Source organism: Pseudomonas sp. TE3910, assembly GCF_056279025.1.
Genome location: NZ_JBWBQN010000001.1, coordinates 4848453 through 4906123, shown reverse-complemented (window position 1 = coordinate 4906123; position 57671 = coordinate 4848453). Strand labels below are relative to the sequence as shown.

The following is a 57671-nucleotide window of genomic DNA, read 5'->3' as shown; positions in this document are numbered from 1 at the left end:
CGACCCTTCGTGAGCGCCCCACACCGCGCTGAACTTGAAGTACCAAGGCAGGGCGCTGTTGGAGTTGCTGGCGACATAGGCAACCGAGAAGTTATCGGTCATGAAGGCGTGGGTCAGGCAGGCAAAGGCGAAGGCCAGGAATGCGAACTGGCCCCAGGCCGCAGGCCGTGCCAGGCTCATCCACAGGCTGTCACCGCGCCAGGCACCCAGCAATGGCACACTGGCCTGGACGCAGGCAAAGCACAGCGCCAGGATCATGGCCAATTGGCCCAGTTCGGGGATTACCAAAGCGGCGTTCATGGTTTGCCTCCGGCCTGGCCAGCGTCAGTCGCAGCCTGACCGCTTTCCTTCAGGGCTTTGGTCACTTCTGGCGGCATGTACTTTTCATCGTGCTTGGCCAGCACTTCGTCCGCCACTACCACACCTTCGGCATTCAGTTTGCCGAGTGCGACAATGCCCTGCCCTTCGCGAAACAGATCCGGAAGAATGCCGCGGTAGGTAATGGGCACAGACTTGTTGAAGTCGGTGACCACGAAACGCACGTCCAGCGAATCACCGGAACGTTGCAGGGAACCTTTTTCAACCATGCCACCCGCACGGATACGGGTATCCAGGGGCGCCTCGCCATTGGCGATCTGGGTTGGGGTGTAGAACAGGTTGATGTTCTGCTGCAAGGCACTCAATGCCAGTGCCACGGCAACGCCGAGGCCGGCGAGCAGGCCGAGAATGATGAACAGGCGCTTCTTGCGTTGCGGATTCACTGATTGCTCTCCCGGCGCAGACGGCGCGCCTCTTCTTGCAGGTAACGGCGACGGGCCAGGATCGGCGCCGCGACGTTGATCGCCAGCACTAACAGGCTAATGCCGTAGGCCGACCAGACATACAGGCCGTGGTGGCCCATGGCGAGAAAATCGCTGAAGGAGGTGAAACTCATCGTGCCAGCTCCCGACCCAGGGTATTCATGACTTCACTTTTCACCCAACTGCTGCGGGCTTCGCGCTTGAGTACTTCAAGGCGCATGCGCATCAGCAGTACCGCGCCGAAGAAGCAGTAGAAACCCAGTGCCGTGAGCAGCAACGGCAACCACATTTCCGCCGGCATCGCCGGTTTCTCGGTCAAGGTAAAGGTTGCGCCCTGGTGCAGGGTGTTCCACCACTCCACCGAATACTTGATGATCGGGATATTGATCACCCCGACAATCGCCAGCACTGCACAGGCCTTGGCCGCGCTCTCACGATTGCTGATCGCTTGCCCCAGGGCAATCAGACCGAAGTACAGAAACAGGAGGATAAGCATCGACGTCAGTCGGGCATCCCAGACCCACCAACTGCCCCAGGTCGGCTTACCCCAGATGGCGCCGGTAACCAGCGCCACGGCGGTCATCCAGGCGCCAATGGGCGCAGCGCACTGCAATGCAATGTCGGCGATCTTCATTTTCCAGACCAGGCCGACCACGCCGGCCACTGCCAGCATCACATAGCAGGACTGTGCCAGCATGGCGGCGGGCACATGGATGTAGATGATGCGAAAACTGTTGCCCTGTTGGTAATCCTGAGGGGCAAAGGCCAAGCCCCAGACCACACCGACCGTCAACAGCAGCACGGCGGCGATCGCCAGCCACGGCAGCATCCGCCCACTGATGGAATAGAACCACTTGGGCGAACCCAGTTTATGAAACCACGTCCAGCTGATTGCGCTGCTTTTCATCACGGTACATCCAGGGTCTTTGCTGGGCAGCGAGCCCAGACCTCATTATTCGCCGACGCTGATCTTCAGGCCAGCCGCTATTGCAAAGGGTGCCAACGTTACTGCCAGGGCGGTCAGGCTACCAAGCCAGAGCAGATAACCGGTCGCCGGCATCGCTTGCAGCGACGCCTGCAACGCGCCACTGCCCAAAATCAACACCGGGATATACAACGGCAGAATCAGCAGCGCCAGTAGCAGGCCACCACGTTTCAAGCCGACTGTCAGGGCTGCACCCACAGCGCCCAACAGGCTCAACACCGGGGTGCCGAGCAAAAGTGATGCCAGCAGCACGGGCAGGCTGGCACTTGGCAAGCCGAGCATCAAGGCCAGCAGCGGTGCCAACAATACCAGTGCCAGGCCGGAAAAGGCCCAGTGTGCCAGCACCTTGGCCAAAACCAGAAGAGGCAGGGGGTGCGACGAAAGGACCCACTGTTCCAGTGATCCATCCTCGAAATCACTGCGAAAAAGCCCGTCCAGCGAGAGCAGGACGGACAAAAGTGCAGCCACCCACACCAACCCAGGTGACAAGGTTTGCAACAATTGTGTCTCAGGACCGACCGCCAAAGGAAACAGTGCAATGACGATGGCGAAGAACACCAAGGGGTTGGCCAGCTCGGCCGGACGACGGCACAGCAGCCGCGCTTCGCGGCTCAGCAACAGGACAAATACACTCATGCGGCCCACTGCCCCAGGTTCAGTTCACGGTAACCGGAGGGTTTGCGCTCCAGCGTGTGGTGCGTGGTGAGGATCACCATGCCACCCGTTTCACAGTGGTGTGCCAGATGCGCTTCGAGCTGGGCCACCCCCTGCTTGTCGAGTGCGGTGAACGGTTCGTCGAGAATCCACAACGGCGGGCTGTCCAGGTACAACCGTGGCCAGGGCTACGCGACGCTGCTGACCGGCCGACAGGGTATGACAAGGCACGTCCTCGAAGCCACGCAGGCCAACCGCCGCCAGTGCCTGCCAGATCGCCTCGCGCCCGGCCGGGCGGTGCAAGGCACACAACCAGGCAAGGTTCTCCTCTGGCGTCAGCAGGTCCTTGATCCCCGCCGCATGGCCGATCCACAGCAGCAGCCGGGCCAGTTCGCCGCGTTGCTCAGCCAAGGGCTTGCCTTGAACCAGGATCTGGCCACTGGTCGGGCGCATCAAACCGGCCAGCAACCGCAACAGGCTGGTTTTACCGCTGCCGTTGGGGCCGCTGATCTGGAGCATGTCGCCGGCGGCCAACTGCAGATCGAGATGCTCGAAGAGCATTCGCCAGTCGCGCTCGCAGGCCAGATCCACCGCTTCGAGTTGAGGGGTCACAGGTTTGCCTTATTGGTTCGGATGACTGTCTCAAGTCGGTCCCGGCGCGGCCGTTATACTGGAACGGTGACGCGGCCGACTGGTCTGTTCAAAAGAGCACCAGACCGCGAGCTCAAGGCTCCCCGAAAGTTCGGGCCGCATTATACATGCCATGTCCTACTGCAAAGAGGGCTATTTCGACAGGTTGTAACTTGATGACAGGCGAAATCAACAGCGTCGGCACGCAGGCACTGGCCAATCCACAGGCGCGCGGTGCCGCCATGACCGGCGAACTGCTCAGGCTTTTGCAGCCTCAGCAGGGCCTGCTGGCCCCCGGCGAAACGGCAGACGCCGAAGTTCTCTCGCTGAAGCAGAATGGTCAAGACTTCCAACTATTGATCAAGTTGACCCAGGACAGCGGGCGACAAACCAATGTACAAGCCAACAGCAGCCAGCCGCTGGCCCAAGGCACCCAGCTTACCGTCAGCCAGCCCAGCGCCTCGGCCCTGGCTATTGGCGTGCAACAGGCCAAGGCCAGTACTGTCACCACGTTGACCCAGATCGACACCCGCCAGTTGCCGGTCGGCACCCTGCTGCAAGGCAAGGTACTGACCAGCCAGGCCCTGCCCCAGGCCAACGGCCAGGCCAGCGTGTTCCGCTCACTGGTGAGCCTGCTCAATACTGTCCAGGCAGGCGCCACGCTGGCCGTGGACAGCCCGCGCCCGCTGCCGCTGGGCAGCTTGCTCAGCGCCGTCGTACGCAGTGAACAACAGCTGTCGTTCATGCCGCTGAGTGGTCGCCAGGACCAGTTGGCAATAGCCCAACACCTGAGCAGCCAGCAAACCCGCCAGGCATCATTACCAGGTCTGCTGGCGGCCTTGCAGCGGATCGCCAGCGATGATCAACAACCTGCCCCATTGCGTGCCCGTATCGACACGCTGCTTGCCAGCCTGCCGGATGTACGCCAGCTCAGCGATGCGAAGGGCCTGGCCCACGCCATGAACAACAGCGGCCTGTTTCTGGAAGCCAAGTTGCTCAACGGCCTGCCAAGCGGCCTTGCACCGGACCTCAAGGCCCAGGTAGTACGCCTGATCGCACAGATATTGCCGGGGCTGCCCACCAGCACCCCATTCAACCCCGCCACCGCAGCGACCACCCTGTCCCAGGCCATGCCGGGCATGCTGCGCAACGCATTGGGTATGCTCGGCCAGGTGGGTGCACGGATCACCCCTTCCAGCTTCCCCCTGCCCTCACGGCTGCTGCAAAGCCTGGAGGGCGAAGGCGACCTTGAGCACGTGCTGCGCCTCGCGGCGGCGGCCGTCTCTCGGCTGCAAAGCCATCAACTGGCTAGCCTGGAGCAAACCGGCAGTACCGCCGACGGCACCCTGCAGACCACCTGGCAACTGGAAATTCCGCTGCGCACTGGCCAGGACTTCATGCCCTTGCAGGTCAAGCTGCAGCGCGAAGAAACGCCTGAGCAACAGGCCGACCCGGAACGTGAAAAGCGCGACCCTCTGGAAATGCTCTGGAAGATTGAGCTGTCGTTCGACCTCAGCCCGCTGGGGCCGTTGCAAGTGCAGGCGCAGCTTGCCCAGGGCTGCCTGTCGAGCCAGCTGTGGGCCGAGCTGCCCAGCACAGTGCGCCTGATCGAAAGCCAGCTGAGCGAGCTGCGCACTCGTTTACTCGCACGGGGGCTGAGCGTCGGCGAGCTGAACTGTCATCACGGCACGCCGCCGCAAGGGCCGCGTACACGCCTGGAACAACGTTGGGTAGATGAAAACGCATGACTGAGCAAACACCCCGCCAGGCCATTGCCCTGAGCTACGACGGCCAACAAGCGCCCACCCTCACGGCCAAAGGCGATGACGCACTGGCCGAGGCGATCCTGGCCCTGGCGCGCGAGCACGAAGTGCCCATCTATGAAAACGCCGACCTGGTGAAACTGCTCGCACGGATGGAACTGGGCGACCGTATACCCGAAGCGCTGTACTTGACCATCGCCGAAATCATCGCCTTCGCCTGGCAACTCAAAGGCAAGGTGCCGGTAGATTTTGTCGATGAGGGACCGCAGGAACGGGATGTAACGCCACAGGCACTGGGCCTGAAGGCACCGCTGTAACGGGGAACGGGGTATCAGGCCCGACATCGCGAATGGATATGCCTGCTTTCATTAGCGGCGATACAGGTTTGTGATGTGTGGCATTCACTTCGCAAACTTATCCATTCCCTGCAGTGGCACCACCGGCTGGTTTCGCCTTTTACGGCGACCCACTTTTTTGCCGGCAATGCTTTTTCGTACGCTGAACCTGCAGGCGCCGCCAAATTGTCCCTTCAGGAGGTCGAACGCAGGCAGTGCGTAGTCGGGTTCCAGGCAGGGATGCCTGGCAAGGGCTGAGGGCCAGGAAGGCCCTTCAGCACGGCCCCGGCGGGAGCACTGCCGGAGTGAGAGAACCCGCAGCGCAGCGTAGGGCCGGATGTTGGGACGAGGGGTTTTGGTCACTTTTGCCCCGACAAAAGTGACACGCCGTAAAGGCGGAACGGGGTATCAGGCTCAACATCGCAAATGGATATGCCTGCTTTCATTAGCGGCGATACAGGTTTGTGATGTGTGGCATTCACTTCGCGAACTTATCCATTCCCTGCAGTGGCACCACCGGCTGGTTTCGCCTTTTACGGCGACCCACTTTTGAACGGCACAAAAGTGGGCAAAACGCCCTGTCCCGACATCCGGCCCTACGCTGCGCTTCGGGTTCCTTCCTTACGCCATCGCTCCCGCGTGGACGCGCCGACGGGCCATCCATGGCCCATCAGCGCTTGCGAGGCATCCATGCCTCGCACCCCACTACGCGACGGCTTCACTCAGCCTCCTGAAGGGACACCCTGCAGCGCCTGCTACTTCGCGCACTGACAAACAAAGCCGACGCAGGAACTCGCCGCTTATCCGTGAAGGTAAACGGCGGTTTATCTTGGCCTTGATGCAGCTGATTGGGTGCTTAGCCGCGGTGCAGCTTACTCATCAGCTCTGCCTCGGCCTGGGTCAGGCCGCAGGACTGGGTCAGTTCGTCGACGCTGGCACCCATGCCGACCAAGCGCTCGGCCTGGGCAAACGACAGGCTGTTGGGGTCGCGCTGCTCCAACTGCATCAGCTTGTCAGGCAACGGTGCCACGACCGCACGCAACTCATGCAGGGCTTCGCCCATTCGCACGGTGCCATTCTGGTAATCGTCCAGGCGCTTGGCCAGGTCCTTGATGCGCTGATCGCGCAGCGCATCACCCTGGGCCTGTTGCGAGGCCAGCTCACGCTGGCGCTTGCTATACCCCAGAAACAGCCACAGGCTCACCGCCCAGAGCAGCGCCAGAAAAATGACTGCAACCTCGAAAATCAAATCAGATGTTCTCCAGCTCTGACCACTCTTCCTCGGTCATCATCTTGTCCAACTCAACCAGAATCAGCAGCTCGCCGTTCTTGTTGCATACGCCTTGAATGAACTTGGCCGATTCCTCGTTACCCACATTCGGCGCGGTTTCAACTTCCGATTGGCGCAGGTAAACCACTTCGGCAACGCTGTCGACCAGAATACCAACGACTTGCTTGTCCGCTTCAATGATGACGATACGGGTGTTGTCGCTGACATCGGTCGGTGCCAGGCCAAAGCGCTGACGCGTATCGATCACGGTGACGACGTTGCCGCGCAGGTTGATGATGCCCAGCACGTAGCTCGGCGCACCCGGCACAGGCGCAATCTCGGTGTAGCGAAGCACTTCCTGCACTTGCATCACATTGATGCCGTAGGACTCGTTGTCCAGGCGGAAGGTCACCCACTGCAGAATCGGATCTTCGGAACCTTGTGCAGATGTCTTTTTCATTCCCCTAACCCTCAAAATCCGCCGTTGGCGGTGTGCTCAGTGTGACCGCACGCGGTGCGGCCATCATTTATGGTTGTTTGTGCATCTGCTTGACCGCGCCGCTGGCAATCAGCTCAGCCAATTCGGCGACATCCAGCAGCGCGCACATATGCTCAATCACGGTACCGGCCAACCATGGCCGCTGGCCACGTTGGCTACGCCATTTGATTTCGCCGGGGTCCAGGCGCAGCGAGCGGCTGACCTGATGCACCGCCAGCCCCCACTCGTAGCCTTGCACCGAAATCACATACTGCAGCCCCTGACGGAAATCATCGCGGTAGCGGTCCGGCATGACCCAACGGGCAGTGTCCAGCACTTTCAGGTTGCCGGCCTGGCTCGGCAGAATGCCAAGAAACCAGTCAGGTTGGCCGAACAACGGTGTCAGTTCCTGACCCGCCAGCGAGTAGATCGAGCCCAGGCAGACCAGCGGAACGGCCAGCGTCAGCCCGGCGACATCGAACAACAGGCATTCAAACGGTTCGGCAGCCCAGGCTGGGCGACCGTCTGTGGTAGCCGGAGGCACTGGCGGATTGAGCGCAGGCGGCAGATGAACCTCAACCAAGGGTTCAACCGGCACTGGCGCCTCAACCACCGGAGCCGCTGGTGCTACCGCGACCTCCAGCGGTGGCGCGATAACAGGCATTACCAGCCGGCTCGGCTCGGCAAAGACCGTTGTGGTGACTTCTACCGATACAGACGGCTGGCGCTTGGCATCACGCACCTGCTCTTCAAGCACGGCAGCCTGAAATTCGTCCAGTTCCGCTGGCACTTCGACAGGCGGGCGAAGCGTTTCAACACGCGGCGCCTCCAACTCTTCGGTCGCTTCCTGCAACAAGCCATCCAGGTAGGATTGCAGGGCCAGTTGTGGCCGGGTGGCGATCAACGCGGGGCGAGTCATCAAGCCACCTGCGCTGCAGCGTTGTGGGTAAGCAACTGCTTGAGCAGCGCCCTGTAAGCGGTTACGCCACGGCTTTTGCCATCGAATTGCGAAGGCGTCAAACCGGCCCGGCTGGCATCACGCAGGCGCGTATCAACCGGGATGTAGCCCTGCCAGATATGTTCCGGGTAACTGTCACGCAGCACCCGCAGCGTGCCCATGGAAGCCTGGGTACGCCGATCGAACAACGTCGGCACGATATGGAACGGCAACGCCTGCTTGCGTGAGCGGTTCACCATCGCAAGCGTGCTGACCATGCGCTCCAGGCCTTTGACCGCCAGGTATTCGGTTTGCACTGGAATCACCAGTTGCTGGCTGGCAGCCAGGGCGTTGACCATCAACACGCCGAGTAACGGTGGGCTGTCGATGATGGCGTAGTCGAAATCCTGCCACAGCTGCGCCAGACTCTTGGCGATCACCAGGCCCAGGCCGCTTTGCCCGGGAGACTGACGCTCCAGGGTGGCGAGGGCGGTACTCGATGGCAACAACGAGATATTGTCGTGACTGGTCGGCAGCAGCAGTTGCCCCGGCAAGCCTTCGGGGACAGTCCCCTTGTGCAGGAACAAGTCGAAGCTGCTGTGCTCCAGGGTATCGGGATTGTGCCCGAAGTAGCTGGTCATGGACCCGTGAGGGTCGAGGTCAACCACGACCACGCGCTTGCCCGCATCAGCCAGCAAACCGGCCAAGGCGATGGACGTGGTGGTCTTGCCGACGCCACCTTTTTGATTGGCTACTGCCCAGACTCTCATTGCGCTGCTTCCTCCCGCTACGGCAACCTGCCCTACCGGGATCGGTTATAAGGTCGGTGACGGGGAATTGACGGGGCTGGCCCCGACCGTCGGTGATACCACTCGCGGTGCAGTTTGTGTGCCAGCTCGCTTCATTGCTGCATCTGGCGTGGCATTGGCACTGCCCGTACCGGTCAGGCTGCGGCGCACCTCCAGGTTACGCGAGATCACCAGCACCACCCGACGATTGCGCGCACGCCCTTCTGCCGTGGTATTGCTGGCAATCGGCTGGAACTCGCCATAGCCCACCGACGCCATGCGTGCGGGGTTAACGCCTTCCATCGCCAACAGGCGCACAATGCTGGCCGCACGCGCCGACGACAGCTCCCAGTTGGTCGGGTACTGCGCCGTGCGAATCGGCAAATCGTCGGTGAACCCTTCGACATGCACCGGGTTGGCGAAAGGCTTCAGGATCCGCGCCACTTTTTCGATGATATTGAAGGCCGCGTCGCTGGGCATGGCGTCGCCACTGCCAAACAGCAACGAAGAGTTCAACTCGATCTCCACCCACAACTCGTTGCCGCGCACCGTCATCTGATCGGATTTGATCAAATCACCGAAGGCGTCCCGAACATCGTTGGTGATGGTCTTGAGTGGATCGCTGTTGGTTTGAGCAAGCCCGGCATCGACCTGTTCGCTATCGCGGATCAGCGGTTCGGCTGGCTTGACGCTGAGCGGCTGCTCGTCGCCAATCGGAATCGGTCGCATGCTCCGTTCAGGGTCATTGAAAACCCCGAGCAGGGCCTGGGAAATTATCTTGTACTTGCCCTCGTTGATCGAGGAGATCGAGTACATGACCACGAAGAAGGCAAACAACAAGGTAATGAAGTCGGCGTACGACACCAGCCAGCGTTCGTGGTTCTCATGTTCCTCGGGGGCGCGACGACGAGCCATGTATTACTCCATGAAGCCCTGAAGCTTCAACTCGATCGAACGCGGGTTTTCACCTTCTGCAATCGACAACAGGCCTTCCAGGAGCATTTCCCGGTAACGCGACTGACGCAGGGCCAGCGCCTTGAGCTTGTTGGCGATCGGTAGCAGGATCAGGTTGGCACTGGCAACACCATAGATCGTCGCCACGAACGCAACGGCAATGCCATTGCCCAGCTGGGACGGGTCGGCCAGATTGCCCATCACATGGATCAAACCCATTACCGCACCGATGATGCCGATGGTTGGCGCATAGCCGCCCATGCTCTCGAACACTTTTGCAGCCTGGATATCACGGCTTTCCTGGGTGTAGAAATCCACCTCGAGAATGCTGCGAATCGCTTCCGGCTCCGCACCATCGACCAGCAGTTGCAAGCCCTTGCGCGCATAGGGATCGGGCTCGGCGTCAGCCACCCCTTCCAGGCCCAGCAGGCCCTCTTTACGCGCCGTCAGGCTCCAGTTGACTACCCGGTCAATACCACCGGCCAGGTCAACCCGTGGCGGGAACAGGATCCAGATGACAATCTGCATCGCGCGTTTGAAGGCGCTCATCGGCGACTGCAGCAGCGAAGCCGCCAACGTGCCGCCGAGCACGATCAGCGCCGCAGGGCCGTTGATCAACGCAGACAGGTGGCCGCCTTCCAGGTAGTTGCCACCGATGATGGCAACAAAGGCCAGGATGATCCCGATGAGGCTCAAGACATCCATTAGACGCACGCCTCGACCAGATGCCGACCGATGTCATCCAGGCCGTACACCGCGTCCGCCAGATTGGCCTTGACGATCGCCATGGGCATGCCATAGATCACGCAGCTGGCTTCATCCTGAGCCCAGACCTGGCTGCCGCCCTGCTTGAGCAGGCGAGCACCTTCGCGGCCATCAGCGCCCATGCCGGTCAACACCACGGCCAATACCTTGTCGCCGTAGGATTTCGCGGCAGAACCAAAGGTGATGTCCACGCACGGCTTGTAGTTCAGACGCTCGTCGCCCGGGAGGATTTTCACCGTACCCCGCGCATCGACCATCATCTGCTTGCCACCAGGGGCCAGCAGCGCCAGGCCAGGACGCAACACGTCACCGTCCTCGGCTTCCTTGACACTGATCTTGCAGAGCTTGTCCAGGCGTTCGGCAAACGCCTTGGTGAACGCCGCCGGCATGTGCTGGATCAATACGATCGGCGCTGGGAAGTTTGCTGGCAGCTGGGTCAGTACGCGCTGCAGGGCAACCGGGCCGCCTGTCGACGTGCCGATGGCCAACAGCTTGTAGGACTTGCGTTTGGGTGCAGGCGAGCTGGGTGCGGCCGCACGTGCTGGCGCGCTAGCAGGCGCTGGGCGCGAGAGGCCTGGCGACGCCATGCTGCTGACACTGTGCTGGGCGCTGGGCGCTGGAGTCGGAGCTGGCGTGGCGAAACTGCTGAAGCGGCGGTTACTGCGGGAAATGGTATGAACCTTTTCGCACAGCAGTTGCTTGACCTTTTCCGGGTTGCGCGAGATGTCCTCGAAGTTCTTCGGCAGGTAATCCACCGCACCGGCATCCAGTGCATCAAGGGTAACGCGAGCACCTTCATGGGTCAGCGAGGAGAACATCAACACCGGCGTCGGGCAACGCTGCATGATGTGCCGAACGGCAGTGATGCCATCCATCATGGGCATTTCATAGTCCATGGTGATCACATCAGGCTTGAGCGACAGTGCTTGGTCGATCGCTTCCTTGCCGTTGGTCGCGGTGCCCACGACCTGGATAGTCGGGTCCGCTGAAAGAATTTCCGAGACACGGCGGCGGAAGAAACCGGAATCATCCACCACCAGGACCTTGACTGCCATAAACACTCCATTACGGGGCGCGGTCGAAAGACCGCGCCACCGGGATCAAATACGCCGGGCAGCGTAACGCTTGAGCATGCTCGGAACGTCGAGGATCAGCGCAATGCGCCCGTCACCGGTAATGGTGGCGCCCGACATCCCAGGGGTGCCTTGCAGCATCTTGCCCAGCGGCTTGATGACCACCTCTTCCTGGCCGACCAGCTGATCGACGACGAAGCCGATCCGCTGAGTGCCCACCGAGAGGATCACCACATGGCCTTCGTGCTGCTCTTCATGAGCGGCAGAGCTGACCAACCAGCGCTTGAGGTAAAACAGTGGCAACGCCTTGTCGCGTACGATCACCACTTCCTGGCCGTCAACCACATTGGTACGCGACAGGTCGAGGTGGAAAATTTCGTTGACGTTGACCAGCGGGAACGCGAACGCCTGATTGCCCAGCATGACCATCAGCGTCGGCATGATCGCCAAGGTCAACGGCACCTTGATCACGATCTTCGAACCCTGGCCCTTGGCCGAGTAGATGTTGATCGAGCCGTTGAGCTGGGAGATCTTGGTTTTCACCACGTCCATGCCGACACCACGGCCAGACACATCGGAAATCTCGGTCTTGGTGGAAAAGCCCGGGGCGAAGATCAGGTTGTAGCAGTCCGACTCGCTCAGGCGATCGGCTGCATCCTTGTCCATCAGGCCCTTTTCCACCGCCTTGGCGCGCAGCACGTTGGGGTCCATGCCCTTGCCGTCGTCAGAGATCGACAAGAGGATGTGATCGCCTTCCTGCTCAGCCGACAGTACGACCTTGCCACCACGCGACTTGCCTGCGGCTTCACGCTCTTCCGGTGTTTCGACACCGTGGTCGACAGCGTTGCGCACCAAGTGAACCAGCGGGTCGGCCAAGGCCTCGACCAGGTTTTTGTCCAGGTCGGTCTCTTCGCCCACCAGCTCCAGGTTGATCTCTTTCTTCAACTGGCGCGCCAGGTCACGAACCAGGCGCGGGAAGCGCCCGAAGACCTTCTTGATCGGCTGCATGCGGGTCTTCATGACCGCGGTCTGCAGGTCAGCGGTGACCACGTCGAGGTTCGACACTGCCTTGGACATGGCCTCATCGCCGCTGTTCAAGCCCAGGCGAACCAGACGGTTACGCACCAGTACCAGCTCGCCGACCATGTTCATGATCTCATCGAGGCGGGCGGTATCGACGCGCACCGTGGTTTCGGCTTCGCTGGCGGCATGCTTGTCGGCTGACGCCGGAGCGGCCTGACGCGCAGGTGCTGCAGCGGCAGCTGGCTTGGCGACGGGAGCAGGTGCAGGTGCTGCAGCGGGCGCGGGCTTGGCCGCAGGTTTGGCCTCAGGCTTGGCTACTGCTGCTTCTGCGACCGAGGCCGTTGCTGCTGCGCCCTCGGCAAATTTACCTTTGCCGTGGATCTGATCGAGCAACGCTTCGAACTCGTGCTCGGAAATATGGTCGCCCGCCCCTTCGGTAGCAGCGGGCTCGACAGCCGCGGCCGGCAGTGCATCCACAGCAAAGGTACCCTTGCCATGAAGCTGATCCAGCAGCGCTTCGAATTCGTCGTCGGTAATTTCGTTGCTGGCTTCAGTGCCTGCCTCGACAACCGCTGCCGACGCAGGCGCAGCAGGTGTGGGAAGGCTGTCGGCAGCAAACTGGCCTTTGCCGTGCAGTTGGTCGAGCAATGACTCAAACTCGGCATCGGTGATTTCATCACCCGCCGCTGCTGCCGGAGCGGCAGGCGCCTCGGCTTCGGCCTTGACGGCGTTGAGCGAGTCGAGCAGTTGCTCGAACTCCGTGTCGGTAATGTCGCCAGACGCTTGCTCAGCGGGCGCCTCGGCAACCGGTTCTGGCTCGGGTGCAGCGGCCTGCTGGGCCGAAGCCGGCTCAGCCAGACGTGCCAGCGCAGCCAGCAGCTCTGGCGTGGCCGGCGTCACATCGCTGCGCTCGCGGACCTGGCCGAACATGCTGTTGACCGTGTCCAGGGCTTCCAGGACCACGTCCATCAGCTCGGAGTCAACGCGACGCTCACCCTTGCGCAGAATGTCGAACACGTTCTCGGCAATATGGCAGCACTCCACCAGCTCATTGAGCTGGAGGAAGCCGGCGCCCCCTTTTACAGTGTGAAAGCCGCGAAAGATTGCATTGAGCAGATCCGCATCATCAGGCCGGCTTTCCAGCTCGACCAATTGCTCGGACAGTTGCTCAAGAATTTCGCCGGCTTCTACCAGGAAATCCTGGAGGATTTCTTCATCGGCGCCGAAGCTCATTAAACGTGCTCCCTAAAAACCCAGGCTGGACAACAGATCGTCGACATCGTCCTGACCGGACACGACGTCTTCACGCTTATCGGCATGAATCTGCGGACCTTCACCCCGAGTCGGATGTTTTTCTTGATCTTTTTCAGCACGTAGCTGCTGGTGGTCATGTTCAATACCGGCAAAGCGGTCGACCTGACTGGCCATCAATACGAGCTTGAGCAGATTGCTTTCTACTTCGGTAACCAGTTGCGTGACGCGCTTGATCACCTGGCCGGTCAGGTCTTGGTAGTCCTGAGCCAACAGAATGTCATTGAGGTGGCCTGCCACTTCACGGGTGCCGGCCTCGCTGCGCGTCAGAAAACTGTCAACGCGACGCGCCAGCTCGCGAAACTCCGGCGCAGCCACTTCTCGACGCATGAAACGCTGCCAGTCGGCACTCAAGGTACTTGCCTCGGCACTCAATTCTTGAAGCACCGGTGTACTTTGCTCGACCAGGTCCATGGTCCGGTTAGCCGCGCCCTCGGTGAGCTTGACCACATAGGACAAGCGCTCGGTGGCATCGGTGATCTGCGACACTTCCTCAGCCTGCGGCATCTGCGGGTCAATATGAAAACTGACGATCGCACTATGCAACTCGCGGGTGAGCTTGCCGACTTCCTGATACAGGCCACGATCACGGGTCTGGTTCAGCTGATGGATCAGTTGTACCGCGTCGCCGAATTTACCTCGTTCAAGGCTATCGACAAGCTCGTTGGCATGTTTCTTCAGTGTCGACTCGAAGTCGCCCAACGACGATTGTTTATGCTCCATAAGCGCCCCCGTGGCGTACCTCAGCTATTGACGCGCTCGAAGATCTTCTCGATCTTTTCTTTCAACACCTGAGCCGTGAATGGTTTTACCACGTAACCATTAACGCCAGCCTGAGCCGCCTCAATGATCTGATCACGCTTGGCCTCTGCCGTTACCATCAGCACCGGCAGGTGCTTCAGGCGTTCGTCAGCGCGCACCGTACGCAGCAGGTCGATGCCGGACATGCCAGGCATGTTCCAGTCCGTTACCAGAAAATCAAAGTTACCGCTGTGCAGCATTGGCAGTGCAGTGACGCCGTCGTCCGCTTCCTGGGTATTGGTGAAGCCCAGGTCACGCAACAGGTTCTTGATGATCCGCCGCATCGTCGAAAAATCGTCAACGATGAGGATTTTCATGTTCTTGTCCAATTAGACCTCCAAGCAGTCTTTAACGCGCTCAGCGCTGAACGCGCACTCAATCAAATCCGGCACAACATTTTCACGACTGCATGAAACCCAGCAATCAACGCGCGCGCCATTCTCCCAGCCGCCCACGCAAGCGTGCAGCACACTGGCTGTGCAACTGGCTGACCCGCGACTCACTGACCCCAAGCACCTCGCCGATTTCCTTGAGGTTCAGCTCTTCGTCGTAATACAACGCCAGCACCAGCCGCTCACGCTCAGGCAAGTTGGCAATCGCATCTGCCAACGCTGCCTGAAAGCGCTCGTCTTCCAGATCGCGCGAAGGCTCGACCTGGGCGCTGGCGCCGTCCTCGTGCAGCCCTTCATGCTCGCCGTCCTGCAACAGGTCGTCGAAGCTGAACAGGCGACTGCCCAAGGTGTCATTCAAAATCCCGTAATAATCATCGAGACTCAATTGAAGTTCGGCAGCAACTTCATGATCTTTAGCGTCACGACCTGTTTTTGCTTCAACAGCGCGAATTGCATCACTGACCATGCGGGTATTACGATGAACCGAACGCGGCGCCCAATCCCCCTTGCGCACCTCATCCAGCATCGCACCGCGGATGCGAATACCGGCATAGGTCTCAAAACTGGCACCTTTGCTTGAGTCATACTTGTTCGCCACCTCAAGCAAACCGATCATGCCGGCCTGAATCAGGTCTTCAACCTGAACACTGGCGGGCAAACGCGCCAACAGGTGGTAAGCGATGCGCTTGACCAGCGGCGCGTAGCGTTCGACCAACTCATACTGCGCGTCACGCGAAGCCTTGCTGTACATCCGGAAACCGCTGGCACTCATAGAGCAGGCCCCACACTGGTCGGCTGCACCAGACGCTCGACGAAAAACTCCAGATGGCCGCGTGGGTTGGCTGGCAGCGGCCAGCTATCGACCTTCTGTGCGATGGCCTTGAACGCCAACGCGCACTTGGAACGCGGAAAGGCTTCATAGACCGCTCGCTGCTTCTGCACGGCTTTACGCACGCACTCGTCATACGGCACTGCACCGACGTATTGTAGGGCGACATCGAGGAAGCGATCCGTGACCTTGGTCAACTTAGCGAACAGATTGCGCCCTTCCTGAGGGCTTTGCGCCATGTTCGCCAGCACGCGGAAGCGGTTCATGCCGTAATCACGGTTAAGCAGCTTGATCAACGCATAGGCGTCGGTAATCGAGGTGGGCTCGTCACAGACCACCAGCAACACTTCCTGGGCCGCTCGAACGAAGCTGACCACCGAGTCACCAATACCCGCAGCGGTGTCGATCACCAGCACATCGAGGTTGTCGCCGATATCGCTGAACGCCTGAATCAGGCCGGCATGCTGAGCGGGCGCCAGGTGAACCATGCTTTGCGTACCCGAAGCGGCTGGCACGATGCGCACACCACCCGGCCCCTGCAGCAGCACGTCGCGCAGCTCGCAGTGCCCTTCGATAACGTCGGCCAGGGTTCGCTTGGGCGTGAGGCCCAGCAACACGTCGACGTTAGCCAGGCCCAGGTCGGCGTCCAACAGCATGACGCGACGGCCGAGCTCGGCCAACGCCAGTGACAAGTTCACTGACACGTTAGTCTTGCCAACGCCACCTTTGCCGCCGGTCACGGCGATCACCTGTACGGGATGCATGCTACCCATGTTTGTTCTTTACCTTGTCTTGCTTAGACCGAGGCCACATGACTGGCTGCACTTTCAAACACCTGAAAAATGCCTGGCAGACCATTGATGTAGATACTTTGCAACGTCTTCACCGACACCTCAGCCAACACGCTTAGGGCCGTGATAGAGATCAGCGAACATATCGGCCATGGCCTCCTCGCTGGGCTCGTCCTGCATTTGCACACTAACCGCGCGGCTGACCAACTGGTGGCGGCGCGGCAAGTGCAAGTCATCCGGAATGCGCGGCCCATCGGTCAGATAGGCCACCGGCAATTCATGACTGATCGCCAGGCTCAACACCTCACCGAGGCTGGCGGTTTCATCAAGTTTAGTCAGGATGCAACCGGCCAGCCCGCAGCGTTTGTAGCTGTGGTAGGCCGCCGTCAGCACCTGTTTCTGGCTGGTCGTCGCCAACACCAGGTAGTTCTTTGCCTGGATACCGCGACCGGCCAGCGTCTCCAACTGCATGCGCAGGGCCGGATCACTGGCCTGCAAACCTGCGGTATCGATCAGTACCACGCGCTTGCGCAGCAAGGGCTCCAACGCCTGCCCCAAGGACTGCCCCGGATCGACATGGGTGACCGAAACATTGAGGATACGCCCGAGCGTCTTCAGTTGTTCCTGGGCACCGATGCGGAAACTGTCCATGCTCACCAGAGCCAGGTTCTGCGCGCCGTACTTGAGCACGTAGCGGGCTGCCAACTTCGCCAGCGTAGTGGTCTTGCCCATACCCGCCGGGCCGACCATGGCGATCACCCCACCCTCTTCGATCGGATCGACTTCCGGCACGCTGATCATCCGCGCCAGGTGGGCCAGCAACATCCGCCAGGCATGGCGTGGCTCTTCAATTTCGGCGGTCAGGTCAAGCAGCTCGCGCGACAGCGGTCCCGACAAGCCAATACGCTGCAGGCGGCGCCAGAGGCTCGCTTGCTGCGGTTTGCTGCCTTGCAGTTGAGTCCACGCCAGCGACCCCAGCTGCACTTCCAGCAATTCACGCAAACCAGACAGCTCGTTACGCATCGAGTCAAACAGGCGCTGATCTACCGCAGGCGCTGGCGCGACCCGAGGGCGCTCCGGCTCATCGACATGCGGCTCGATCAGCGGCTCCGATGCAGTCAGTGGCAGGCCGGCGAACAACTGGCGATTCGCCGTCTCGTCACCCTCGACGCGGCTGCTCAATTCGGCTTGGGCAGTGACGATGCGCGACTGAGTCTTGCGCAGTTCGTCCTCAAGCTCGACATTGGGAACACGTGGCGACAAGGCAGACAACTTGTAGTCCAGCGCAGCCGTCAGCTCGACACCGCCAGCAATCCGTCGGTTGCCGATGATGGCGGCCTCAGCCCCCAGTTCATCACGAACCAACTTCATGGCCTGACGCATATCGGCTGCGAAAAAACGCTTAACTTGCATAACCCACTACCTCAGCCGTTGGGGCCTACTGTGGCAACGATGGTGACTTGCTTGTTGTCAGGTATTTCCTGATACGCCAAAACATGCAAATTCGGTACTGCCAGGCGACCAAAACGCGACAACATTGCCCGTATCGGCCCTGCGACCAACAAGATCGCTGGTTGCCCTTGCATTTCTTGACGCTGGGCAGCCTCGATTAACGAACGCTGAAGCTTTTCAGCCATGCTTGGCTCAAGAAGAACGCCCTCTTCTTGACCTTGCCCGGCCCTTTGTAAACTATTGAGCAAAATCTGTTCCAACCTTGGCTCAAGCGTGATGACTGGCAGCTCAGACTCAGTGCCGACAATGCTTTGCACGATGGCGCGACACAATCCGACGCGCACCGCAGCCACCAAAGCGGCGGTATCTTGACTCTTCCCGGCGTTGTTCGCGATGGCTTCGGCAATACTGCGGATATCGCGTACGGGCACCTGCTCGGACAACAGCGCCTGCAACACCTTGAGCAACCCCGACAGCGACATGATGCCCGGTACCAACTCCTCGGCCAGTTTCGGCGAGCCCTTGGCCAATACCTGCAGCAACTGCTGAACCTCTTCGTGACCGATCAGCTCATGGCAATGCTTGTGCAGGATCTGGTTCAAGTGCGTAGCAACCACGGTGCTGGCATCGACCACGGTGTAACCCAGCGACTGGGCCTGGCTGCGCTGACCCACGTCGATCCACACGGCCTCCAGGCCGAAGGCCGGGTCCTTGGCGGCAATGCCATTGAGCGTACCAAAGACCTGCCCCGGGTTAATCGCCAGCTCCCGGTCAGGATAGATTTCCGCCTCAGCCAGGATGACCCCCATGAGCGTCAGGCGGTAGACACTTGGCGCAAGGTCGAGGTTGTCGCGGATGTGCACCGTCGGCATCAGGAAACCGAGGTCCTGGGAGAGCTTTTTGCGCACGCCCTTGATCCGCGCCAACAGTTGCCCACCCTGATTGCGGTCGACCAATGGAATCAGGCGATAGCCCACCTCCAGGCCGATCATGTCAATCGGCGTGACGTCATCCCAACCCAGCTCTTTGGTTTCCATGGCTCGCTGTGGAGACGGCAGCAGGTCTTGCTGCATCTGGGCCATTTCCTGCGCCTTGAGCTTGGCCTGATTCTGCTTGCGCCACACCATGTAGGCGGCACCACCGGCCAGCGCCGCCAAGCCGATAAAGGCAATGTGCGGCATGCCCGGCACCAGGCCCATGACCAGCATGATCCCGGCCGAAACCGCCAAGGCCTTCGGCGACTCGAACATCTGCCGGTTGATCTGCTTGCCCATGTCCTCGGAACCCGAGGCACGCGTCACCATGATCGCCGCGGCGGTGGACAACAGCAGCGATGGCAACTGCGCCACCAAACCGTCACCAATGGTCAACAAGGCGTACACCTTGCCCGCATCGGCGAAGGTCATGTTGTGCTGGAACATACCGACGGCCATACCGCCGATCAGGTTGATGAACAGAATCAGCAGGCCGGCGATGGCGTCACCGCGCACAAACTTGCTGGCACCGTCCATGGAACCATAGAACTCAGCCTCCTGAGCCACCTCGGAGCGGCGCGCCTTGGCCTGGGCCTGATCGATCAGGCCGGCGTTGAGGTCGGCATCGATTGCCATTTGCTTGCCCGGCATCGCATCGAGGGTAAACCGCGCGCTCACTTCGGAGATACGCCCTGCACCCTTGGTAACCACGACGAAGTTGATGATCATCAGGATGGCGAAGACCACGATACCGACCACGTAGTTACCGCCGATCACCACCTCACCAAAGGCCTGAATCACCTTACCGGCCGCAGCGTGACCATCATGACCATGGAGCATGACCACCCGCGTCGACGCTACGTTCAACGCCAGTCGCAGCAGCGTCGCCACCAGCAGAATGGTCGGGAAAACAGCAAAATCCAGTGGGCGCAGCGCGTAGACACACACCAGCAGGACCACAATCGACAGGGCAATGTTGAACGTGAAGAACACGTCGAGCAGGAACGGCGGGATCGGCAACATCATCATTGCCAGCAACACCAGCAGCAACAGCGGCACACCCAGGTTTCCTCGGCCAAGGCCGACCAGGTTGCTACGGGCGCTGTTGATTAACTGAGTGCGATCCACCGGTATTCCTCTCAAGCAAACTTTTGACGCCACGAAGGCGCGTGGCGCTGCCTCTGCAAGAAGCCTTCCAACTTTGCGTCTGTCGCGCAACAAGCGGCTTTCAGAGGGGCCAGAACGTATGCGCTGCAGTCATCGCAGGCAAGCCTGCTCGCCACAGGATGCCATCGCACCCGAGGAGGATCAGGAGTCCCGACGCAAATCCGGCGGAATCGGTACGTCCTTGAGGGGTTCCGGCGCCTTGCCTTTGCCCGCACGGTACTGGCGGACCTGGAAGACATAGGCCAACACCTGAGCCACCGCCAGGTACAGGCCCGCCGGGATTTCTTCCTCAAGCTCGGTGGAGTAGTAGATCGAGCGCGCCAACGCCGCCGACTCAAGGATCTGGATCTTGTGCTCACCCGCGATTTCACGAATCTTCAGCGCAATGAAGTCAGTGCCCTTGGCCAGCAGCAATGGCGCACCGCCCTTCTCAGGGTCGTACTTGAGTGCCACGGCATAGTGCGTCGGGTTGGTGATGACCACATCGGCTTCGGGAATCGCCGCCATCATCCGGCGCTGCGACATCTCGCGCTGGGTCTGTCGAATGCGCTGCTTGACCTCGGGGCGACCTTCACTGTCCTTGTACTCGTCACGCACTTCCTGCTTGGTCATCAACAGCTTCTTGTGTGCCTGCCAAAGCTGCAAAGGCGCGTCCACGGCGGCGATCAGCAGCAAACCCGCCGCCATCCACAAGGCACTCCAGCCCACCACCTGAACGCTATGGATGACTGCCTGATCAAGCGGCTCGTGCGCGATGGCAATCAGGTCGTCGCGATCTGAAGACAGCACCACCAAGGCCACCAGCAAGATCACAAAGAACTTGGCCAGCGCCTTGAGCAACTCGGTCAGCGCATGCATGGAGAACATCCGCTTGATCCCGGACATCGGGTTCATTCGGCTGAACTTCGGCGCCAGGCTACTGCCGGCAAACAAAAAGCCGCCCAGGGAAATAGGCCCGATGATCGCTGCCAGCAGCAGCACCAGCAACACCGGCTGAGTGGCGAGTATGGCCATCTTGCCCGAGGCCAACAGAAAGATCCCCATGGAGCGCTCGTCGATGAGCACCTCGCGGGACAAGGTGAAATTGATCCGCATCAGCTCCATCAGCGTTTCCGCCAACGCACCGCCGAAGACCAGCAACCCGCCCGCGCCCGCCAAGGTCACGGCAACCGTATTGAGCTCTTTGGAGCGCGCAATCTCGCCCTTTTCACGAGCGTCCTTCTTGCGCTTGTCGGTGGGGTCTTCTGTCTTGTCCTGACCGCTCTCGCTCTCAGCCATGCTCAGCGCGCCCTCGCCAGTTCACGCAGCCATTGCAGCGCCTCGGAGGCCAATGACTGGTAATGGGACAGAATGTCGGCCAGACCGACCCAGAAAATCCCGAGCCCCAATACCAGGGTCAAGGGAAAACCGATGGAAAAAATGTTCAACTGCGGCGCGGCGCGGGTCATCACGCCAAAGGCAATGTTGACCACCAGCAGTGCGGTAATCGCCGGCAGTACCAGCAGCAGTGCTGCGCCCAATACCCAGCCCAGGCGCCCGGCCATGTCCCAGAAATGATTGACCAGCAGACCGCTGCCAATCGGCAAGGTGGTGAAACTCTCGGTGAGCACCTCGAAAACCACCAGATGGCCATTCATCGATAGAAACAACAGGGTCACCAGCATCGTCAGGAACTGACTGACCACCGCGACATTGACGCCGTTGGCCGGATCGACCATCGAGGCAAACGCCATCCCCATCTGAATCGCAACAATCTGCCCGGCAATCACGAAGGCCTGGAAGAACAGCTGCAGCGCCATACCGAACAGGGCACCGATGATCACCTGTTCGGCAATCAGCAGCAGCCCACTGAGGCTCAAGGGATTGACCTCAGGCAGAGGCGGCAAGCCAGGCACGATGACCACCGTAATAGCCACCGCGAAATACAGCCGGATGCGGGCTGGCAACAAGGTGGTACCGAATATCGGCATGGTCATCAGTACGGCAGCGACACGAAACAGCGGCAGGATGAACGACGCCACCCACGTGCTGATCTGCGCATCGGTCAACTCGAGCATGCCGTACTCAACCGATCAGCTGCGGAATACTGCCGTACAGCGACAGGATGTACTCCATGAACGTGCGAACCAACCACGGCCCCACCACGATCAGGGTCACCAGCATCACCAACAGCCGCGGCAAGAAGCTCAGGGTCTGTTCGTTGATCTGGGTGGCCGCCTGAAACATCGCGACCACCAGACCGACCAGCAGGCTCGGCACTACCAGCACCGCCACCATCATCGTGGTCAGCCACAGCGCATCGCGAAACAGGTCGACAGCGACTTCCGGGGTCATGCGCGATTCTCCTAGACGCCGCCGAAACTGCCGGCCAGGGTACCAATGATAAGCGCCCAGCCGTCCACCAGCACGAAGAGCATGATCTTGAACGGCAACGAGATGATCAACGGCGAGAGCATCATCATACCCATGGCCATCAGTACGCTGGCGACCACCAGGTCGATGATCAGAAACGGAATAAAGATCATGAAGCCGATTTGAAACGCCGTCTTCAGTTCCGATGTCACAAAGGCGGGCACCAGGATCGTCAACGGCGCCTGGTCGGGCGTTGCGATGTCGGTACGCTTGGACAGCCGCATGAACAGATCAAGGTCGCTCTGCCGGGTTTGCGCCAGCATGAAATCCTTCAGCGGCACTTGGGCCTTGGCAATCGCATCTTGCGCGGTAAGCGTCTCGTTCAGGTAAGGCTGTAGCGCATCGCGATTCACCCGGTCGAACACCGGGGCCATGATGAACATGGTCAGGAACAGCGCCATGCCGGTGAGGATCTGGTTCGACGGAGTCTGCTGCAAGCCCAGGGCCTGGCGCAAAATCGAGAAGACGATGATGATCCGGGTAAAACTGGTCATCAGGATGACGAACGCCGGGATGAAACTCAGCGCCGTCATGATCAACAGGATCTGCAGGCTGACGGAGTATTCCTGCTGACCATTCGCCCCATTGGACAAGGTAATGGCCGGGATCGACAGCGGATCGGCAGCCAAGGCCAACGGCGCCGCCAGCATCAGCAGCAGCGTCAACATCATGCGCAATGCGCCCATTACGTCTTGTCCTTCTGATCCTTGCCCAGCAACTCCATCAGGCGCTGAGCGAATTCCGGTGTAGCCTGTCGCGCACCCGACGGCACTTCGACCGGCTCACGCAACACATGCAACGCTTCGATCGTGCCAGGCGAGTGCCCCAGCAAAATCTGCTCATTGCCTACCTTGACCAGCAGCAGGCGGTCGCGCGGCCCCAAGGCCCGCGTACCGATGATCTCAATGACCTGATCGCCTCGCGGCGCAGCCTGCTGCACCCTGCGCAGCAGCCAGGCCAGAAAGAAGATCAACCCCACCACCAACAGCAAGCCCAGCACCAACTGCGCCAACTGCCCACCGACACTTCCCGGCGCAGCCGGCGCGGACGCCGTCGCCGCCGGCTGCGCCGCGAAGGCCACGTCGACGCAGAACAGGCCGGCCGCGGCCAGGCCCTTGAGCAGAGTGTTTTTCACTTAGCGCAGCTTCTTGATACGTTCGCTCGGGCTGATCACGTCAGTCAGACGAATACCGAACTTCTCGTTGACCACAACCACTTCACCGTGCGCAATCAGCGTACCGTTAACCAGCACATCCAGCGGCTCTCCGGCCAGGCGATCAAGCTCGATCACCGAACCCTGGTTGAGTTGCAGCAGGTTACGGATGTTGATTTCAGTACTGCCGACTTCCATGGAGATGCTCACCGGAATATCCAGGATCACATCCAGGTTCGGGCCTTCAAGGCTGACCTGTTCATTGCTGCGTGGCGAGGAAGGAAATTCCTCCATCGGCAGGCGGCCCGAAGCAGGCGTAGTGCTACCGCCGGACATCAGGGCATCGATGTCGGCCTGACCGCCCTCGCCAGTTTCACTCAAGGCAGCGGCCCACTCATCGGCCAGCGCCTGATCTTCCATGGAGGTGATATCGTTTTCGTCAGCCATTTTGTCCTCGACGGGCAATCAATTCGGGGGGTAAACCAGCAGCGCCGCTTAGCGACGCTCGATCGGATCGGTTATCTGCAGGGCCAGGGTGCCCTTGTGCGAGCCCAGCTTGGCCTTGAACGACGGCACGCCGTTAGCCCGCAGAATCAGCTCTTCGGGTAATTCGATAGGGATCACGTCACCGGGCTGCATGTGCAGGATGTCGCGCAAGCGCAACTGACGCCGGGCTACCGTCGCGCTCAACGGCACGCTGACGTCCAGTACGTCTTCGCGCAGGGCCTTGACCCAACGCTCATCCTGGTCATCCAGGTCAGACTGGAAGCCGGCATCCAGCATCTCGCGAACCGGCTCGATCATCGAGTACGGCATGGTCACATGCAGGTCGCCACCGCCGCCATCGAGTTCAATGTGGAAGGTCGAGACCACCACCGCCTCACTCGGACCGACAATGTTGGCCATGGCCGGGTTGACCTCCGAGTTGATGTACTCGAAGTTGACCGGCATGATCGCCTGCCAGGCTTCCTTGAGGTCGACGAAGGCCTGGTCCAGCACCATGCGCACCACGCGCAGCTCGGTCGGGGTGAACTCACGGCCTTCGATCTTGGCGTGACGGCCGTCACCACCAAAGAAATTGTCCACCAGCTTGAATACCAGCTTGGCATCAAGAATGAACAGTGACGTGCCGCGCAACGGCTTGATCTTCACCAGGTTCAAGCTGGTCGGCACGTACAACGAATGCACGTACTCACCGAACTTCATCACCTGAACCCCGCCTACCGCCACGTCGGCAGAGCGACGCAACAGGTTGAACATGCTGATACGGGTATAACGGGCGAAACGCTCGTTGATCATTTCCAGGGTCGGCATGCGTCCGCGGACGATCCGATCCTGGCTGGTCAGGTCATAACTTTTGACGCTACCGGGCTCAGCGGCGCTTTCGGTTTGCACCAGACCATCGTCGACACCGTGTAACAGGGCATCGATTTCATCCTGGGACAGCAGGTCCTGCACGGCCATCTTGGGCTCCTACTGCAATACGAAATTGGTGAACAGCAACTGGTCAACAACCAGTTTGCCAACTTCCTTCTGCGCCACTTCCTGAACACTGGCAGTGGCCTTCTGGCGCAACATTTCCTGACCGACCGGGGTTGCCAGGGTATCGAAGCCCTGGCCCGAGAACAGCATGACCAGGTTGTTGCGGATCACCGGCATGTGCACTTTCAGTGCATCCAGCGCAGCCTGGTCACGGCCCTGCATGGTGATGCTCACCTGCATGAAACGCTGACGACCGTTCTGGTTGAAGTTGACTACGAATGCAGGAGACAGGGGTTCGTAGATCGCTGCCGGCTTGACGTTGGTCGCCTGCGCAGGGCTTGCCTCAGGCTTGCTGTCGGCCTTGTGCAGGAAGAACCAGGTTGCCCCCACGGACAGACCAATCGCCAGGAGCAATGCCAGCACCAACAACAGGATCAGTTTGAGTTTGCCTTTCGAGGCGGGGTCTTTCACTGCGTCGTTCTTCGCCATGCCAATAATCCGTCACTCACACGAGATTTCACTCAGATGGCGAGGGTTCAGCAAGTGTTATGCCAGTTTCCCGGAACAGGCGATGGAATCCATGGCGCGCTGGCAAGATCGCCCCTGGAGGGCCGGCGCCTGCAGGGGCTTTACGCGAGGCGCCGCGGCTCACATCATGCGTAATAATCTACCGCGCTGGAACCGATCACTACCTGGCGCTCGACAGCCTTGACGCCAGCATCAGCCTCCGCCTGCTCTGCGCCATCCCCCGCCTCACCGCGCCGCCCGGCAACGCCGCTCAGGCGCGGGCCTTCTTGAGCACCCTGCTGCTGGCCGCGCGACTGATCGGAAACGTTGACATCCGGTTGCGCCAGGCCTTGCTGGGCAAACAACTCACGCAGACGATGAACTTGCCCTTCCAGCGCATCACGAACCACCACATGACCACTGACGAAGGTGATCTGGGCTGGCTGGTCCGCCGCCAGGTTGACGCGAATATCGAGGCGCCCCAGTTCAGCAGGCTGAAGCTGAATATCGGCCGACTTCAGGTTCTGGCTGGACAGGTACATGACGCGGTTGACCAACCCTTCAGTCCAGCCGCTCTGGTTCATCGCCAGCGGCTGATTAAGGGGCGCGGCCGGAACCGGCACGGCATTGGCGGTCTTGGCGGTTACCGCCTGGGTCAAGGCACTCAAGCGCTCGGCAAAGTTATCGACACGCGTGTCACTGGCAGCCCCCTTGAGATCTTTCAGGCCATCATCCATCAGCGCGCCAAAGGCTTTCTCGCCCGGCTCGCCCTGCTCCGCCTCAGCACCCGGCTTGTCGACGATGGCCGCCAGTGTATTGACGGCAGACTGCCCCGGCGTCGCTTCTGGCTGTGGCTGAGCAGACTTGCCCGTTGGCGCGGCATTCACCGATGTGGTTCCCTGGGCCTGAGCACTCTGCTCCAGCGCAAGGCGCAGCGTTGGCAAATCGGCAAGCGGATCGACATCCGGATCGAAAGGCGGCTCTTGTGGAGCGCTATCGCTGGCGGGCGCCTGCACCTGCGCCTGAAGCTGCGCAGCCTGCACCACAGGCGCCACCGCCTCGGCCTGAGCCTGAATCAATTGTGCCCCTGGCTGGGCATCGGTGACCTGGCCGGCAACCAGGCTCGGATCAAGCAACTGCGGGTCGGCCTGATCGGCTGAATCCTCTGTAGCTACAGCATCTTGCGCCGGCGCCGTGTCGGCAACCTGTGCGTCATCCTGGCCCTGAAGCTCTTTTTTACTCGCGTTATCGGCAGGCAAGCTTTTGCCGCTACCGGCAACTTTTTGCTGCCCGTCCACCTTGGAATTGCCACTGCTGGCGGTGTTGGCTGGCGCGAACGGCTTGTCGACGGAAGGCCCGCCCGCGACCTTGTCCTTGGATTGCGAAAGCACTTGGGAGAAGCCTGAAGCCTTGTCGCCAAGCGCCTGCTGCGACTTGTCCGATGACGCACCTGATGCGCGCGATGAATTGGCGACGGAGCCCGATTGCAGCAATGGGTTTGTGGCGACAGGCATGAAAGAGTCTCCGCGGCAGCGTGTCTGATACAGGAATGGAAAAGACGCTGCAAAAGTCACGCCAGGACGTAGCAACACTCAACGCCAGCCACACACATCACCCAATCTGAACCCGTTGTCGCTCCGCGCAATAGAGCTGACGAACCGCGGCATACTCACGATCAATGCGATTGATGAGGTCCTCGATGCCGTAGAGCGGGCGCTGCTTGACCCGTTCTTCAAGCTGCCGGCACAGCTCGGCCAGCGCCACTGCCCCCATATTGCTGGTACTGCCTTTGAAGCTATGGGCAGCCATCCCCAACTCCTCGGCGTTCTTGGCCTCATGGAGCTGGCTGAGGCGCGTCTCGGAGTCCGAGAGAAAAGTCTCGAGCAAGTACAAGTAGCCATCTTCCATGACTTCCTGCAAATCGCTCAGTACCTTGCGATCAATATGATTGTCAGACACTTGCTCACTCCTTGATCAAGCTTGATTATGCCTCAGACACCCAAGCGAACACTACGCACGCACGACGCCCGCCATCAAACCATTGCGCTTGCTGGCTCAAACCACGTATCAAGCTCAGGCCCCGGCCATAAAACCCATGCCCGCCCTGCGAACAGCCAAGGACGCGCTCGACATCGAAGCCCGCACCGCTGTCTTCGACCTCGATGGTCAGCCGCCCGCCCGAGGCGGCCGGCTCCACCTGCAGACGCAGCCGGATGCAGCCTTCCTGCAAGGCCTGTAGACGTCTGTTTCGCTCGCGGTAGTACTCGGTAAACCCACAGGCATCTCGCTTGAGCCTTGAATCAAGCGCCAGCACGCCGTGCTCCAGCGCATTGGAGTACAACTCGCTGAGCACACTGTGCAGTTCGCTACTCTGGGCGCGCAAACCGTGAATTTCCTGCAGCAGGTGCAACAGGAAAGGCAGCGGGTTGAAGCGCTTGAGGCTTTCGGCACGAAATTCGAGATTGAGCGACCAGTCCAACGGGCTCGACTGCCCGCTGTCGGTGTACGCCAGCGGCGGCAGCGACAGCGCGTGATGCTCGACCATGCACAGGTCCATCATGCTGACGTCATCACGTGGATGCCCACCAAAACGTGCCAACGCCATCTGGATATCGTCAAACAACTGCTCCGGCACCCGATTGGCAATGAGCACCTCACGCAAGCGCTCGACACCGAACAACTGCTCATTCTCATCACGGGTATCAACAACCCCATCACTGAGTAGAAACAGGCGATCACCCACCGTCATGGGCAGTACCTGCGTATGCTCATCGAACTGCTCAGGCGGCAGAACACCCAGCGGCAGAAAATGCGACACCAGCGGCAACGGCTCACCGCCACCGACCCGCAGCAGGTAGGCATCAGGCATCCCGCCGTTCCAGACCTCCACCGTACGCCGCTGAAAACTCATATTGAGCAGCACGGCACAGCAGAACATGTCCACCGGCAAGATGCGCTTGAGCTTGGCATTCATCTCACGCAAGGTTTCCGCCAGGCCGTAGCCCTTGGCCGTCATGCCGTAGAACACTTCCGCCAAGGGCATGGCGCCTACGGCGGCAGGCAAGCCATGGCCCGTGAAATCGCCCAGCAGCACATGCATATCCCCAGACGGCGTAAAGGCAGCCAGCATCAAGTCGCCATTGAACAGCGCATAAGGGGATTGCAGGAAACGGATGTTCGGCGAGCCAAGGCAGCCGGCATGCGCCACCTTATCGAATACGGCCTTCGCTACCCGCTGCTCATTGAGCAAGTGACGGTGATGATGGGCAAGCTGGTCTCGCTGCTCAAGCACCGTTGCCTGCAAACGACGCGTGCGCTCCATGGCTTTGATCTTGGCCGCCAGAATCACCTGGCTATACGGCTTGGCCAGAAAGTCATCCCCACCCGCCTCCAGGCAACGCACCAGCGCCTGTTCTTCACTTAGCGAGGTCAGGAAAATGATAGGTACCAAGGTTTCGCCGGCCAGAAGCTTGATCCTGCGCGCCGCCTCAAAACCATCCATGACCGGCATCAACGCGTCGAGCAGTACCAGGTGCGGTCGCTGCGCAGCAAACACAGCCACCGCCTGCTCGCCGTCTTCGGCCATCAATACCTGATGCCCTTGCTTGCGAACAATAGTGGCCAGCAGCAACCGATCAGTCGCACTGTCTTCGGCGATCAGCACCGTCAAGATATCCTGGCTTGGCATACTAACGCTCAACTGATGTCGAACAGCTTGTCAAAGTTGGAAATCGCCAGGATCTTGCGCACATCCGAACTGGTATTGACCATGCTGACCCGGGATTCGTCCCCACCCACATGGTCGCGCAGCAGCAACAACATCCCCAGCGCAGAACTGTCGAGATAGGTCGCCTCCTTGAGGTCGACCACGACAGTGCGCGGAGCGGAGTTTAGGTGCTCGTATGCCTCTCGAAATTCCCTATGCCTGCCGAAGTCAAACCGACCTTTAACGCGAATGGTCAATTTCCCGTCCTGGGAGAGCTCGGATTCCACAGCCATTTTGCGATTCCTTCGATGATGGCAATTGCAGACACAAGAAGGTGTAGCAGCCTCCCCCCACAACGGCAACCCGAACCGCGGTCAAAGATCAGTAACGATCATGTCGAGGCAGGCGCTGGGACAATTCGTCGAGCAATTTCTGCTCGCGTTTGTCCTCAACCATCCGCGCTTCGTCTATGTAGCGCTGCACCAGCTTGCGCAACCCTTCAACCCGCGCATAGGCCTGCTGCCAGGTAGCGCGGGCGTTGTTCAGGTTGCTTTTGTGCCAGGTGAGGCTCTGATGCTGCTGGGCCATGGCCGTGTCCAGCTGACTAAGAAAACGCTGGTAACCCATCAACCAGTTACCCGTGACCCCCTGCCCGCCGCGCTGCAGCCACTGCTGCTGATACTCTTCGCGAAAACGATCGAGTTCGGCCAGCTTGGCCTGTGCCATGTTCACCTGCTGCTGAAACTGACCGAGTCGCTGAGCCGCTTGCCGCTCATTGTTCTCGGCCATTTCCACCACGGGCGCAAGACGCGCCGCTCGACTGGGCTGGGCCATGATCTATCAGCCCGGCGCGACAGGCGCGAACACACTGGCCAACTGTTCGCCGCTCGCAGCGAGGCTGACGTTGTCGTTCAACCCCTGGCGCAGGAAGTGCACCAACTTCGGTTGCAGCGAAATCGCCAGGTCGGTCTCGCGGTCGCCCCCGGCAACGTAGGCGCCGACACTGATCAGGTCGCGGCTTTGCGAAAGGCGTGACCATAACTGCTTGAACTGCTGGGCCTGCCCCATGTGCTCAGGACTGACCACCTGCGGCATCACGCGACTGATGGAGGCCTCGATATCAATGGCCGGGTAATGCCCTTCTTCAGCCAGCCGCCGCGACAGCACGATGTGGCCGTCGAGTACACCCCGCGCCGAATCCGCAATCGGGTCTTGCTGATCGTCACCTTCGGACAACACGGTATAGAACGCAGTAATCGAGCCACCACCAGCCTCGCCATTACCGGCGCGCTCCACCAACTTAGGCAGTTTGGCAAACACCGAGGGCGGATAACCCTTGGTCGCCGGAGGCTCGCCAATGGCCAGGGCGATTTCCCGCTGCGCCTGGGCAAAACGTGTCAGCGAATCCATCAGCAACAGGACATTCTTGCCCTTGTCGCGGAAATACTCGGCGATACGCGTACAGTACATGGCAGCCCGCAAGCGCATCAGCGGTGCATCATCGGCAGGCGAGGCCACGACGACAGAGCGCTTCAGCCCCTCAGTACCCAGGATGTGCTCGATGAACTCCTTGACCTCACGCCCCCGCTCACCAATCAGCCCCACAACGATGATGTCGGCTTCGGTAAAGCGGGTCATCATGCCCAGCAGCACACTCTTGCCCACGCCGGTACCGGCGAACAGCCCGAGGCGCTGGCCACGGCCCACCGTGAGCAGGCCATTGATACTGCGGATGCCGACATCCAGAGGCTGGCTGATCGGGTCGCGGTTGAGCGGGTTGATCGTCGGGCCGTCCATCGGCACCCAATCCTCAGCCCGCATGCCGCCCTTGCCGTCCAACGCACGACCGGCCCCATCAAGCACCCGCCCGAGCATGCTCATACCCATCGGCAGACGACTGCTTTCAGCCAGCGGCACCACCCGCGCGCCTGGCGCAATACCCGCCACGCTGCCGACCGGCATCAGAAACACCTTGCCGCCGGAAAAACCCATGACCTCGGCCTCAACCTGCACCGGGTGATAGCTGTCGTCATTGATGACCACACACCGGCTGCCGACGGCAGCACGCAGGCCCTCGGCCTCCAGCGTAAGGCCAACCATGCGCAACAAGCGCCCTTCGACGACCGGCTGTGACGGCAAGGCAATTGCCTCGGCATAGGTGCCAAGGCGCTTGCCGAAGCTGGTACGGTCAAGGCGCATCGGGGATGTCCAACTCGATGGTCAGGTCTGGCGCTGCCGGGTGCAGGCTCTGATCGTGCAACTGATCGAACAGTTGCGCCAAGGCCTTCTCGATACGGGTTTCCATGGTCGCGTCAATGCGGCTCTGGGCGGTCTCGATGCGGCAACCACCCGGCAGCAGCGCTTCATCTTCAAGCAGGCGCCAATTTTCTTCGTGGCGCTCGCGCAGCGCCTTGGCCAATTCGAAATCCTGCGGATTGACGTGAATACGAATGTTCTCCGCCCCCATCGGCAGCAGCTTCAGGGCTTCGCGCAATACATGGGTAATTTGACTGGAGTCGGTGCGCAGTTCGCGACCAACGACCTGCCGAGTGATGTGCGCAACCAGGTGCACCAGGGACTTTTCGATCTGGACGTCCTGCTCGGCAATCGGCTCAAGCAAGTTGCTCATCAGTTGTTCAAGGCTGGCCAGCTTCGCGGCCAGGGCCACTTCGGCTTCTTGCCGAACCTTGAGCTGGGTACTGTGAAAACCTTCACGCTCACCGGTAGCGAACCCCTCGTTGTAAGCCTCCTGACGGATACTCTCCAACTCCTCCAGGGTCAGCGGCTGGACCTCCTCCAGCGGCACTTCCTCGATCTCGTCTTCGACGATCTCGGGTTCCGGCTCGGGCTCGGGTTCTGGCTCCGGGTCGAACGAAGGTAAAGCCCAGCGATCGAATGCTTCCAGGTCGCCAGCGCGAATCAGTTCAGTTAAATGCTCGTTGGTCGACATGATTCCACGCGCTCAAAATAAAGCACCGTATCGGCACTGGCGTGCCAGCGATGCAGACACCGCGCACCTACCGGCATCGCATTGATCCCACCGCTGGCGCCGGCCCGAAAAAGGCCGACACCGGCGTGCGGGTCGTTAGATCATTTCCTCGGCGCCTTTGCCGCCAAGCACGATCTCTCCGGCTTCGGCCATGCGTCGGGCAATGGTGAGGATTTCCTTCTGTGCCGCTTCGACATCGCTGACGCGAACCGGCCCCTTGGCCTCAAGGTCGTCACGCAGCAGCTCCGAGGCACGTTTGGACATGTTCTTGAAGACCTTGTCCTTGACCCGCTCATCAGCACCTTTGAGCGAAACAACCAGCACGTCGGAGGACACTTCGCGCAACAGCGCCTGGATGCCACGGTCGTCGACGTCGGCAAGGTTGTTGAAGACGAACATGAGGTCTTCGATCTGCTCGGACAGGTCGCCATCCACATCGCGGATCGCGTCCATGAGCTGGCCTTCGACGGAGCTGTCGAGGAAGTTCATGATGTCCGCAGCACGCTTGATACCACCCAGCGTTGTCCGGGCAGCATTGGAGTTGCCCGAGAACTGCTTCTCGAGGATCTGGTTCAGTTCCTTGAGTGCCGCCGGCTGAACCGTATTCAGTGATGATACGCGCAAGATGATGTCCAGGCGCACCTTGTGGTCGAAGTTGCTCAGCACCTCGCCAGCCTGATCCGGGTCAAGGTAGGCCACGACAATGGCTTGAATCTGAGGGTGCTCGTAACGGATCACATCGGCTACCGCACGCGGCTCCATCCACTTCAGGCTGTCCAGGCCACTGGTGTTGCCGCCCAGCAGAATGCGGTCGATCAGGCCGTTGGCCTTGTCTTCGCCCAACGCCTGGGTGAGCATCTTGCGGATGTAGCCGTCGGAGCCGACGCCGAGGCTGGTCTGGTCGCCGACGATCTCGACGAACTCGCTCATCACCTGCTCGACTTGCTCGCGGTGCACGTTGCCCATTTGCGCCATGGCCACACCGACCCGCTGGACCTCTTTGGGGCCCATGTGCCGCAACACTTGCGCTGCGTCAGTCTCACCCAATGACAACAGCAGAATAGCGGCCTTGTCGACACGGGTCAGTTTGGCGGTAACCGCTCTGTTATCACTCATCGGCGTTGATCCACTCTTTCACGACCTGGGCCACGCGACCCGGGTCTTCGGCCACCAGGCTCTTGATTGCATTGAGCTGAGCATCATAGCCCTCGCTCGGGCTCGGCAAGAGAATGCTTTGCGGACCGCCAAGGGTTACCCGGTCATTGGCCAGTTCGCCATCCAGACCGATCATACCGCCCAGTTCCATGTCGCTATCGCCAGCGGCTTGCTTGCCATTACCGGTGATGTTGTTGAGCACAGGGCGCAACACACCAAATACCAGCACCAGGATAAAGAGCACGCCGAGCACCTGCTTGACGATGTCCCAGAACCAGGGCTGTGAGTAAAACGGAATATCGACGACTTCTTCACCACGGTCGGCAGCGAACGGCACGTTGATCACGCTGACGCTGTCACCACGGCTGGCATCAAAGCCCACCGCGTCCTGGACCAGTCGGGTAAAGCGCGCCAAATCTTCGGCGCCCCAAGGCGTACGCGTGGCTTCGCCGGTGGCAGGATCGAGCTTGACCTGATCATCGACCACCACGGCTACCGACAGGCGCGTCAGACGCCCCTGCTGCTGACGGGTATGGCTGATGGAGCGGTCCAGCTCAAAGTTCTTGGTGGACTGCTGACGCTTGTCTGCCGGGTAAGGCGCGAGCATCGGCTGACCGGTTGCAGGGTCCATGACCTGCTGGCCGTTGGCATCAAGCAGCGGCTGCCCTGGTTGAATCATGCCAGCGGCGGCCTGTGCCTGGCCGGTCTGCTGTGGAGCAGAAGCCGGGCCGGGCGGCTGGTTGCTCAGCGCCCCAGGTACGCCTTGCGGCCCCATGCTGCTGGAGCGCTGTTCGTTGACCGACTGCTCGCTGCGCAGGGCGGGCTGGTCTGGATTGAACTGCTCGGAGGTCGACTCGACAGCACTGAAGTCGACGTCGGTGGACACTTCAGCCTTGTAGCGGTCATTGCCCAGCACCGGGTTCAGGATGTTGTGTACGCGCTGGGTCAGCATGCTTTCCATGCGGCGGCTGTAATCGAACTGCTTGCCGGCCATGGTCAGTTCAGAGTTCTGCACCTGATCGGAGAGCAAGTTGCCCTTCTGGTCAACCACGGTGACCTGAGACTTTTCCAGCTCCGGTACGCTGGTTGCTACCAAGTTGATAATGGCCATCACCTGGCCAGGCTCCAGGCCACGCCCAGGGTACAAATCAACCAGAATCGAGGCACTGGGCTTGCGCTCATCGCGCACGAACACCGAGCTTTTCGGGATGGCCAGATGGACCCGCGCACCCTTGACGTTGCTCAGGCTGGAAATGGTCCGTGCCAGCTCACCTTCCAAGCCGCGACGGTAGCGGGTCGCTTCCATGAACTGGCTGGTCCCCAGCCCTTGTTCCTTGTCGAGAATTTCGAAACCGACATTGCCATCGCTCGGGGCTACGCCCGCAGCAGCCAGTTTCATCCGGGCACGGGAAATGTCTTCGGCCTTGACCAGCAATGCGCCCGAATTGGGCTCGACGTTGTACGGAATGTCAGCAGCGGCCAGTGTTTCCATGACCTGCTTGGTGTCCATGCCGGTGAGGCTGCCATACAGCGGACGGTAGTCGGGCTGCTGCGACCAGAGCACCACGGCAAAGCCAATCGCAACGCTCGCGGCAAGGCCGACCAGCAAGCCGACCTGACGCAATACCGGCATCTGCGAAATATTTTCCAGAAACGACAAGCCGAACAGGGGCGGCTTGGGTGCTGGTGGCCTGCTGTTGGCTGGCACGTTATCGACGACTGCTTCGGCCATGACTCAATCTCGCCCTTAAACCGGCATCTGCATGATGTCTTGATAGGCCTGCACCAGCTTGTTGCGCACCTGGGTCAAGGCTTGAAAGGAAACACTGGCTTTCTGCGAAGCGATCATGACGTCGGTGAGGTCGACGCCGCTCTTGCCGACTTCAAACGCGTTGGCCAGTTGCGTAGACGCGTTCTGGGTGTCGCTGACCTTGTTGATCGCCTGGCCGAGCATGTCGGCAAAATTGCTGGAGCCAAGCTCAGACGCTGGCGCAGCAGCCTTGGGCATGGACATCGCGTCCATTTGCATGGCGCGCATGTCCAACATCAATCGATTAAATTCAACACCTTGGCTCATGGACTTCTCTCTCCGACGGCCCGCATTTTTTTGACACTCACGCAGCGGATACGCTGGACTTAGCAACAAGAGTGCCAGCTACGTATGCGAGCCGAATAAAAACTCTAAATAACCGCGACTTTACCCGCCCGAGGCGTACAGGCTGGCCTCGACATCCATCCCCGCATCACGCATTTGCGCAAGCTTGTAACGCAGGGTTCGCGGGCTGATGCCCAATCGCTCGGCGGCCTCTTTGCGGCGACCGCGCTCGGCGCGAAGGGTGTCGATGATCATCTGGAACTCATGCCGACGCAAGTCATCACCCAACCCAGTAGCTTCGGGCGTGCTCAGCGAAGGCGCGCACGACTGCGGCTCGACTGCACTTGGCGTCAGTGCGGGCAAAGCACCGGCCAGGCAAAAATCCTCAGCCTCAATCACGCCACCCTGCTGCAGAATCAGCGCACGCTGGATGGCATTGTCCAGTTCCCGAACGTTGCCAGGCCATGGATACGCTTGCAGGCACGCTTGCGCCCGGGGCGACAGCACCACCGCAGCGTGTTTCATTTTATTGACGTGGCGCGCCAGCAAGCGCTCGGCCAGCGGCAGAATATCGGCGCTGCGCTCACGCAAGGGGCGCCAGGCCAGGGGAAACACCGACAAGCGATAGTAGAGGTCTTCGCGGAACCGTCCAGCCGCCACTTCACCGGCCAAATCACGGTTGGTGGTTGCAACTACGCGAATATCCAGCGCAATCGGCTTACGCCCGCCAACCCGCTCCACCTCGCGCTCCTGCAGCACACGCAAAAGCTTGGCCTGCAGGCCAAGCGGCATTTCGGAAATCTCATCGAGCAGCAAGGTACCGCCATTCGCCTGCTCGAACTTCCCCGCCTGAGCAGCAATGGCCCCGGTAAATGATCCCTTCTCATGCCCGAACAAGGTTGCTTCAAGCATGTTGTCGGGAATCGCCGCACAGTTGATCGCCACAAACGGCTGACTGGCCCGGGGCGACTGCTGATGAATGTAGCGCGCCAGCACCTCTTTGCCGGTACCGGACTCACCAGAAATCAGCACCGTAGAATCACTGCGCGCAACCTTGGCTGCCAACTCCAGCAGTTGCGCACTGGCGGGCTCACGCGCTATCGGGCCATCGCCCTCTGCCTTGTCGAACGCACCCACGGCATGGCGCCCCACCAGATCAAGCAAGGCGCGAGGTTCGAATGGCTTGACCAGGTAATCGACAGCCCCTTGGCGCATGGCCTGCACCGCACGCTCAACAGCGGCATGCGCGGTCATCAACAGTACGGGCAACTGGGGATGGCGCGCCCGCAACAGCTCCAGCAACTGATGACCATCCATGCCCGGCATGTTCACATCACTGACCACCAGGCTGAAGGCCTGTTCAGCAACCACCGCCAGCGCTTCCTCTGCCGAGCCTACCGCCAGATAGTCGAAACCACCGAGCATCAGGGTATCGCCAAGCGCTTGGCGCAGCACCCGATCATCCTCAACCAGCAACACCTTGATCGCCGTCACGCCATACCCTCCTGCACACCGATCAACGGCAAGCTGACGCGGGCACAGGTGCCTCGCCCGGGACGAGAGCGCAACTGCAACTCACCCTGGTGCGCTCGCGCCACCGCCTTGACCACCGCCAAGCCCAAACCGGTGCCGGTCGCCTTGGTGGTCAGAAACGGCTCACCCAAGCGAGTGAGCAGCCACGAATCGATACCAGCCCCGGCATCACTCACGCACACATGCAAAAATTGCTCTCGGCGGTACAGGTGAATTTTCAAACGAGCCTGGCCCGCACTGGCCTGCACAGCGTTTTCAATCAGGTTGAGCAACGCCCCCACCAAGGTGTCGCGATTGCACAACAGATCGCCCAGATGGCTGTCGCACTGCCAGCGCACAAGATGCCCCTGAACGTGAGGGTGCGCCGCCTGCTGCAGCGCCTGGAAGAGTGCCTTGGGTGTCAGGCGATCGGTTAACGGCAACTCGCCCCGCGCGAACACCAACATGTCGCGCACCTGATGCTCGAGCTCGTGCAAACGTTCCTTCAGCGTACTGGCGAAGCGCTGCTGGGTTTGCGCCGGCAAGGTCTGCTCCGCCAAGTGACTGGCGTAAAGCAGGGCCGCCGACAACGGGGTACGAATCTGATGAGCGAGCGAAGCAACCATGCGCCCCAGCGATGACAGTCGCTGATGACGTGCAAGTTGATCCTGAAGGTGGCGGGTCTCGGTCAGGTCGTTGAGCAGCACCAACTGACCTGGTTCGGCGTCCAGCGAGCGGGTGGCGATCGACAGACGCCGACCATCACGCAACGATACCTCGTGACCGTCATCTTCACGCGGCGCAAAGCTGCGAGCGATCACGTGACGCCACAGCTCACCGTCCAACGGCTCGCCCAGCAGTTCACGTGCGGCCGGGTTGGCTTCACGCACACGCCCCGCCCCATCGATGACAATGACGCCACCCGGCAGCAAATCCAGGAGATTCTGCAGGCGATTGGCCAAACGCTCTTTCTCGGCCAACTCTGCCATTCGCTGGGCACTGACCACCGCCAACTCACCCTTGAGTTCGGTGACGCGCGCCTCAAGCAGGTTGTAGGATTGACTGAGCTGTGTCGACATCTGATCGAACAGGGCAAAGGCCTGCTCAAGACCATTACGACTGTCCTGCTCAGAGGTGTTCGCTCCCTTCAGCTCAGGGAGACTGGAGATGGTAGCGGCGTGGGGCATCGTGCTCTCTCGCGTGGCTCACCGTCATAAAACGGTATGTTGCCAGCGGTATAGCAATAGCCGTGCCGGATAATTTTCACGACAAGACCACGAGCCCTGAGAGAAACGGCAGGAGCCAACGGTAACGGGCACCACAGCCCTGCAAAAAATAGGGGCATTGGTGGCGACAGCAGGTGCTCTGCCAGTGTCACCACCCGACAGGCGTCAATCTTCTGCCTGCTCGTCCCCCTCACGTCGACTCATGCCGTACTTGCGCATTTTTTCGACCAACGTGGTACGCCGGATACGCAAACGCTCCGCAGCACGTGCCACCACGCCACTGGCATCGTCCAGCGCCTGCTGGATCAAACCCTGCTCGAGGCTGCCGAGGTAATCCTTGAGGTCCAACCCTTCGGGCGGCAGCATGGCGTGATGGGAGAAGTTTGGCGTGTGCCCATTGATTGCCACGCGCTCCTCAAGATCAGAGCGCAAACTGTCGACCAGATGCTCGTCGTCATCATCGACATAACGGAACTTCTTGGGCAGCTCGGAGACCCCGATCACCCCATAAGGGTGCATGATCGCCATGCGCTCGACCAGGTTGGCCAGCTCGCGAACGTTGCCCGGCCAACCATGACGACACAGCGACATGATCGCCGCCGAGTTGAAACGGATAGAGCCACGCTTTTCGTGCTCCATGCGCGAGATCAACTCGTTCATCAACAACGGGATGTCTTCGACACGCTCTCGCAGGGGAGCCATCTCGATCGGGAAAACGTTAAGCCGGTAGTACAGGTCTTCGCGGAAGGAGCCCACCTCGATCATGCTCTCGAGGTTCTTGTGAGTCGCCGCAATGATTCGCACGTCGATGCTCTGGGTCTTGTTACTACCTACGCGTTCGAAGGTTCGCTCCTGCAACACCCGCAGCAACTTGACCTGCATCGGCAGCGGCATGTCGCCAATTTCATCAAGGAACAGTGTGCCGCCATTGGCCAACTCGAAACGCCCGGCACGACTGGTGATAGCGCCGGTGAAAGCCCCCTTCTCATGACCGAACAATTCGCTTTCCAGCAGCTCTGCCGGGATCGCACCGCAGTTGACCGGCACGAAAGGCGCTTCGCGGCGCTTGGAATGATAATGAAGGTTGCGTGCAACCACTTCCTTGCCGGTGCCCGACTCGCCCAGGATCAATACACTGGCGTCGGTATCGGCCACCTGCTGCATCATTTGCCGCACATGCTGGATTGCACGGCTGGTGCCGACCAGGCTGCGAAACAGGTTCGGCTCACGCTGTCGGCCACGCTCACGGGCAGCATCGTACATCTCGCGATACACCTGGGCACGGTGCAACGAGTCCAGCAATTTGCTGTAGCTGGGCGGCATTTCAAGACTGGACAGCACGCGGCGGCGCAACTCTTCGGGCAGGTCAACCGAAGAAATTTCGCCCAATAGCAACACGGGAAGGAACTCATCCCAGGCTGCCACTGTCTTAAGCAAGCCCGAAAGACTTGCCGGAGCATTCACAGCACCAATCAGGACGCAAAGTACTTCACGACTGGATGACAACGACTCGACGACCTGCTGCCAGTCCTGGCTTGAGCAGGGCAAATTGTCTTCGCCGAGAAAATTCAGGACCACCGCCAAATCGCGGCGGCGGACACTGTCGTCATCGATCAGGAGAATTTTGGTTTCACGCCACATGCAATAGCAACTTCCCTAGTCAACTCAGCGCCCCACTTTCAGGGCTTGCTCGACATCATTCCGACTGAACTGTCAGTGCTTGGACGTCAACATTTAGAAAACAGCCACTAGTTAAGTCAAAAAGCCGCACACAGTCAAATTTATGGCGCACTTCTTTCTCGAATCGGCCAGCGTCAAGTGAAGAGATGGTATACCTTTGCCGCGTTTTTGGCTTGTCGGATCTGTGCCAGTTCATCGACTATTGTTTGACGCTCACCACTTGCAACCTCAATTAATTGCCGGTAGACACCGAGCAACTCCTCAAGTTTGATGCGCAGCACAGCTTCATCCAGCTCTGGCTCGCCCAGCACATCATCGACGCAAAGACGGCAATTCACATCGAGATCACTGATCGCATCCCAATCACGGTTGGCCAATGCACCCAGCAATGCATCGCGGGTTTGTTCAATACGCTCGAGCACGGCGCTCATCACAACCTCCTCGGCGCAAGCGAATTATTCGCCAATTGCGTCCCAGCCTTCCTTGACGGTAATCAGCAAACGAGCGACCTCGTTGAGGATTTCCGGATCGTTCTGCACATTGGCCTCGACCAGACGCTTACTCATGTAAGCATACAGGCTGTCCAGGTCCGCCAATGAATCGGCATGGTTTTCCAGATCCAGACCTTCGCGCAAGCCACCGACAATACCGATGACCTTGCCGATCAGGATGCCTTTCTGGGCGATATCATTGCGCGCCATGGCGCCCTTGGCCTGAGCGATACGGTCCAGGCCGCCCTGCATCAACATTTGTACCAAACGGTGCGGGCTAGCCTCGGAGGTTTGCGCCTGGCCGTTAACTTTCTGGTACTGCCGAAGGGCCAACATAGGGTTCATGTTCTACCTCGTCACACAAAAGGGTTCGTATACCGGCTGTATCGACAGCGTGTCAAAAAACTTTAGCCACAACGCAAAAAGCCCGGCACACCCCAAGGGTGACGCCGGGCTTTTGGCACCGCCAATCGATCAGGAGTTCTTCTGCTGCGCAGTGATCGCATCAAAGATCGAGGTGATGCTGTTGGCTTGCGCCTTGAGCTTGCCCACCACGGTATCCATGGCGATGTACTTCTTGGTCAGCGAAGCTGTCAACTGCTCGACACGGCGGTCAAGGTCCGACTGCTGCTGATCGAGTCGTTTCTGCAGCGTATTCAAATTATTGGTACGCGAAGTCAGAATGCCATCCGTCTTGATGTAGGGATCAATGGCCTTGTTCATGCGCTCGAAGACGCCGTTGGTACCCGTGAAGAGCTCCTGCACCTCACTACCCAGCTTCTTGTCATTCATGGCAGCGGTGAACTTGGTGCTGTTGAACTCAAGCGTGCCATCTCGCTGGGTATTGATGCCCAACTGACTCAACGTGGTCAGACGATCACCAGACCCGACGTTTGCCAACTCCGCACGAATGCCGGACAACAGCGAACGCGTAGTCGGGTCGCCCGTGAGAGAACCGAGTACCGTATTGCCATCGGCGTCCGTACTGGTCGCCGTCAGCGCGTTTACCGCCTTGACCATCGTATTGTAGGCATCGACGAACTGCTGTACAGAAGCCTTCAGCCCGTCATTGTTGGCACCGACCGTTACCTTGGTGGTGGTGGCTGCATCAGCGCTCTTCGCAACGAGATCAAGTGTGATACCGCTGATGGCATCCTTGACGGTATTGGACTTGCTGGTGACTTCCAGGCCATCAATGGTCAGCTTTGCGTCCTGAGCCTTCGCATTGATAAACCCGGCACCGTTCGGGCTGGTCGCCATCGATTGGGTACCATCGATATCAATGCCGGTAGTGCCACCCGTCACCTTGATATCAGAACCCGCACCTGTGGTGGTAGAACCCAGCACCAGGCGCGCACCGCCAGACTCATTGATGATGTTCGCACTGATGCCGTTCACTGCAAGGGCGTCGTTGATCGAGTCACGCACGCTCTGTAGCGTGGCGCCATCACCGATGCTTACCGTATAGGTCTTGCCGTTCTGCTCAATGGTCAGGTCGCCCTTCGGAATCGGGGTCGCAGCACCACCTTCGGCCGTCGTATACAACCTGCTGGCCACCTTGGAGCCCGTCGCCAATTGGGAGACATTGACTTCATAGGTACCGGGAACTGCAGTATTGCTTGCCGTAGCCTTGAGAACACTCTCATTGGCAGACGTGGCAGCATAGGCATTGAATGCAGGCGCCGTGCTGTCATTCAGCTTCTTCATGGAAGCCTGATAAGCTGCCAGCGCACTCTTGAGCGCACCTACACCGGAGATATAGGCCTTGTTGTTGGTCGTCTGCCGGGTAATCTGGGCCTGCTTGGCGGCCGTGTCGGAGTTGACCAGCGCCTCGACGATCGAACTGATATTCAGCCCCGAGCCGATGCCTGTAGTGGAGGTAATTGGACTTGCCATTCTTAATCCCTCTAGGTTTCGCGCTTCCCTAGCCCAGCGAGACTAGCGAACACATGGTAAGTCTGCCAGTTCAGGCCTTCGCGTTGAACAGCAGGCTATTTACATCGCTGAGGCTATTAGCAATCTTCAAGACTTCTTCCGAGGGAATCTGGCGAACCAGTTCACCTGTCTCGCTAGCGATGACTTTGACCACAATCTTGCCGGATTCTTCGTCCGTGGAGAATTCGAGATTTCGTCGGTTTGAGGCCAGGAATTTTTCGATTTCCTTGACAGCGCTCTTCACCTTATCGGTATCGGGCACACCCTTGTCGGCTGTATCCCGCGACGGCTCACTCTGTTTTGCCGTGGCTTTTTCGGCGACCTGCTCGGTGGGTCGCACCGCCGGGTAAGACTGGTTCAGCTTCACGCTCATATCCATGTCTGTCACCTCTTAATGCAAAAGGCGGGGGAGCGCCAAAAACGCACTCCCCCGCCGATAACCATCAGGCGATTACTGAAGCAGCTTCAGTACGGCAGATGGCAGCTGGTTGGCTTGAGCCAGAACCGAAGTCGACGCTTGTTGCAGAGTTTGCTGCTTGGTCAGCTGAGCAGTCTCGGCAGCGAAGTCGGTGTCCTGTACGCGGCCACGAGCAGCTTCGGCGTTTTCGTTGATGTTTTGCAGGTTGTTGATGGTGCTGGTCAGACGGTTCTGCGAAGCACCCAGGTCAGCGCGCTTGTCGTTGATGGTCTGCAGTGCGGTGTCGATTGCAGCGATAGCAGCTTTGAAGTTGGTTTCAGCTTCAGCGCTGTCTGCACCACTGACCGAGATCTGGGTACTGTCAACGTTCAGAGTGGTAGCGTCGAACGAAGTGTCCAGCTTGATGGCGATCTGGTTGTCTGGACCGGAGTTCGAACCAACCTGGAAGGTCATGGTGCTGGCAGTACCGTCGAGCAGGTTCTTGCCGTTGAGCTGGGTGCTCTTGGCGATACGGCTCAGCTCGTCGGACATTGCCTGGAATTCTTTGTCCAGAGCGGTACGGTCGGTGCTGCTGTTGTTGTCGTTTCGCGACTGGACAGCCAGTTCACGCATACGCTGCAGAATGTTGGTCTGCTCTTGCATCGCGCCTTCAGCGGTCTGGGCGATGGAGATACCGTCGTTGGCGTTTTTGATAGCCATGGTCTGACCGCGGATCTGCGAGGTCATACGGGTAGCGATCTGCAGGCCAGCAGCGTCGTCTTTGGCGCTGTTGATTTTCAGGCCGGAAGACAGACGAGTCATCGAGGTGCTCAGCGCGTCGGAAGCACGGTTCAGGTTCTTCTGAACGCCCAGCGAAGTGACGTTGGTGTTTACGGTTAATGCCATGACGAATTCCTCGTTTGTGGGATACTGCGGCTTCCGGCCTTGGCAACCGCCGGGTTTGGCCTAGAGAACCTTCGTAATAGTTATCGTCGTCAAGGCACGTTGCTTTAGGGATTTTTTGAAAATTTTTACTGGCATCGTGCCAGCCCAATGAAATCAAGGGTTTGACGCCATAAAAACAGCGCCGCCCTCCCTCCATCACACCACCCAACGCCCCCGTGAAGCGCTCGCAAGCATGCAGCACCTGCATCGCTGGCAAGCCTGCGCCAGTAAACCTGGAACCCGAAAAAGAACGCCCTGAAAAAACGAACCCCCGCTAAAAAGCGGGGGTTCGTCAACAGTCGCAGTGCTTAGTCTGCACGCTGGAGGATCGCCGACCCCCAGGACAGACCAACACCAAAACCACTCAATGCAACACGTTTGAAACCCGACTCAAGCACGTGCTTTTCCAGCAACAGCGGAATGCTCGACGACACGGTATTACCCGTCTCGACCATGTCTTTGATGAACTTCTCCGGGTCGTCCTCGAAACGTCGTGCAACCGCATCCACGATGGCCGCGCTGCCCTGATGGATACAGAACGCATCGATATCTGCCGGCTGCAGGCCGCTTTCACCCAGCAACTCATGCAGGTGGGCCGGGACCTTGAGCAAGGCAAAGTTGAACACCTGACGCCCGTTCATGAAAAACACACCATCAGTGACCTTCAGGTGTGCTGCACCAGAACCGTCGGTACCGAACTTGGCTTTACCCAACTGCCACGGTGCATCTTCGCCCATCCAGGTAGCAGTGGCCGCATCACCAAACAGCATGGTGGTATTGCGGTCTTCCGGATCGACGATCTTCGAATAAGGGTCAGCCGTGATCAGCAGGCCGTTCTTCAGGCCTGTGGCTTCCATGAAGCCCTTGAGCGCGTAGATACCATAGACGTAGCCCGAGCAGCCCAGCGAGATATCAAACGCAGCCACATGAGTCGGCAGGCCCAGTTTGTCCTGAACGATGGCAGCGGTATGCGGCAAGCCTTCTTCGTCACCATTCTGAGTGACGACAATCAATGCATCGATGGATTCACGCGAAAGCTGCGGGTTGGCCGCAAACAAGGCATTGGCAGCTTCTACACAGAGGTCCGAGGTTTCCTGAGCGACGTCTTTGCGTGGCAGGAAAGCGGAACCGATCTTGCCCAGGATGAAAGCTTCATCCTTTTCGAATTTTGCGCCTTGAGCGTAGTTGTCCACGCCAGCGGCCGGCACGTAACTGGCGATGCTTTTAATGCCAATCATATGGCTTCCCATTAATTAACAACTGAATACCCGCCGCTCGCACAGTGGAGAGGCACCGACAATCAGGGATGTTTGCCACCAAAAAACGCGGCGAAGCAGGCTGCCAGGCATGCCTGGCAGGCACATACCGGATGGCAGGGCGATTCCCGGTCCTGACAATATACAGTGAAGATGCGCGATATGACTCGCAGGTCACGCTTAATTTGCCGAATTGCTGACAAGCCAACAACACCCAGACCAATGGATTACACATCGAAAAAGCCGAAATTGCCGGCGATGCTTTTCCTTTCTATCGAGATTCAGTCGCTAAAGTCAGCCACCTCGAATCCTTCCGATCCTTCACTTGAATACCCTTCCCAACCTCGCTAACCTTCGCCCTGTCACTGCAAATTCAGTGACCGGGCGTCGCGGCCCGTATAGCAAAAGGCGCTACAGCGCCCCACCAACACAATTCCAGGCGCTTTTTTTGTGCCCGTTTTCTGTGTAATGGCGGCTGTGCGTGGGAGACCTTCGGGTCTGCCGAGTTCCTTTTGCCTCGGTCCGCGAACCCGCGCACAGCTGCCACCCTATCGTTTCGCGGCGATGACTGGCAGCTCCATTGCAAAAGGAGTTCACCATGCACAAAGTCGTCCCTGACCCTCCACCCAACTGCACCTTGCAAAGAACCGCCAGCGCCACTTTCGGCTCTTGCGAAGGTAGCCATGACCCGCTATTCAGCGTTCGCCCCGGCATCAATGCAGAAGATGCGCTGATACACCTGTCCATTCTTCTACGTTCCGCCTACGCCACCAACGCAAAAGCCTGTGAGGTGGTCGACAACCAAACCCGCAGCGTGCTCTGGTCCACCCGCACCAGCATTGAGATGGCACTTGGACTGGTAGAAGCGCTACTCGATGGCATAGAGGTACAACCGCCTCACCCACTACAGAGCGGCTGAGCGCTCTATATGCCCGATCGGAGAGCCGCATTGCATGGGCCATCCGCTCACGCAGTGCAAGTGACTCCGAGCAAGGCCGCTTAGGTCACACCCAGGGCACGCCTATAAAAAAGCCACGAGCGCCCTTAGGCGCTCGTGGCTTTTGATCAGTGGCGTACTGGGCGGTTAACCGACCAGCGCCTCCCACTCCACAGCCGTTGGAGCACCCAGGCCAAAGGTTTTGCCCGTGCGCGCATGGCTCGCGTTATAGGCCGGATCGTTTTCCAGATAACCCGGCCACTTCTCACGCAACGCCTGCAGAGCCGCTTCCTCATGCATGACCGTGCCGTGATGAATCACCTGCACCTGTGGCGTCCATACCGTCAGGTAACCCGCCTGAGCGGACTTGAGGCACAGATCGACATCGGCGTAATGCGCCATGAACGCGGCTTCATCCAGGCCTTCAAGCGCCAGATAAAGTTCCTTGCGGATCATCAGGCACGCGGCGGATACGGCCGAAACGTTATGTTCGACCTGTAGCCGTCGCATATAGCCTGGCGCCTCCTTGCCTTCACCTGCCAGAGCCGGCGCAACCCCCGGCCCAAAGGCCCAACACCAGGCCGGCCTGAGTGACCGTGCCGGCAGCGTCGAGCAACTTGCCACCCACGATACCAACCTCTGGGCGCTGCGCTTGGTTAAGCATGCTTTCCAGCCAATTGGCATTGACCACCTCGCCATCGCTGGCCAGCAACACCAGGTACTCGCCAGCAGCTTGTTGACAGGCCAGATTGGTCATTGCCGACGGGCTGATGGTTCGCTCGCTGCGCACCACCCGAATACGATCACCACCTGCGCTCAGGCTCGCCAACCACGCCAGCAATTGCGGCGACTGGCTGTTGTTGTCGGCAATGACAATCTCGTGACTCCGGTAACGGGTACGCTGCAGCACACTGACCAGGCAGGTCTGCAACTGCTCCATATTGTCCTGGCAGTAAAGGACAATCGATACCAGCGGACGCGCTTCATGACGGTAGTCGATCTGGTAAGTGCCAGGTTTCGCCGAACCGATCTGCGCGGCATAACCACGCTGCGCCACTTGGCGCGCCAGGCTTGCACGCTCGTGCTCACTGGCGTCAACATCTCGCGCCTGGCTGATCAGCAGCGGCTCTGCGAGGTGCGCCAGCCCGGCCAAGCCGTCCTGCCCGATCAGACGGAGCAACAGGTCGAATTCCAGCGCCTGAGCGAACTCGGCGTCATAACCGCCCGCCTCAAGCAGCAACTCGCGGCGCACCAGCCAATGCCGTGCCATCAGCCCAGGCACACTCTGCAGCATGTCGAGGCTGGCGCCTGGGCGCAACACCTCCACCAAGGTTCCGTCGGCCTGACGCATGACCTCGTCCATTGCCACTGCACGGCAGCCGTCGGCCTCCAGCAACTCCAGACTGGCGCGCAGCAGGCCGCCAGCGGTGAAGCGGTCGCCAGCCTCGGCAAGGATCACCCAATCGGTGCCCAGCGTAGTGATCGCCCGGTTGAGTTTGTCGACATGATCCTCAGCCGTGACCTTGACGAAGTGTACGGTCTGCTCCGGTGTCGTGTTGGCGGGCAAATCGCCCGTGGTCAGCACCACAACCTTGAAAGCCTTGCAATGGCCCGCCATCAAGCTGTCGAAGGTCGCCTGCAGCTTGAACATGTCGGCATCCAGGTCCAACAGCAGAATGCCGAAGGTCGGACCACCAGCATGACGAGCCAGACGCTTATTGGCCAGACGAACCTGGACAGCTGTTGGATTGCGCGCTTCCAGCCAGTTCAGCAAACGCCCAGACGCCATACTGTCGAGCAGCACGCTGCGATCATAAGCGGGCACGCTGCACAAACGCTCAAGCCAACATTGAAGCGGTGCAATTTCTTCATCATCGCCGATGGCACGCAGCGACGTCAGCAAACGCTCTACCACCGTACGGTTGAACGGGCTCAACCCCAAAGCTTCCCATAAGCGACTCGTGATCGTGCGTTCGGTGTCATTCGCATGAACCTGCATCAGTTCCGACTGACGCAGCAAGATCGGCTCCAGCTCCTGAAGCTGCAAGCGACCCGCCGGCATGGAATGAATCAGGAACTCAATACGTGCAAGCAGATCGAACATCGCCTTGTTATAGAACGGCATCTCGACGAACTGTTTCTCGCCAAAGAAGCGCACAGGCTCCGCCCCCGGCTGTGACCACTCGGAACGAACGATCATGCAGGCTTCCAGCGCCCGCCCGCTTTGCAAGCCACTGGCCATTGCGGTGAAGCTCATCAGCGCGATGTGCTTGATCTGATCTGGCGTCTTGTTGCGAAAGCCCATCGGTGTCGACGCCAGGAACTGAGCAAACGCCTCACGCTCGGCCACGGACTTGGAGTCGGTGTAGGTCAATACGGTCAAGACATTGGTATTGTGCTCGGAGCCACCGTAGTTGACCTCTCGCACAGCATAGGGAATGGGCAGGATCCTGGCCTTGGCACAGGCAAGCAGGTAGAACGCGTGACCAATTTCCTGCCATTCGAAACTGGTATTGGCCGGCAGCACGGCATACCACTGCTGCAGCAGGTCGGTGCGCGTCACCGCATAGAACGGCGGCAAGAACTGCCCGAGGAAGTCCAGCACCCGCTCTTCGGAAAGATCAGAGTTGTAGTCTTCACAAACCCGCTTGTCTCGGCGATAGAAATTCACCTCGGTGCCACGCGCCAGGTACATCATGCCGTAGCCATGGCATAACCCATACTCGGGATTTGCCTCAAGGAAGGCTACGGATTCAGCCAACGCATCGTGCAGGAGGAAATCGTCGTCAGCAGCAAAAGCCATGTAAGGCGTGTTGACCTGTGCCACGCCGTAGACCAGCTTGTCCTGAAGGCCCTTGTAGCTGAACGCCGGCAGGTGGCGATAATCCACCTCAGGATAATCCTGGACAAGATCGTCTGCCGCCTCGCGCGAAGAATCCAGGACCAGCACTTTACCGCTAAAGCCTTGGTAGTACTGCAGCGTACGACGCAAGAAAGCCGGCCGTTCATGACTGATAATGACCAGCGTAAAACGCTCTTTCAGCGCTGCGACTTCTTGTGCAATGTGTTCAACGTGCATATCACTTTCCTGCCGGCCACTGGGGCCTGTGCGCTTTAGACCAGAGAATTCAACGAACCCGACGCAGATAGCCGTCCGGCGCCACACTAATCAGCAATTTGTCGTTCATTTGCTGATCGATTTCGAAATCGCCGTTTTCCTCCAGGTAGGCCCAGACCGCAGTCTTCGGGTTATCACCTGGCCCCCAGGGACGATCAGGAAAAGCATCGGCCGGCATGTCTTCAACCACCGTGTCCATCACTACGCAGTAGCTGCCCACCGAAACGAGTGGCGCATACAGCCGCAGCTCCTCAAGCACATGCTCATGGGTATGGTTGGAATCGAGTACCAAAATAACCTTCTTGCCCTCCGCAAGCGCACGAACCTGTTCGACGACGCCCAAGTCAACGCTGGACCCCTCGATCATGCGGATCCGCTTGAACATCGGATGGCTTTCGATGGCCTGGCGGTTGTGTGGACGAATATCCCTGTCGATACCGAGCACCTCACCGTGCCCTTGCAGCTCCAGCAGCGAGGCGTAGTAGATAATCGAGCCGCCATGGGCAATACCGCACTCGATCACCAGGTCCGGCTTGATGTTCCAGATCAGCTCCTGCATTGCCATCATGTCCTGAGGCAATTGAATGATGGGACGCCCCATCCACGAGAAGTGATAACTGTACTTATGCCGAGCCGATTCATTAAAAAAGTCACGCGCCAGGCCTTTTAGCGTTTCGTTCTGGCCCTGAGCTTCAATCTCTGCCTTGCACTCAGCTTCAAAAGCCTGATGTACGTTATTGTTGGTCATGTGAGGTCTCACTGATTGTCATTGAAACGAGGCGCTGTCTACGGCGTGGTAGACATAGCGCTCATCGGTCATGCGCTTGATTTCTTCGAGGTAGTTCGAGTTCATTACAAACAGGTTTGCGCCGTCCGGCAGGCTATCCAGCGCCTCTTGCGGCGATGACACGCGCAAACCACTGAGCGGCAGGTAACGCCCCTGCTTGGCCGGATTGATGTCGACCACATGGTCCACCGCAACGCCAGCGCGCTGCAGGAACAGTGAATAGATGACCCCCTTGGATGAAGCCCCCCAGATCGCTGCGCGCTGGTCGGGAGCCTCTTTGATGATCCGTACTGCGCGCTCCAGGCTGGAGGTGAAGCTTGCCGGCATCTGCAGTGCGGATTCGTCAGTAAGTGGCGCGCGCAAACTGGCAAGGTCGGCAACAACATAGAGGTACTGACCGCCAAACAGATGGCCAGCTTCGTGAACGGTGCCAAAGATCCGACGAAGGTCATCGAGCCGGAAGTAATTGACATGCTCGTAAAACACGTCAAACCATGCCTGATGCTTAACGATCCACTCAAAGCACGGTACTTCGATGTAGATTTTTCCACCCTGGTTGGCGGCGGCGATCTCGCTCAGGAACGCCAGCGGATCAGCCATGTGCTCCAGAACATGGCGCAAGACAATACCCTCGGCGGACAGCCCCAACTGACGCGTGAAAGGTGCCTTGATCACATCCGGATTATCACCTTCGTAGGAAGGGTCAACGCCAGTGATGGTGTAGCCCCGCTCGCGCAGCAGCTCCAGGAAGTAACCTTTCCCGCAACCGACCTCAATCAAGCGCTGCCCACTGAAGTGGCGCGCCAGAATTTGTTCGACATCCCCCAGGTGTTTCTGAAACTGTGTCGAATGCGCCTGCTCGTTCTGGTAGTCCGCATCGTAGATCAGCTTGCTGGCATCAAACGCCTGATTGAAGATCAGGCCACTCTGCTCATCCTGAACCAGTACGATATCCGCACATCCACTGGCACGTGCCTCTTCGGCAGTCGCAAAAGTACGGTTCTGCAAAACGGGCAAGCCTTGTGCCCGGTATAGCTCATGCGTCATGCCGCTCTCCTGTCAGGTCTCGCAAACGCTCGGTCGAGCCCCAGAACGCCATTGGTTCATGATGCGAATAGGGGTAATGCCCCAGGTTCAAGGTAATCGCCGAATGGCGCTGGCGAACCCGCTGTTCGACCAGTGCCCGAACCGACACAGGCTTGCCGCTGCAGCAGTTGATCACACCGGAAAACGCTCGCTGTTTCAGCACGCCCAACAGCAGCCCGGCGGCTTCTTCGATTTCCAGATAGTCACGCAACTGCTCGCCCGCCGACATGTTGAATTGTTCATCGCCGGCATCGATGGCGCGATCCAGGCTGGCCAACAGACTGTTTGGGGCTTGTCCGGGGCCATGCAGATAGAACAAACGGGCCCACTGCAGAGTGAATGGCTGCTCGCGCTGCAGATTTTCCAGGAACAGCCTCAAGGTATGTTTGGCCAGACCGTACGCCGTATTGGGTTGCGCAGGGCATTGCTCGCTCAACTGACCGTTCTGCAGGCCGTATTCAAAACAGGTACCCGTCACCAGGACCTGCTGCACACCCGCCTCGACGACTCGCTTGAGGAAAGCGTAGTCAGCCGGCAAGTTGCGCTCGAAATGAAACAGCGCCTGATAGTTCGGCAAGCCTGGCCAGGCCAGGTGGGCAACCGCGTCCACACCCTCGACCAACGCATCGATTTGCAACGACGCGGCATGCACATCGACGGCCAGGAACTCGACCTGATCAAACCAGGGCAATTCCCGCGCCAGCTCAAGTCGCCGGGCAACAGCACGCACCGCAATGCCTTCAGCCAGCAATGCAGCGACCAGATGTCGCCCCACAAATCCGGTAGCACCGGTAACCAGCACCTTCATCGGCCGCTGGCTCACACGCGCACACCCGCAAAGTCATCAGTGAGCAACGGATGCACCGCGTCCTTCGCGGAGAGATTGCACACGGGTAACGGCCAGGAAATGGCCAGTGCCGGATCGCTCGCCAACAACCCGGCCTCATGCGCTGGCGCATAGTCTGCATCGGTGAGATAGAGCACTTCAGCCTCATCACTGAGCGCCTGAAAACCATGGGCAAAACCTGCAGGAATCAACAGGCTCCGGCCATCGTCAGCGACCAGTTCCTCAGCATGCCATTGGAGGAACGTTGGCGAATCAGGGCGCAGATCGACAGCCACATCCCAGATAGAACCACGCACGCAGGTGATCAATTTTGCTTCGGCGTAGCCTGCCTGCTGGTAATGCAAACCACGCACACTGCCCTTGCCGAGGGTACGTGAATGGTTGATCTGACGAATCTCGAAGGACCGTCCCTGCACACTGAGCCGGCTCTGACAAAACAAGCGGGCGAAACGGCCACGATGGTCATGAAAGACTTTTTGCTGGATCAGGCAAAGCCCTTCAAGCGCCAGCGGTTGCAGATCAAAGTCACTCATGACCAGTCCTTGTAAAGGTTCAGTTGATGAAGCGTTACCGCACGCATGTCCTTGCCCGCTTGCCAGGCCATATGCCAACCCACGGTCTGCTCCAGACACTCCTGCAACGACCAACGCGGTTGCCAGCCGAGCAACTGCCGAGCGCGACTACTGTCCAGGCGCAGCAAACCGGCTTCATGCATGTCACTGGGTTCAACGCGTAAACCAGGCGCCTGTGGCCACTGACTGGCAAGCGAAGCAATCACCTCACCCACACTGCACATGTCGGCTTCACCAGGCCCGAAGTTCCATGCACCCGCAAACGCCGGCCCCTGTTCATACAGCGCAGCCGCCAATTGCAAGTAACCCGCCAGGGGCTCCAGCGCGTGCTGCCAGGGCCTCACGGCCTGGGGATAACGCAGCGTCACCGGTTCATCGGCCGACCAGGCCTTGAGGACATCAGGGATCAGGCGCTCGGCCGAAAAATCACCACCGCCCAGAACATTCCCGGCACGCGCGGTCGCCAGGGCCAAGCCATGCTCGGCATACTGCTGTGGATTGAAGAATGATGCTCCATAGGACTGCGCCAGAATTTCGCAGCACGCCTTGCTGCTGCTGTAGGGATCATGCCCCCCCAACGCTTCATCTTCACGATACGGCCACAACCACTCCCGGTTGGCATAGACCTTGTCGGTGGTCACCAGCACGCACGCACGCACGCCACCGACCTGCCGAATCGCTTCCAGCAGATTGAGGGTACCCATGACATTGCTTGAGTACGTACCCAGCGGATCGCGGTAACTTTCACGCACCAGGGGCTGTGCCGCCAAGTGCAGGACAATCTCGGGCTGTACTTCGGCCAGCAGCTCAAGCAGCACCCCCAGATCGCGCACATCGCCACGGCGATCATCGATCCCCTCGGCCACCCTTGCCAGCGCAAACAGGCTGGGCTCGGTGGCCGGGTCAAGGGCAAAGCCTGTGACCTGAGCACCCATGCTCTGTAACCAAAGCGTCAACCAGCTGCCTTTGAAACCCGTGTGGCCGGTAAGCAGCACACGCTTGCCTTCCCAAAACGCGCGGCTTAGTCCCATTGTTTCCATGGGGCCTCCCCACTCTGCCAGAGGTGCTCCAGGTGATTCTTGTCACGCAGCGTATCCATCGGCTGCCAGAAACCATCATGCTGGAAAGCATGCAGCTGGCCTTCACTGGCCAAGCGACTCAGCGGCTCGGCTTCCCAGGAGGTTGCATCGCCCGCAATGTAAGGCAGTACCTTAGGGGATAGAACGAAGAACCCGCCATTGATCCAGCCACCATCACCACGCGGCTTTTCGGTGAAACCCAGCACTTGATTGCCCTCGCGCTGCAACGCGCCATAACGACCTGGCGGCTGCACAGCGGTCACGGTTGCCAGCTTGCCATGGGACAGGTGGAAATCGACCAGCGCACCGATGTTCAGGTCAGAGACACCATCGCCGTAGGTAAAGCAGAAGGCTTTTTCGTCCTCAAGGTAACGCCCGGCACGGCGCAAACGGCCACCGGTCATTGTCTCCTCGCCGGTGTCCACCAGCGTCACGCGCCACGGCTCGCTGTAGTTCTGATGAACGTCCATGCGGTTGTTGCGCATGTCGAAGGTGACATCGGAGGTATGCAGAAAGTAGTTGGCGAAAAAATCCTTGATCGCATAACCCTTGTAGCCCAGGCAAATCACGAAGTCGTGAATGCCGTGCGCAGAGTACTGCTTCATGATGTGCCAAAGAATTGGCTTGCCACCGATCTCGATCATCGGTTTGGGTTTGAGGTGCGACTCTTCGCTGATCCGCGTGCCGAGACCACCCGCCAAAATGACTGCCTTCATCGGTTTCCTCATGTTCTTCGCACGGCCCATCCAGGCCAGAGTGAAGGATTTATGGCGATATGAAGGAGGGCTTGCAGGAAGTGCGCCAAGTACGCGGAAGGTGTCAGCGGCGCGTTTGCAGCGCCGCCACAGGGAAGGTGTGCAGGATCAGTCGGCCAACCAGCCCCACACCCAGTGCTGCAGGTTGTCCGCACGCAATACAAAGTCGCGCAGCACCGCTTCACGCAACTCATCGCCCATGCGATAGCTGGCTGCCGGGTCAGCCAGGTGCATACGGATCGCCTGCAGCCACTCCTGGGTAGAGTTGCTGCGAACCCGTGTGCAAGGCAAGTAACCCCGGTAGGCCTCGGTATCGGTGCAGACCACCGGATAACCACAGGCGCCATACTCCAGCAGACGCAGGTTGCTCTTGCAGTCGTTGAAGATGTGGAACTCCAACGGTGCCAGGGCCAGGTCCAGGTTCAGACTGGCCAGCTTCGCCGGATAGTTTTCCAACGAAACGCCTGGATGGTACTCGTGGATATAGGGCTTGAGGTTCTCCGGGCACATGCCAAAGAACACCCACTCCACCTCATTGGCCAGCTCGCGTACCACCTCGGCAATGATTTCCAGATCACCGCTATGGCTGGTACCGCCCCCCCAACCCACCCGTGGCTTGTTCGACGTGCCACGCTTGCTGTTCAGGCCCAGCCACAAATGCGGCGCCAGCATGTTCGGCACCACGCGAATATCTCGGTGCATACTGGAAAGTGCATTGGCCAGGGCGTCCGTGGTGACCACGACGCGATCACACAAACCTATGCCTCGGCGCAGATGCTGCTCGGTATCACGCGGTTTGTTACGCGCATGGACATTCTTCTTCGGCGCCTCCAGGACGTAGTCGTCGATCTCGTAGATCCGGCGTGCCGAAGCGATATTCTTGACCCGCTCGATGTCATTGACACTTTCCGAGGAGTGGCGAAGCTGGATGACCACCACATCCGGATTCATCCGTGCGATTTCGACCGAAGGCGGTACTTCAAAGCTGATTCGCCCGAACACACGCCCTGCGGCTTCAAGCTCACGCAGCGGCTGATTGACGCGATAATGCCCCACCGCGGTGTTGTTGACCGGCAACGCCAGAATGGAAGGCAGCGTGCGCAGGACCAGAGGGTTCCAACTGTCACGCAAGCTGGGCTCCAACGTAAACGCCGAGCGGGTCAGACTCAGGCTTGGGTTGTAGGCAGGGTCCCGGATTACGCTGGGTAGCCAGCGCTGGATCAACGCTTCCTGCTCTGGCTTTCCAGCCTCCGCCCCCAAGTAGCACGGTTTGTCTTCACGCGTTTGAACGACGATTGCATAGGGCGTTCCGACCACCAGGTAACCCGCCTGACCGACCCGCAAACACAAATCAATGTCGGCCAGGCTCTGGGCAAATGTGGCCTCATCGAAACCACCCAGATCCTTGAAAACCTGAGTGCGTATCATCAGGCAACTTCCACTCACCGCACTCCAGTTCTGAGCCACCTGAAGACGCTGCATGTACCCCCGCGCATCCGAAAGCTCGCCGGCAAATGCTGGCCCCGCCGCACCACCCAAGCCGAGAATGACGCCGGTGTTGGCAACCTTGCCTTTGGGATCAACGAGGCGTGCGCCAACGATACCCACTTCCGGTCGCTGCGCGTGGTTAAGCAGCTCAGCCAGCCATTGGGCCTGACAAACCAGGTTGTCCGCTGCAAAGAACAGCAAGTACTCGCCGCGCGCCTGCTCGGCAGCAAGGTTGTTGATAGCCGCCACACCGGCACCTTGCGGTGCCTCCAGCACGCGCAAGAGGCCACCGCCCATCTGCGCCATCGCAGCAAGCCAGTCACGCATGCCAGCATTGCACTCCGGCCTACCGACAATCAGCAGCTCGTATCGGCTGTATGTGGTGCTCTCAAGCACCCCCTCAACACAGCGCTGTATGGCTGATACGTCATCACCCGCGACGATGATGAGCGAGACCAACGGCTGTTCCGCGTGCAGGTACTCAACGCGATTGAGCAATGGCAACGCGTCATGATGAATCCGATATTCGACCCCCAATCGGTTCAAGTGCGCAGCGAGTAGCGTACTGCTCTGCTCGATCACCGATGGCAATGACAGCCACTGGGCATAGGGGAATGCAGACTCCACCTGAATCTCGGCAATATGCTCGATTGCAGACAGGCCATTGGACTCTGCAATACGCCAGACCATGTCATGGGGCGCAAGCTCACCCAGTGACGACTCGAAACCACCCAGGGCAAGCACCTGTTGGCGCTGGAACGCCAAGGTTCGACCCACATAGGGGTAGGCGCGCATCAGATCGAGGTTGAAGTCGGGCTTGAACACCGGGTCACAGGACTCGCCGTTCAACACGGCACCTTCATCGCTGTAGGCGCAACGCATACCCGGGGTTGCAGCAATGCGTTCGGCAAGCAGCAGCAATGCCGACTCACTCAACCGGTCACCAGCCCGCAGCAGGTAGATCCAGTCCCCCCCTTCCAGCGCCGGCATCGCATTGTTGACCTGCGCCGCCCAGTTCTCGACAAGCGGCAAATGCACAACATGCGGCTCGACCACACAATCGGTATTGGACAGCAACAACACCGCCGTCGGCGCGTAAAGTTGAGCGGCCAGGCTATCCAGTGTGACGCTCAGCGCGGCCTTATCCTGCTCAAGGTCGACAATAACCGGAACGATTTTCGGCTGCGAAGGCCACTTGACCACCTGCTCGCGCGCAACCCGCCGCTGGACATCCGAGAAGCGTCGCGCCGCAAGCCATTTCTGGTAAAACTCGGCATAACTTTCACAGTCGCTACCCACTCGGCCGTGGATCACGGTGTGCCAGTTACTAAGCGCACGCATCAGATACAGCTCTTTCCAGTCCCGCACCGACTCATTGGCACGAACCAGCTCGACATAGCGAACCCAGCCCCGCGCAGGCGCCCCCTCACCCGTGCGAGCCACGAGCATCTGATGCAACCAACGCCACTCGACTTTTGCCGCCTTGATGATTTCCGGCTGCTTGCTCAAGCGCCCTGGGTGCAGCCGCTCAACACTGAGCACACGGGTCAGCACCGCCATGTTGCCCCGACGCAACAGGCACACGAACAACGCTTGGTCGAGCAATGCGACAAAGCCCTCACCGGCAGTGGTCAGCGCCTGCAGCAATACCTGGACATCCTGGGTTCGCATCAAGGCCGATGAGAAATTCCCCAGAAAATGGATGGCATTCGCCTCCAGAATGGCCAACAGGTCTTCGCCCTTGAACACGGAGTCAACCAAGGCGAATGGGCAATTTTCAGCACGCATGGGCAACACAAAATCATCGGCATCGGCTTGCAAGCGATGGGCCTGCACCAGATTGACCTCAGGATGCTCGATAAGCACCTGCGCCTGCAGCTCGACACACT

General features: G+C 59.6%; 56 protein-coding genes and 2 pseudogenes (2 of these 58 cut by a window edge). 3 read left to right on the top strand and 55 right to left on the bottom strand.

Translation table 11 applies throughout. The annotated features are described in order from the left end of the window. The 6 genes and pseudogenes from ACZ9H3_RS22480 to ccmA all read right to left on the bottom strand — a co-directional run. Positions 1-300, bottom strand: the 5' end (the start) of a protein-coding gene (locus ACZ9H3_RS22480) for a heme lyase CcmF/NrfE family subunit (RefSeq protein ID WP_065759846.1). It extends 1689 nt beyond the left edge of the window; 300 of the gene's 1989 nt are visible here — the first part of the coding sequence; its start codon is at positions 298-300; the stop codon falls past the left edge of the window. Then, positions 297-761: a cytochrome c maturation protein CcmE gene (gene ccmE / locus ACZ9H3_RS22475; protein WP_065759847.1), complete on the bottom strand. Its 465-nt coding sequence runs from the start codon at positions 759-761 to the stop codon at positions 297-299. The genes ACZ9H3_RS22480 and ccmE overlap by 4 nt, the downstream gene beginning before the upstream one ends. Further along, positions 758-934 (bottom strand): heme exporter protein CcmD, encoded by a 177-nt coding sequence (ccmD, locus tag ACZ9H3_RS22470; RefSeq protein WP_102052421.1) that lies wholly within the window; start codon positions 932-934, stop codon positions 758-760. Before ccmD ends, ccmE begins: the two co-directional genes overlap by 4 nt. After that, a complete protein-coding gene (locus tag ACZ9H3_RS22465) occupies positions 931-1707 on the bottom strand; it encodes a heme ABC transporter permease (RefSeq protein ID WP_065759849.1) in 777 nt (258 codons plus the stop codon). Before ACZ9H3_RS22465 ends, ccmD begins: the two co-directional genes overlap by 4 nt. A gap of 45 nt (positions 1708-1752) precedes the next feature. Then, positions 1753-2421: a heme exporter protein CcmB gene (gene ccmB / locus ACZ9H3_RS22460; protein ID WP_065759853.1), complete on the bottom strand. Its 669-nt coding sequence runs from the start codon at positions 2419-2421 to the stop codon at positions 1753-1755. After that, positions 2418-3000, bottom strand: a pseudogene (gene ccmA / locus ACZ9H3_RS22455) (cytochrome c biogenesis heme-transporting ATPase CcmA). The gene ccmB and the pseudogene ccmA overlap by 4 nt, the downstream one beginning before the upstream one ends. Positions 3001-3245: 245 nt before the next feature. Here ccmA and fliK point away from each other — a divergent pair. Then, entirely contained in the window at positions 3246-4817 is a 1572-nt protein-coding gene (gene fliK / locus ACZ9H3_RS22450) for a flagellar hook-length control protein FliK (protein WP_099773936.1), read from the top strand. Beyond that, a complete protein-coding gene (locus ACZ9H3_RS22445) occupies positions 4814-5149 on the top strand; it encodes an EscU/YscU/HrcU family type III secretion system export apparatus switch protein (RefSeq protein ID WP_099773935.1) in 336 nt (111 codons plus the stop codon). The genes fliK and ACZ9H3_RS22445 overlap by 4 nt, the downstream gene beginning before the upstream one ends. 874 nt (positions 5150-6023) lie before the next feature. Here ACZ9H3_RS22445 and ACZ9H3_RS22440 read toward each other — a convergent pair. From ACZ9H3_RS22440 to ACZ9H3_RS22240, 41 genes are all read right to left on the bottom strand, one after another. Further along, positions 6024-6416, bottom strand: a complete 393-nt coding sequence (locus ACZ9H3_RS22440; protein ID WP_065760016.1) for a DUF2802 domain-containing protein — start codon at positions 6414-6416, stop codon at positions 6024-6026. 1 nt (position 6417) lies between these two features. Next, positions 6418-6897: a chemotaxis protein CheW gene (locus tag ACZ9H3_RS22435; protein WP_065760015.1), complete on the bottom strand. Its 480-nt coding sequence runs from the start codon at positions 6895-6897 to the stop codon at positions 6418-6420. Between the two features lie 67 nt (positions 6898-6964). Beyond that, positions 6965-7834, bottom strand: a complete 870-nt coding sequence (locus ACZ9H3_RS22430; protein WP_330523236.1) for a CheW domain-containing protein — start codon at positions 7832-7834, stop codon at positions 6965-6967. Then, positions 7834-8622 carry a ParA family protein gene (locus ACZ9H3_RS22425; RefSeq protein WP_065760013.1) on the bottom strand — a complete coding sequence of 263 codons (789 nt, stop codon included), beginning with the start codon at positions 8620-8622 and terminating at the stop codon, positions 7834-7836. Before ACZ9H3_RS22425 ends, ACZ9H3_RS22430 begins: the two co-directional genes overlap by 1 nt. A 45-nt stretch (positions 8623-8667) precedes the next feature. Continuing rightward, positions 8668-9555, bottom strand: a complete 888-nt coding sequence (gene motD / locus ACZ9H3_RS22420) for a flagellar motor protein MotD (protein ID WP_065760012.1) — start codon at positions 9553-9555, stop codon at positions 8668-8670. A 3-nt stretch (positions 9556-9558) separates the two neighbouring features. After that, positions 9559-10299 carry a flagellar motor protein gene (locus tag ACZ9H3_RS22415; RefSeq protein WP_476222602.1) on the bottom strand — a complete coding sequence of 247 codons (741 nt, stop codon included), beginning with the start codon at positions 10297-10299 and terminating at the stop codon, positions 9559-9561. Then, entirely contained in the window at positions 10299-11414 is a 1116-nt protein-coding gene (locus ACZ9H3_RS22410) for a protein-glutamate methylesterase/protein-glutamine glutaminase (protein ID WP_476222600.1), read from the bottom strand. Before ACZ9H3_RS22410 ends, ACZ9H3_RS22415 begins: the two co-directional genes overlap by 1 nt. Before the next feature lie 45 nt (positions 11415-11459). Further along, entirely contained in the window at positions 11460-13688 is a 2229-nt protein-coding gene (locus tag ACZ9H3_RS22405) for a chemotaxis protein CheA (protein ID WP_476222598.1), read from the bottom strand. A gap of 12 nt (positions 13689-13700) precedes the next feature. Next, positions 13701-14489 carry a protein phosphatase CheZ gene (locus ACZ9H3_RS22400; RefSeq protein ID WP_065760008.1) on the bottom strand — a complete coding sequence of 263 codons (789 nt, stop codon included), beginning with the start codon at positions 14487-14489 and terminating at the stop codon, positions 13701-13703. Between the two features lie 20 nt (positions 14490-14509). Beyond that, entirely contained in the window at positions 14510-14884 is a 375-nt protein-coding gene (locus ACZ9H3_RS22395) for a chemotaxis response regulator CheY (protein WP_176717425.1), read from the bottom strand. Positions 14885-14990: 106 nt separating this feature from the next. Next, entirely contained in the window at positions 14991-15731 is a 741-nt protein-coding gene (fliA, locus tag ACZ9H3_RS22390) for an RNA polymerase sigma factor FliA (RefSeq protein ID WP_065760006.1), read from the bottom strand. Then, positions 15728-16561 (bottom strand): flagellar synthesis regulator FleN, encoded by an 834-nt coding sequence (gene fleN / locus ACZ9H3_RS22385; RefSeq protein WP_065760005.1) that lies wholly within the window; start codon positions 16559-16561, stop codon positions 15728-15730. Before fleN ends, fliA begins: the two co-directional genes overlap by 4 nt. Positions 16562-16681: 120 nt before the next feature. Then, complete coding sequence (gene flhF, locus ACZ9H3_RS22380) at positions 16682-17992, bottom strand: flagellar biosynthesis protein FlhF (RefSeq protein WP_065760004.1); 1311 nt, start codon at positions 17990-17992, stop codon at positions 16682-16684. A gap of 11 nt (positions 17993-18003) precedes the next feature. Continuing rightward, on the bottom strand, positions 18004-20133 hold the full coding sequence (gene flhA, locus ACZ9H3_RS22375) for a flagellar biosynthesis protein FlhA (protein WP_330523233.1): 2130 nt from the start codon (positions 20131-20133) through the stop codon (positions 18004-18006). A 180-nt stretch (positions 20134-20313) separates the two neighbouring features. Next, on the bottom strand, positions 20314-21450 hold the full coding sequence (gene flhB, locus ACZ9H3_RS22370; RefSeq protein WP_476222594.1) for a flagellar biosynthesis protein FlhB: 1137 nt from the start codon (positions 21448-21450) through the stop codon (positions 20314-20316). Positions 21451-21452: 2 nt separating this feature from the next. After that, a complete protein-coding gene (fliR, locus tag ACZ9H3_RS22365; RefSeq protein ID WP_065760001.1) occupies positions 21453-22229 on the bottom strand; it encodes a flagellar biosynthetic protein FliR in 777 nt (258 codons plus the stop codon). A gap of 7 nt (positions 22230-22236) precedes the next feature. Then, the gene (gene fliQ, locus ACZ9H3_RS22360; RefSeq protein ID WP_065760000.1) at positions 22237-22506 is read right to left on the bottom strand and encodes a flagellar biosynthesis protein FliQ; all 270 of its coding nucleotides are present in this window, start codon (positions 22504-22506) and stop codon (positions 22237-22239) included. 11 nt (positions 22507-22517) lie between these two features. Next, positions 22518-23270: a flagellar type III secretion system pore protein FliP gene (gene fliP / locus ACZ9H3_RS22355; RefSeq protein WP_476222591.1), complete on the bottom strand. Its 753-nt coding sequence runs from the start codon at positions 23268-23270 to the stop codon at positions 22518-22520. Then, on the bottom strand, positions 23270-23719 hold the full coding sequence (gene fliO, locus ACZ9H3_RS22350; RefSeq protein ID WP_476222589.1) for a flagellar biosynthetic protein FliO: 450 nt from the start codon (positions 23717-23719) through the stop codon (positions 23270-23272). The genes fliP and fliO overlap by 1 nt, the downstream gene beginning before the upstream one ends. Further along, positions 23720-24184 carry a flagellar motor switch protein FliN gene (fliN, locus tag ACZ9H3_RS22345; protein WP_065759997.1) on the bottom strand — a complete coding sequence of 155 codons (465 nt, stop codon included), beginning with the start codon at positions 24182-24184 and terminating at the stop codon, positions 23720-23722. Between the two features lie 48 nt (positions 24185-24232). Then, on the bottom strand, positions 24233-25201 hold the full coding sequence (gene fliM / locus ACZ9H3_RS22340; protein WP_065759996.1) for a flagellar motor switch protein FliM: 969 nt from the start codon (positions 25199-25201) through the stop codon (positions 24233-24235). Positions 25202-25210: 9 nt separating this feature from the next. After that, the gene (gene fliL / locus ACZ9H3_RS22335; protein ID WP_065759995.1) at positions 25211-25708 is read right to left on the bottom strand and encodes a flagellar basal body-associated protein FliL; all 498 of its coding nucleotides are present in this window, start codon (positions 25706-25708) and stop codon (positions 25211-25213) included. A gap of 164 nt (positions 25709-25872) precedes the next feature. Beyond that, positions 25873-27240 (bottom strand): flagellar hook-length control protein FliK, encoded by a 1368-nt coding sequence (locus ACZ9H3_RS22330; protein WP_476222585.1) that lies wholly within the window; start codon positions 27238-27240, stop codon positions 25873-25875. A gap of 97 nt (positions 27241-27337) precedes the next feature. Continuing rightward, positions 27338-27685 (bottom strand): Hpt domain-containing protein, encoded by a 348-nt coding sequence (locus tag ACZ9H3_RS22325; RefSeq protein ID WP_099773926.1) that lies wholly within the window; start codon positions 27683-27685, stop codon positions 27338-27340. A 25-nt stretch (positions 27686-27710) separates the two neighbouring features. Continuing rightward, entirely contained in the window at positions 27711-29414 is a 1704-nt protein-coding gene (locus ACZ9H3_RS22320; RefSeq protein ID WP_330523230.1) for an ATP-binding SpoIIE family protein phosphatase, read from the bottom strand. A gap of 8 nt (positions 29415-29422) precedes the next feature. Further along, positions 29423-29725, bottom strand: coding sequence for an STAS domain-containing protein (locus ACZ9H3_RS22315; RefSeq protein WP_099773924.1), 303 nt, complete (start codon positions 29723-29725; stop codon positions 29423-29425). Positions 29726-29813: 88 nt separating this feature from the next. Next, positions 29814-30266: a flagellar export protein FliJ gene (gene fliJ, locus ACZ9H3_RS22310; RefSeq protein WP_099773923.1), complete on the bottom strand. Its 453-nt coding sequence runs from the start codon at positions 30264-30266 to the stop codon at positions 29814-29816. 6 nt (positions 30267-30272) lie between these two features. Then, positions 30273-31631: a flagellar protein export ATPase FliI gene (fliI, locus tag ACZ9H3_RS22305; RefSeq protein ID WP_099773922.1), complete on the bottom strand. Its 1359-nt coding sequence runs from the start codon at positions 31629-31631 to the stop codon at positions 30273-30275. Next, a complete protein-coding gene (fliH, locus tag ACZ9H3_RS22300; protein ID WP_476222581.1) occupies positions 31621-32382 on the bottom strand; it encodes a flagellar assembly protein FliH in 762 nt (253 codons plus the stop codon). The genes fliI and fliH overlap by 11 nt, the downstream gene beginning before the upstream one ends. Before the next feature lie 135 nt (positions 32383-32517). Further along, complete coding sequence (gene fliG, locus ACZ9H3_RS22295; RefSeq protein WP_065759987.1) at positions 32518-33537, bottom strand: flagellar motor switch protein FliG; 1020 nt, start codon at positions 33535-33537, stop codon at positions 32518-32520. After that, on the bottom strand, positions 33530-35308 hold the full coding sequence (gene fliF, locus ACZ9H3_RS22290) for a flagellar basal-body MS-ring/collar protein FliF (RefSeq protein WP_330523228.1): 1779 nt from the start codon (positions 35306-35308) through the stop codon (positions 33530-33532). Before fliF ends, fliG begins: the two co-directional genes overlap by 8 nt. 15 nt (positions 35309-35323) lie before the next feature. Beyond that, positions 35324-35653, bottom strand: a complete 330-nt coding sequence (fliE, locus tag ACZ9H3_RS22285) for a flagellar hook-basal body complex protein FliE (RefSeq protein WP_065759985.1) — start codon at positions 35651-35653, stop codon at positions 35324-35326. A 120-nt stretch (positions 35654-35773) separates the two neighbouring features. Then, the gene (locus tag ACZ9H3_RS22280; protein WP_476222578.1) at positions 35774-37165 is read right to left on the bottom strand and encodes a sigma-54-dependent transcriptional regulator; all 1392 of its coding nucleotides are present in this window, start codon (positions 37163-37165) and stop codon (positions 35774-35776) included. Beyond that, a complete protein-coding gene (locus ACZ9H3_RS22275; RefSeq protein WP_476222576.1) occupies positions 37162-38370 on the bottom strand; it encodes a sensor histidine kinase in 1209 nt (402 codons plus the stop codon). The genes ACZ9H3_RS22280 and ACZ9H3_RS22275 overlap by 4 nt, the downstream gene beginning before the upstream one ends. Positions 38371-38574: 204 nt before the next feature. Continuing rightward, positions 38575-40050, bottom strand: a complete 1476-nt coding sequence (locus tag ACZ9H3_RS22270; RefSeq protein WP_476222574.1) for a sigma-54 dependent transcriptional regulator — start codon at positions 40048-40050, stop codon at positions 38575-38577. Positions 40051-40223: 173 nt separating this feature from the next. Next, on the bottom strand, positions 40224-40520 hold the full coding sequence (gene fliT, locus ACZ9H3_RS22265) for a flagellar protein FliT (protein ID WP_099773916.1): 297 nt from the start codon (positions 40518-40520) through the stop codon (positions 40224-40226). Positions 40521-40544: 24 nt separating this feature from the next. After that, the gene (fliS, locus tag ACZ9H3_RS22260) at positions 40545-40925 is read right to left on the bottom strand and encodes a flagellar export chaperone FliS (RefSeq protein ID WP_065759980.1); all 381 of its coding nucleotides are present in this window, start codon (positions 40923-40925) and stop codon (positions 40545-40547) included. A gap of 129 nt (positions 40926-41054) precedes the next feature. Then, on the bottom strand, positions 41055-42476 hold the full coding sequence (gene fliD / locus ACZ9H3_RS22255) for a flagellar filament capping protein FliD (RefSeq protein ID WP_330523224.1): 1422 nt from the start codon (positions 42474-42476) through the stop codon (positions 41055-41057). Positions 42477-42546: 70 nt separating this feature from the next. Further along, on the bottom strand, positions 42547-42894 hold the full coding sequence (locus tag ACZ9H3_RS22250; RefSeq protein WP_099773913.1) for a flagellar protein FlaG: 348 nt from the start codon (positions 42892-42894) through the stop codon (positions 42547-42549). Between the two features lie 72 nt (positions 42895-42966). Further along, positions 42967-43818 (bottom strand): flagellin domain-containing protein, encoded by an 852-nt coding sequence (locus tag ACZ9H3_RS22245; RefSeq protein ID WP_330523223.1) that lies wholly within the window; start codon positions 43816-43818, stop codon positions 42967-42969. Positions 43819-44165: 347 nt separating this feature from the next. Beyond that, complete coding sequence (locus ACZ9H3_RS22240) at positions 44166-45095, bottom strand: ketoacyl-ACP synthase III (protein WP_476222570.1); 930 nt, start codon at positions 45093-45095, stop codon at positions 44166-44168. A gap of 616 nt (positions 45096-45711) precedes the next feature. Here ACZ9H3_RS22240 and ACZ9H3_RS22235 point away from each other — a divergent pair. Next, positions 45712-46032 carry a DUF6124 family protein gene (locus ACZ9H3_RS22235; RefSeq protein WP_476222568.1) on the top strand — a complete coding sequence of 107 codons (321 nt, stop codon included), beginning with the start codon at positions 45712-45714 and terminating at the stop codon, positions 46030-46032. Between the two features lie 165 nt (positions 46033-46197). Here ACZ9H3_RS22235 and ACZ9H3_RS22230 read toward each other — a convergent pair. The 8 genes and pseudogenes from ACZ9H3_RS22230 to ACZ9H3_RS22195 all read right to left on the bottom strand — a co-directional run. Further along, positions 46198-49129, bottom strand: a pseudogene (locus ACZ9H3_RS22230) (TIGR00180 family glycosyltransferase). Between the two features lie 49 nt (positions 49130-49178). Continuing rightward, complete coding sequence (locus ACZ9H3_RS22225; protein ID WP_476222566.1) at positions 49179-49916, bottom strand: cephalosporin hydroxylase family protein; 738 nt, start codon at positions 49914-49916, stop codon at positions 49179-49181. Between the two features lie 18 nt (positions 49917-49934). After that, positions 49935-51002 (bottom strand): class I SAM-dependent methyltransferase, encoded by a 1068-nt coding sequence (locus ACZ9H3_RS22220; protein ID WP_330523218.1) that lies wholly within the window; start codon positions 51000-51002, stop codon positions 49935-49937. Continuing rightward, positions 50992-51849, bottom strand: a complete 858-nt coding sequence (locus tag ACZ9H3_RS22215) for an NAD-dependent epimerase/dehydratase family protein (RefSeq protein ID WP_476222815.1) — start codon at positions 51847-51849, stop codon at positions 50992-50994. Before ACZ9H3_RS22215 ends, ACZ9H3_RS22220 begins: the two co-directional genes overlap by 11 nt. An 11-nt stretch (positions 51850-51860) precedes the next feature. After that, entirely contained in the window at positions 51861-52421 is a 561-nt protein-coding gene (rfbC, locus tag ACZ9H3_RS22210) for a dTDP-4-dehydrorhamnose 3,5-epimerase (protein WP_476222564.1), read from the bottom strand. After that, positions 52418-53500, bottom strand: a complete 1083-nt coding sequence (rfbG, locus tag ACZ9H3_RS22205; RefSeq protein WP_330523216.1) for a CDP-glucose 4,6-dehydratase — start codon at positions 53498-53500, stop codon at positions 52418-52420. Before rfbG ends, rfbC begins: the two co-directional genes overlap by 4 nt. Then, complete coding sequence (gene rfbF, locus ACZ9H3_RS22200; protein WP_454241020.1) at positions 53482-54255, bottom strand: glucose-1-phosphate cytidylyltransferase; 774 nt, start codon at positions 54253-54255, stop codon at positions 53482-53484. Before rfbF ends, rfbG begins: the two co-directional genes overlap by 19 nt. Before the next feature lie 147 nt (positions 54256-54402). Continuing rightward, on the bottom strand, positions 54403-57671 hold the 3' portion of the coding sequence (locus tag ACZ9H3_RS22195; protein WP_476222561.1) for a glycosyltransferase. It continues 301 nt past the right edge of the window; only the last 3269 of its 3570 coding nucleotides appear in the window; its start codon lies beyond the right edge, outside the window; the stop codon is at positions 54403-54405.

Coding starts and splice junctions, on each gene's coding strand:
- ccmD (WP_102052421.1), bottom strand. CDS start 934: ATGAGTTTCACCTCCTTCAGCGATTTTCTCGCCATGGGCCACCACGGC.
- ACZ9H3_RS22465 (WP_065759849.1), bottom strand. CDS start 1,707: ATGAAAAGCAGCGCAATCAGCTGGACGTGGTTTCATAAACTGGGTTCG.
- ccmB (WP_065759853.1), bottom strand. CDS start 2,421: ATGAGTGTATTTGTCCTGTTGCTGAGCCGCGAAGCGCGGCTGCTGTGC.
- fliK (WP_099773936.1), top strand. CDS start 3,246: ATGACAGGCGAAATCAACAGCGTCGGCACGCAGGCACTGGCCAATCCA.
- ACZ9H3_RS22445 (WP_099773935.1), top strand. CDS start 4,814: ATGACTGAGCAAACACCCCGCCAGGCCATTGCCCTGAGCTACGACGGC.
- ACZ9H3_RS22435 (WP_065760015.1), bottom strand. CDS start 6,897: ATGAAAAAGACATCTGCACAAGGTTCCGAAGATCCGATTCTGCAGTGG.
- ACZ9H3_RS22430 (WP_330523236.1), bottom strand. CDS start 7,834: ATGACTCGCCCCGCGTTGATCGCCACCCGGCCACAACTGGCCCTGCAA.
- ACZ9H3_RS22425 (WP_065760013.1), bottom strand. CDS start 8,622: ATGAGAGTCTGGGCAGTAGCCAATCAAAAAGGTGGCGTCGGCAAGACC.
- motD (WP_065760012.1), bottom strand. CDS start 9,555: ATGGCTCGTCGTCGCGCCCCCGAGGAACATGAGAACCACGAACGCTGG.
- ACZ9H3_RS22415 (WP_476222602.1), bottom strand. CDS start 10,299: ATGGATGTCTTGAGCCTCATCGGGATCATCCTGGCCTTTGTTGCCATC.
- ACZ9H3_RS22410 (WP_476222600.1), bottom strand. CDS start 11,414: ATGGCAGTCAAGGTCCTGGTGGTGGATGATTCCGGTTTCTTCCGCCGC.
- ACZ9H3_RS22405 (WP_476222598.1), bottom strand. CDS start 13,688: ATGAGCTTCGGCGCCGATGAAGAAATCCTCCAGGATTTCCTGGTAGAA.
- ACZ9H3_RS22400 (WP_065760008.1), bottom strand. CDS start 14,489: ATGGAGCATAAACAATCGTCGTTGGGCGACTTCGAGTCGACACTGAAG.
- ACZ9H3_RS22395 (WP_176717425.1), bottom strand. CDS start 14,884: ATGAAAATCCTCATCGTTGACGATTTTTCGACGATGCGGCGGATCATC.
- fliA (WP_065760006.1), bottom strand. CDS start 15,731: ATGAGTGCCAGCGGTTTCCGGATGTACAGCAAGGCTTCGCGTGACGCG.
- fleN (WP_065760005.1), bottom strand. CDS start 16,561: ATGGGTAGCATGCATCCCGTACAGGTGATCGCCGTGACCGGCGGCAAA.
- flhF (WP_065760004.1), bottom strand. CDS start 17,992: ATGCAAGTTAAGCGTTTTTTCGCAGCCGATATGCGTCAGGCCATGAAG.
- flhB (WP_476222594.1), bottom strand. CDS start 21,450: ATGGCTGAGAGCGAGAGCGGTCAGGACAAGACAGAAGACCCCACCGAC.
- fliR (WP_065760001.1), bottom strand. CDS start 22,229: ATGCTCGAGTTGACCGATGCGCAGATCAGCACGTGGGTGGCGTCGTTC.
- fliQ (WP_065760000.1), bottom strand. CDS start 22,506: ATGACCCCGGAAGTCGCTGTCGACCTGTTTCGCGATGCGCTGTGGCTG.
- fliP (WP_476222591.1), bottom strand. CDS start 23,270: ATGGGCGCATTGCGCATGATGTTGACGCTGCTGCTGATGCTGGCGGCG.
- fliN (WP_065759997.1), bottom strand. CDS start 24,184: ATGGCTGACGAAAACGATATCACCTCCATGGAAGATCAGGCGCTGGCC.
- fliM (WP_065759996.1), bottom strand. CDS start 25,201: ATGGCCGTGCAGGACCTGCTGTCCCAGGATGAAATCGATGCCCTGTTA.
- fliL (WP_065759995.1), bottom strand. CDS start 25,708: ATGGCGAAGAACGACGCAGTGAAAGACCCCGCCTCGAAAGGCAAACTC.
- ACZ9H3_RS22330 (WP_476222585.1), bottom strand. CDS start 27,240: ATGCCTGTCGCCACAAACCCATTGCTGCAATCGGGCTCCGTCGCCAAT.
- ACZ9H3_RS22320 (WP_330523230.1), bottom strand. CDS start 29,414: ATGCCAAGCCAGGATATCTTGACGGTGCTGATCGCCGAAGACAGTGCG.
- ACZ9H3_RS22315 (WP_099773924.1), bottom strand. CDS start 29,725: ATGGCTGTGGAATCCGAGCTCTCCCAGGACGGGAAATTGACCATTCGC.
- fliJ (WP_099773923.1), bottom strand. CDS start 30,266: ATGGCCCAGCCCAGTCGAGCGGCGCGTCTTGCGCCCGTGGTGGAAATG.
- fliI (WP_099773922.1), bottom strand. CDS start 31,631: ATGCGCCTTGACCGTACCAGCTTCGGCAAGCGCCTTGGCACCTATGCC.
- fliH (WP_476222581.1), bottom strand. CDS start 32,382: ATGTCGACCAACGAGCATTTAACTGAACTGATTCGCGCTGGCGACCTG.
- fliG (WP_065759987.1), bottom strand. CDS start 33,537: ATGAGTGATAACAGAGCGGTTACCGCCAAACTGACCCGTGTCGACAAG.
- fliF (WP_330523228.1), bottom strand. CDS start 35,308: ATGGCCGAAGCAGTCGTCGATAACGTGCCAGCCAACAGCAGGCCACCA.
- fliE (WP_065759985.1), bottom strand. CDS start 35,653: ATGAGCCAAGGTGTTGAATTTAATCGATTGATGTTGGACATGCGCGCC.
- ACZ9H3_RS22275 (WP_476222576.1), bottom strand. CDS start 38,370: ATGCCCCACGCCGCTACCATCTCCAGTCTCCCTGAGCTGAAGGGAGCG.
- ACZ9H3_RS22270 (WP_476222574.1), bottom strand. CDS start 40,050: ATGTGGCGTGAAACCAAAATTCTCCTGATCGATGACGACAGTGTCCGC.
- fliT (WP_099773916.1), bottom strand. CDS start 40,520: ATGAGCGCCGTGCTCGAGCGTATTGAACAAACCCGCGATGCATTGCTG.
- fliS (WP_065759980.1), bottom strand. CDS start 40,925: ATGAACCCTATGTTGGCCCTTCGGCAGTACCAGAAAGTTAACGGCCAG.
- fliD (WP_330523224.1), bottom strand. CDS start 42,476: ATGGCAAGTCCAATTACCTCCACTACAGGCATCGGCTCGGGGCTGAAT.
- ACZ9H3_RS22250 (WP_099773913.1), bottom strand. CDS start 42,894: ATGGATATGAGCGTGAAGCTGAACCAGTCTTACCCGGCGGTGCGACCC.
- ACZ9H3_RS22245 (WP_330523223.1), bottom strand. CDS start 43,818: ATGGCATTAACCGTAAACACCAACGTCACTTCGCTGGGCGTTCAGAAG.
- ACZ9H3_RS22240 (WP_476222570.1), bottom strand. CDS start 45,095: ATGATTGGCATTAAAAGCATCGCCAGTTACGTGCCGGCCGCTGGCGTG.
- ACZ9H3_RS22235 (WP_476222568.1), top strand. CDS start 45,712: ATGCACAAAGTCGTCCCTGACCCTCCACCCAACTGCACCTTGCAAAGA.
- ACZ9H3_RS22225 (WP_476222566.1), bottom strand. CDS start 49,916: ATGACCAACAATAACGTACATCAGGCTTTTGAAGCTGAGTGCAAGGCA.
- ACZ9H3_RS22220 (WP_330523218.1), bottom strand. CDS start 51,002: ATGACGCATGAGCTATACCGGGCACAAGGCTTGCCCGTTTTGCAGAAC.
- ACZ9H3_RS22215 (WP_476222815.1), bottom strand. CDS start 51,849: ATGAAGGTGCTGGTTACCGGTGCTACCGGATTTGTGGGGCGACATCTG.
- rfbC (WP_476222564.1), bottom strand. CDS start 52,421: ATGAGTGACTTTGATCTGCAACCGCTGGCGCTTGAAGGGCTTTGCCTG.
- rfbG (WP_330523216.1), bottom strand. CDS start 53,500: ATGGAAACAATGGGACTAAGCCGCGCGTTTTGGGAAGGCAAGCGTGTG.
- rfbF (WP_454241020.1), bottom strand. CDS start 54,255: ATGAAGGCAGTCATTTTGGCGGGTGGTCTCGGCACGCGGATCAGCGAA.